This window comes from Massilia sp. LXY-5, from assembly GCF_059801075.1.
On record NZ_JBNNEH010000005.1, the window covers coordinates 1 to 55,941 of the forward strand.

The following is a 55,941-nucleotide window of genomic DNA, read 5'->3' on the forward strand; positions in this document are numbered from 1 at the left end:
CCTTCCCATCCCGAACAGGACCGTGAAACGACTTTGCGCCGATGATAGTGCTGCAACCAGTGTGAAAGTAGGTTATCGTCAGGCTAGTTATAAAGAAAAAACCCGCTCAGTGATCTGAGCGGGTTTTTTTTCGTCTGTCGTATGGAAACCGCCGCAGGCTCGGGTCCAATACAATCCTGATCGCTCCAGCAACCTTCCTTGCTCCCGGCGGTCGAACGATCGCAGGACACCAGGTTTTCGGAGACAAGCCATGCATCGTTTCCACCCGCAGACAATACCGGGCGCGGCCGCAGCCACGGCAGGCGAGCGCCGGCTGTTTTACCGGCACCGGCTGCCGATCCGCATCATGCACTGGATTAACGTCGTCAGCTTTTTCCTGATGCTGATGAGCGGGCTCGGCATCTTCAACGCCCATCCGCGTCTGTACTGGGGCAAGGCTTCCGACTTCGACGCTCCTCTACTGTCGATCACTGCCCGGCCTGGCCCCGATGGCGAACCGCAGGGCGTCACACGGATCGGTAAGCGCGTCTTCAATACGGACGGCGTACTGGGGGCGTCGCACGTCGCGGGCGAGGCGCAACCGAGCGAGCGCGCGTTCCCCTCCTGGGCCACGATCCCGGGTCCGCAATACCTGGCGACGGCGCGCAACTGGCACCTCTTCTTCGCCTGGATATTCGTGCTCAACGGGATTGCGTACGTGGGATACACGGTCTTCAGCGGCCACCTGCGGCGTGACCTGGTGCCGAGCAAAACCGAGCTGCGCGGGATCGGCGGCTCGCTCAAGGACCACCTGCTGTTTCGCCATCCGGCCGGCGAGGCCGCCAAACGCTACAACGTGCTGCAGAACCTGACTTACCTTGGCGTGATATTCGTGCTGCTGCCGCTGATCGTGCTGGCCGGCCTCGGCATGTCGCCGCGGCTCGACGCCCTGTTCGGCGGCTGGGTCGACCTCCTCGGCGGGCGGCAGTCGGCGCGCACGCTGCATTTCCTGGCGGCGTGCTTGCTGCTCGCCTTTGTCGTCGTGCACGTGTTCGAGGTGATCGTGACCGGGCTGTGGAACAACCTGCGCTCGATGATCACGGGCTATTACCGTTTGCCGGAGGAGGAACACGCAGGCGAGCGGAAGGGGAGGGCGCCATGATCATGCCTGCGCGGCGGCGCTTCCTGCGGCTGGCCGCCGGCGCGGCGCTGCCGGGCGTGCTGGCCGGCTGCGATCGCCTGGCAGGCAATGACGAATTGAACGGCATGCTGCGCAAGGCCCAGTTCCTGAGCCAGCGCGCCCAGGCGCTGCTGACCGGGGTGGACGCCATGGCGCAGGAATTTACCGAAGACGACATCGCCGACGTGTTCCGCAGTAACGGCACCGCGATGCCCGACAGCGGCCTGTACCGGCAACTGCTGGCCGACGGGTTCGCCAGTTGGCGGCTGCGGGTCGGCGGGCTGGTCGCGCACCCGGCGCAATACAGCCTGGCCGACCTGCGGGGGATGCCGTCGCGCACGCAGATCACCCGCCATGACTGCGTCGAGGGCTGGAGCGTGATAGGGAAGTGGACCGGTGTCCCGCTGCGGCAGCTGCTGTTGCGCGCGGGGCCGCTGCCGGCGGCGCGCTACGTCGTGTTTCATTGCGCCGACCCGATGGATGGCTCGGATCTGCAGGCGCCCGGGTCGACCTATTACGAAAGCATCGACCTGGTCGAGGCCGGCCATCCGCAGACGATCCTCGCCTATGGGCTCAACGACGAGCCGCTGCCGGTGAAGAATGGGGCGCCGCTGCGGCTGCGCGTCGAGCGCCAGCTCGGCTACAAGCAGGCCAAGTACCTGATGCGAATCGATGTGGTGGAGCGGCTGGACCAGGTCCGCGGCGGCAAGGGCGGCTATTGGGAAGACCGCGGGTACGAGTGGTACGCGGGAATCTAGCCATCGCTTCCTGGCGCCTTGCTGCGGCCGGGTCAGTTCGAACATTCATGGGCCGGTCGAGGAATGCATGGACTACTTCACCAAGAAATGTAACTAACCAACGCGGAAATTCAAGCCAACAAAAAAACCGGACGCTAACGAAACCGGGAAAAATAGCAATCATGCAACCAGGCCACCAGGAATGAGGAGGGTCGAACCGCGGCAAGTCCGTTCGCTTACAATGGAGTCCAGCAAACTGACGGGTCAACGATGCAAAGAATCGATATCGAAACATTGGTGGGTCTGGCCGAAGCATCGGCTACGGTAACGATGCCCTGCAGCTGCAACAAGGAATCGCTCGCAGCATGGCGTGCATTGCCGCTGACGCTGGAAGCCGTACGCCTGGAGGAGGTGGGCTTCCTGTTCGACGATCCCTACGACGAACCGACGTTTGCGGAGTACCACCCGGCCGGGACACGCTACGAGAGCGCAACTGCCCCGATCGCCATGCGCTTCTATCCGTACAACCGCTGCGCCGTCGTACGCTGCCTGGACTGTCACCGGCACTACCTGCGGTATAACGAGGCTGGCGGCTATTTCACCGAAATCCGGATTCGCGCCTTGCGGCCCGAGCTGATCGTGGATGCACCGGAAAACTGAAGCAGTCCAGGCTGGATGCGCAACCCGAAGCGGCAGACCGGCTTGGATCAGGGCCGCTTCAACTGCCCGATGACGCTCGCCACCTTGGTGGTAATGACATCGATCGCCGGGCCATTCGCGCCGTGCGGCAAAATGACGTCGGCATGGCGCTTGGTCGGCTCGATGAACTGCTTGTGCATCGGGCGTACCGTTTCCAGATACTGATTGACGATGCTCTCCACCGTGCGCCCGCGCTCGTTGATATCCCTTTGCATGCGGCGGATGAAGCGCACGTCCGGGGCGGTGTCGACAAAGATCTTCAGCGACATCATGTTGCGCAAGTCGGCGTCATACAAGGCGAACAGGCCTTCGATCACGATGACCGGGGCCGGCTTGACCGGGATGGTTTTGTTGGAGCGGTTGTCGATCGTGAAGTCGTACTCCGGCATCTCGATCGCCTCGCCATTGCGCAGGGCCTGGACGTGCTGGACCAGCAGGGGCCAGTCGAAGGCCTGGGGATGGTCGTAGTTCTGCCTGCGGCGCACTTCCGGGGTGAGGTCGGACTGGTCGCGGTAGTAATCGTCCTGCATCACCACCGAGACCACATCGGCGCCGAAGGAAGCCAGCACTTGCTGGGACACCGTGGACTTGCCGCTGCCGCTGCCGCCGGCGACACCAATCACAAACGGTTGGAAGGAAATCTCATTCATCCCCGAATGATACCGGAGCGGCGGCCGAACCGACAGGGCCGCCTGGTCCAGAATACAGTGTTCGGCAACGAAGTTTGCGGGCGGGCTCCGGGCAGCCGACGACCCCTGCCTTGCCCCGGGGCTAACACGGCTGCAGGACGCCCCTTGGCGACGTTATAATTAACCCATCATTCCCTCCCGCATCAACCTGCCAGGAAAGCGAGCGTCCCACCCCATGCACTATGCCCTCGCTCCCCGTACCTTTCTCTTCAGTCACTATTTCTACACCGGCCTGCGCATCGCCACCGGCATCGTCGGCCTGACTTTCATCACCTACGCGATCGCCGACCTCCCGACCGCCATCGCCGTGGCCATGGGCGCCCTGTGCACCAGCCTGATGGACATGCCCAGTCCCCTGCGCCACAAGTTCAACGAAATGATGGCCGGCGTGCTGCTGTGCTCGGTGGTGGCGCTGCTGGTCAGCCTGTCGTCGCAGGTGGAGTGGCTGCTGTTCACCGTCATCGTGCTGGTGTCCTTCCTGTCCAGCATGATGGTGGTCTACGGCAGGAAGGCGATGCCGCTGCAGTTCGCGGCGCTGTTCGTGATGATGCTGTCGAGCGAGGCGCCGTCCACGCCGCTGCAGGCGCTGCGCCATGGCGCGCTGTTTTTCGCCGGCGGTGCCGCCTACATGGCGTACGCGATGGCCGTCGTGTGGATATTGCAGCGCCGCCTCAAGCAGCAGGTGCTGGCCGAGGCACTGTACGAACTGGCGGTGTACACGAATATGAAGGCGGCCTGCTACGACGTCACCAAGAGCCTGCCCCAACAGATGGAAAAGCTGGTCCGCGAGCAAAGCGTGCTGGCCGAGCGGCAACAGGCCTCGCGCGACCTGATCCTGCGCGGCAAGCCGGCGCCCGACGAGGCGATCCTGGTGCAGGTCCATTACGCCATGTTCGACCTGTACGAACTGGTCCTGTCGACGCACACCGATTACGCCATCCTGCGCCAGCATTTCGCGAGCGGCCCCATCTTGCCGTTGCTGGGCGACCTGATCGGCAAGGCGGCGCGCGACATCGAGGCGGTGGCGTATGCGATGACGCGCAACGAGCCCTCGCGCGCCACGACCGATTACCGGGACGAACTGCGCGCGCTCGACGCCGTGCTGCAGGACTTGCCGTCGGGGGAGGGCGAAGATTTCGATGCGCAGGCGGCGCTGCGGGCGACCGTCAACAAGATCCGCGACGTGATCGACATGATCGCGCGGCTGCACGCCGCCAGCCAGGCGCGCGCATCGTCCGAGCGGGCACTGCCCCTGGTGCCCCATACGGACATGACGCCTTTCCTCACCCAGCAGCGCTACAACATCGGCATCCTGCTGGCCAACCTGCGCTGGGGCTCGCCGGTGTTCCGCTTCGCGCTGCGGGTGGCGATGGCGATTTCGGTCGGGCTCGTGTCCTCGCGCTGGCTGCCATGGAGCTCGCATGGCTACTGGACCGCGCTGACGATCGCCGTGATCCTCAAACCCAGCTTCAGCCTGACCAAGCAGCGCCGCGCCGACCGCCTGATCGGCACGCTGATCGGCTGCATGATTACCGCCGTGATCCTGCATTTCGTGCACACGCCGGCGATCTTGATCGGTTTCCTGTTCGTCGCCACCGCCGCGGCGCCGGCCTTCCTCTCCATTAAATACCGCTACACGGCGGTCGCCGCCAGCGTGCAGGCGCTGTTGCTGATCGGCCTGACGGTGCCGCATGGCGGCAGCGGCATCAGCGAGCGCCTGCTGGACACGCTGCTCGGCACCGTGATCGCCACCTTCTTCAGCTACGTGCTGCCGAGCTGGGAGTACCAGAACCTGCCGCGGCTGGTCGACGCGGTGCTCGACGCCAACCGCAAATACCTCGATGCGGCCGCCGACCTGCTCCTGAAGCGCACCGCCGACGATGTCCACTACCGCGTCAGCCGCAAGCGCTTCATGGACAGCCTCGCCACGCTCAGCGCCGCTTTGGGGCGCATGCTAGACGAACCGGCGGACAAGCAGCGCGCCCCGGACGAACTCAACCGTTTTACGGTACAGAACTACCTGCTGGTCGCCCACATGGCCGCGCTGCGCCTGCTGTTGCAGCGCTATGCCGAGAAGCTGCCGTCGGCCGAGGTCGAAGCCGCGCTCGAGCGCATGTTCGCCAAGGTCAGCGCCAGCCTGGGCGCGGCGCCGGTGGCCGCGCCGGCGTCGCCGGAAGGGCGCACCACCTGGATCGCCGAGTGGCCGGGCTGGGCGCCCCTGCAGCGCCGCCTGCGGCTGCTGCAACAGGATGCTGCGCAAGTGGCGCTCAGCAAGGCTGCGATCGGCGACGTCCTGGCGCGGAACTGAGCCCGGGGCCAGGTTTGCCTGGGTCGAATTTGCTTAGGATGAACGGCTGAAACCACGGATAATGCTGGATTCGTCGTTTTCAGCACCCCAGGAATTCTCTATGGAAATCAAAGTCAACTTTCTCGACAAACTGCGCCTCGAAGCCAGGTTTGACGACTTCACGGTGATCGCCGACCAGCCGATCCGCTACAAGGGCGACGGCTCGGCGCCGGGCCCCTTCGATTATTTCCTGGCCTCGTCGGCCTTGTGCGCGGCCTATTTCGTCAAGTTGTACTGCAATACCCGGAATATCCCGACCGAAAACATCCGCCTCTCGCAGAACAATATCGTCGACCCCGAAAACCGCTACGCGCAGATCTTCAAGATCCAGGTCGAGCTGCCGGCGGATATCTCGGACAAGGACCGCCAGGGCATCCTGCGCTCGATCGAGCGCTGCACCGTGAAGAAAGTGGTGCAGGAAGGGCCGCAATTCGTGATCGAGGAAGTGGCCAACCTGGACGCCGATGCGCAGGCCTTGCTGACCTTGTCGCCCGATGCCGAAGCGCGCACCTATATTCCCGGCAAGGACCTGCCGCTGGAGCAGACCATTGCGAACATGTCGGGCAAGCTGGCCAGCTGGGGCATCAAGATCGAGATCGCTTCCTGGCGCAATATCGTCCCGAATGTCTGGTCGCTGCACATCCGCGACGCGCATTCGCCGATGTGTTTTACGAACGGCAAAGGGGCGACCAAGGAAAGCGCGCTGGCTTCGGCCCTGGGCGAATATATCGAGCGCCTGAACTGCAATCACTTCTATGCGGGCGCCTTCTGGGGCGAAGACATCGCCAGGGCGGACTTCGTCCATTATCCGAGCGAGCGCTGGTTCAAGCCCGGCCGCAAGGATGCGGTCCCAGGCGGGATTCTCGATGATTACACCCGCGGCATCTACGATCCGGACGGCGAACTGCGTGGCTCGCACCTGTTCGACACCAATTCCGGCAATGTGGAGCGCGGCATCGTTTCTCTGCCTTATGTGCGTCATTCGGACGGCGAAACGGTGTATTTCCCGGTCAGCCTGATCGAAAACCTGTATGCCAGCAATGGCATGAGTGCCGGGAATACGCTGGCCGAAGCGCAGGTGCAATGCCTGTCCGAGATTTTCGAACGGGCGGTGAAACGCGAAATTCTGGAAGGCGAACTCGCCTTGCCGGACGTGCCCCAGGAAGTGCTGGCGAAATACCCCGGCATCCTGGCCGGCATCGCGGGCCTGGAAGAGCAGGGCTTCCCGGTGCTGGTCAAGGACGCCTCGCTGGGCGGCCAGTATCCGGTCATGTGCGTTACCCTGATGAACCCGCGCACCGGCGGCGTCTTCGCCTCCTTCGGCGCGCACCCGAGCTTCGAAGTGGCGCTGGAACGCAGCCTCACGGAATTGCTGCAGGGGCGCAGTTTCGAAGGCCTGAACGATCTGCCCCAGCCGACCTTTGCCAGCGAAGCCGTCACCGAGCCCTATAACTTCGTCGAGCACTTCATCGATTCCAGCGGCGTGGTGTCGTGGCGCTTCTTCAGCGCGAAATCGGACTACGATTTCGTCGAATGGGATTTCTCGGGCGAGGGCAAGGACTCGAACGTGCAGGAAGCCGCGACCCTGCTCGGCATTCTCGCGGACATGGGCAAGGAGGTCTACACGGCCGTGTATGACGAGCTGGGGGCCGTCGCCTGCCGCATCCTGGTGCCCGGCTACTCGGAAATCTACCCGGTCGAAGACCTCATCTGGGATAACACGAATAAAGCCTTGCTGTTCCGCGAAGACATCCTGAACCTGCATCGCCTGGATGACGACGCCCTCGAGGCGCTGCTCGAGCGCCTGGAAAACAACGAGCTGGACGAATACTCCGACATCGCCAGCCTGATCGGCATCGAGTTCGACGAAAACACGGACTGGGGCCAATTGACCGTGCTCGAACTGCGGCTGCTGATCAACCTCGCCCTGAACGAGTTCGAGGCAGCCCACGACCTGGTCGGCGCCTTCCTGCAGTACAACGACAACAGCCTGGAGCGCAAGCTGTTCTACCAGGCGCTGAACGTGGTGCTGGAAGTGGTGCTCGACGACGAGCTGGAGCTGAGCGATTACGTGGCCAATTTCCGCCGCATGTATGGCGATGCCCGCATGGATGCGGCCCTGGGCTCGGTGGACGGCAGCGTGCGCTTCTTCGGGCTGACGCCGACGAGCATGAAGCTGGAGGGGCTGGACAGGCATCATCGCCTGATCGACAGCTACAAGAAACTCCACAAGGCGCGGGCCGAGGCGGCCGCCGCGTCCTCCGCGGCGGGCGCAGTGTCGATGCGAGCCTAGTCCTCGCCGCGACAGACGGACCGAAGCCCTGATTTTCAGGGCTTTTTTTTGTCCTAAGCGGCTCGCGGCGACCAGGCGCACTGTCCTGGGGCGAAGCCGGGCACCATGGCGGTGCGTGCAAGCACGGTGAAGGCACATCGGGTGGATTGGATGCGCCGTCGGCGCGCACTATCGCATGGCACCGTTATTGCTTGATGGAAATCAACCATTTTATGTCGACTCCATCATGTTCAAGAACCTCAGCATCAAACTGCGCCTTGTCCTGCTCACCGCCATCCTGAGCGCCGTGGCGATGGTCGTGGGGGCGGTCGGTCTCGCCAACCAGAGCGCCGCCAATGCCGCCCTCGGTACGGTCTACAACGATCGTGTCGTGGTCCTTGCCCAACTCGGCAATATCCTCTCCTTGATGCAACAAAACCAGAACGCCCTGGCGCGCGCCGTCCTGGCGGGCGAGGCGGATGCCGACGCGACGGTTGCCGAGGTCGAGGGCCGGATCAGGCAGATTTCCGCGATCTGGTCGGACTACAAGGCGACTTACCTGACCGATGAGGAAAAGGTCCTGGCCCAGGTGTTCATCGACAGCCGGACCGTTTTCGTCGAGCAGGGCTTGAAACCGACCCTGGCGGCCTTGCGCGGGCATGAGGTCGATGGGGCGAAAGAGCTGGTGAAAGGCCGCTTGAACCCGCTGTTCCTGCCGGCCCAAAAAAACATGCAGGCACTGATCCAGTTGCAGCTGGACGTCGCGAAACAGGAATATGACCTGGCACTGGAGCGCTATGCGCGTGCGCGAACGCTGTCGATCGTGCTGACCGCGGCCGGTGTGCTCGTCGGTTCGGCCATCGCCTGGCTCCTGATCCGGGGCCTCAGCCGTTCCATCGGTGAAGCGCTGCGGCTGGCGCGCAGCGTCGCCGCCGGCGACCTGACCCAATCGGTCCGTGTGGAGTCGAATGACGAAATCGGCCAGTTGCTGGGCGCCCTGCAGAAGATGAACGCCAGCCTCTCTAGCATCGTGACCCAGGTGCGGGGCGGAACCGACACGATCGCCACGGCCTCGCAGCAGATTGCGGCCGGGAACCAGGACCTGTCGGCGCGGACCGAGCAGCAGGCAAGTTCGCTCGAGGAAACGGCAGCATCGATGGAAGAGCTGGCCTCGACGGTGAAGAACAACGCCGACAATGCGCGCCAGGCGAACACCCTTGCCGTGGCGGCTTCCAGCGTGGCGGAGCGCGGCGGGCAGGTCATCGGCAAGGTGGTGGGCACGATGGTGGAGATCAATGACGCTTCGCGCAAGATCGCCGACATCACGAGCGTCATCGACGGCATCGCTTTCCAGACCAACATCCTTGCCCTGAACGCGGCCGTGGAAGCGGCGCGCGCCGGGGAACACGGGCGCGGCTTCGCGGTCGTCGCGTCGGAAGTGCGCAACCTGGCCCAGCGCTCCGCTGCCGCCGCCAGGGAAATCAAGGCGCTGATCGAGGACTCGGTGCAGCGCGCCCATGCCGGCGGCGAACTCGTCGAGCAGGCCGGGACGACGATGCGCGACATCGTCACCAGCGTGCAGCGCGTCACCGACATCATGGGCGAGATCAGCTCGGCCAGTACCGAGCAGACCGCCGGTATCGAACAGATCAACGCAGCCGTCATGCAGATGGACCAGGTCACCCAGCAAAACGCCGCCCTGGTCGAAGAAGCCGCAGCCGCCGCCGAAGCGATGCAGGATCAGGCCGTGCGGCTTGCCCAGGCAGTGAGCGTGTTTCGCACCGGCCAGGCGCTGACGGGTGCGCCGGGCGTGGCGCGCCGGCTGGCGCTGGCTCCTGTTCAGGGATGAGCATGCCGCCGTGCTCCTTGTGAGGCCGACAGTGATAAACTCCGGCCCTTACATCGACGTTTCAGAAGCCATGACGAACAAAAAACAGCCTCCAGCGAGCAAACCCGAGCGCGTGCCCGCCGGGCGGCCAGACAATCCCTTCATCGACGCCGGGTTCTACGACCGGGTCCGCGACTACACCGAGCGCGACGCCACCTTCTCGAAGGAGCTGAAAGCGATCGCCGACCGCGGCCCAGGCAAGCAAAGCACGGACGCGCGCTTCGCGCCATCGCTGGAACTGTTGCGCGGCGTGGTCAAAAAGGGCGTGTCGCTCGATGACATGCTCGGGCGCATCGTGCTCGGCACCGAATCCGGCCTGTGGGAGCCGTGGCTGGCTGCGTTCGGGATCGAATTGAGGGGCGTCAGCTACGACAAGGCCGGCCCGCGTAATGCCCGCCTGGCGCTGGACATCAGCCTGGGCGCCAAGGCGAATCCCCTGTTCGCCAACGCCGGCATGCGCAACTGGCGCAGCCTGGTGGCGGAAGACTGCGCCCAGCTGCAGGTCGAGAAGCCGACCGAGCAGGCGCCGGCGAAGGCGTATGCAATTTTCTTTCTGGACGCGGCGGAGTAGTCTCCGTCGACGCGCCCGGTGTCGCGCCCGGACCAGAATGCTCACCCTGTCGGACATAGGGGACGGCACCGGCGGCGCCGGCGGGGGCGACCAGGGCATCGCTGCTGATCACCTTCGACACCAATTCGGCGGCCCTGACGGGCCAGGCGCGACGCGCGCTCGACGTGGTCGGCGAAGCGCTGCAGTCGCCCAAGCTGGCCGATTTCCGCTTTTCGATCCAGGGCCACGCCGACCCGCGCGGGAATCCGGAAAAGAACCTGCAGCTGTCCCAGCTGCGGGCCGAATCGGTGCGCCGATACCTGGTGAGCCACAAACACATCCAGGATGGACGGCTCGAGGCCATCGGCAAGGGCGACACCGAGCTGATGAACCGCGCCAATCCGGTCGCGCCGGAAAACCGGCGGGTGACCATCGTCAATCTCGCGCGGCAACAATAGGATGCAGGGCGCAGCATGGCGGGTTCCGAGTGAGGGAGAGTCGGGCCGCGCCCAACCAGGTTTCCGCACCTGTTGGTCCAGGTACGACACTTCGGCTTTGGCGGCGGCCCGCTCGCCTCGCCGCGTGCCTGGCACGCTCCATGCAAGGTGAGTGGTGAGCGCGACGACGAGCTCATTCCCATTCACCACATCGAGGAGCACGATCATGAAAACCTTAGTCATCCAGGACCTGGCAATCACGCGCGCAAGCGCGGGCGAGGGCAGCAGTGCCGCGCGTTCGCTGACGCGCGAGGAAATGCAGCGCGTGCAGGGCGGCCGGGCCATTTCCGTGCTGGTCGATGGCCGGCCCGGCGGGGTCGTCGACGATTTTCAACTCGACATGGCCATCTTCAAGGGCGATATCGGTGTCAGGGTCGTCTGAGCCGGGGTGCCTGCGCGCCGGCGCCGCCCTCGCTGGCGCGCCCGCCCGGCGGACGCGTCAGCTGCCTGGCGCCCGCACCTGGCATGTAATGGAACAAATCCCACGCATCGAAGTCCCATACATGGAAAGCGGCGACATTGTATTTGGCGGTTCCGCCTGCTAAAACAATAAGAATGGTGCCGCAAAGCGGGCGCGGTCTCGTCTCACTGCGCCAAATAAACACGCAGCGCGGGTGCTGTTGCTTCGCTGCGCGGAACGAAACGAGCTCGAGGAGAACCCATGGCTGGCATTGTGCGCATCGACGATGAGGTCATCGACACCGACTACTTCATCCGAACATTGAAACTCACCGGACAGTTCGAAGGGCTGGTCGAGCAACTGGTGCGCGAGAAGCTGACTGTGCTGGCGGCCAGGAAGCAGGTAGCGCCCTTGCCTCCCGAAGAGATCCAGGAACGTGCCGACCAGTTCCGCCGCATCCAGGGCCTGCACCGGGCAGCCGACATGAACCACTATCTCGACGCGCTCGGCATCAGCCTGGACGAGTTCGAAGACTTCGTCACCGACGGCCTTTACCACGAAAGAATGATGGCGCAGGTGTGCAGCGACGCGGCCGTCGAACAGTATTTCAAGCTCAATTCTCCCCGGTTCGACAGCGTCGAGATCAGCCATATCGTGCTCGATTCGGAAGGCAAGGCGAGGGAAATGATGTCCGCCCTGACGGACGATCCCGACAGCTTTGCCGAGATGGTGGCCGAATATTCGGTCGGTGAGGCGCGCGAGAACGGCGGAGTGATCGGCAAGGTCTTGCGCGGTTCGCTCAGGCCTGACCTCGAGGCCCGCGTCTTCAATGCTGCGGCCGGTGAGCTGCTGGGACCGTTTCCGTCGGCGGACCGCACGCTCTGGGAAATCTACGTGGTGAACGCAAAGCATCCCGCCGTCCTCGACCAGGAAACCGCGGTCGAGGTACGCCGCCTGCTGCGCGAGGAATGGCTGGCGGCGCGGGCACAGGAGCACATCATTGAAGCCTGTCCGGCGCGCTAAGGTGCCGGCCACGCTCCCCGCCTGAGACGCAGCTCGCCCGGCGGGTCCGGTAGGGGAGAACATGGAAGCATCAACGCAACAACGCCAGGAATCGAGCGAGTTCCTTGCGTCTGTCGAAATCCTGTCCGCATTCGCGCCAGACGAACTGGAACAGCTCGCAAGCGCGGTCGAGACGCGCTCGTATGCCTTTGGCGACAGCATCTGCAGCGCCGGCGATTCCGCCGACGGCCTGTATGTCATCAAGTCCGGATCGGTGCGCGTGTTCGCCGAGGAGCATGGCAAGGAAATCAGCATGGGGGTACGCAAGGCTGGCGAAGTCTTCGCCGAGGTCGCCATGCTGCGTCCCACCAGGCATGAACTGTCTGCCCGGGCCGCGCTGAAGACCCAGCTGTGGTTCATCCCGCGCGCCGCCTTCGAGCCTTTGCTTGCCCGGAATGCGGCTTCGCTGGAGTTCATCAACAACTATGTGGCGATCAGCTCGGCGGGCGGCCTGGTCGCGCGCCTGTTCGACCTGCGCGGCAAGGTGGACAAGCCTGAGCTCGAAGAATTCGTGCGCAGCGTCGGCGTCAAGCGCGTCGGCGCCGGCAAGGAAATCCTCAAACAGAATGCGCGCGACGACCGTCGCCTCTATGTCGTGCGCCAGGGTCAGGTACGCGTCGTGGTCCACGATGCCGACGACGAATATGTGCTGGCCACGCTGGGGGCGGGCGAGATTTTCGGCGAGAAGGCCTGCCTGATGCGACAGGAACAGCCGGCTTCGGTGCTGGCGGCGAGCGAGGCCGTGCTACTCGTGATCCCGGAAAAGGCGGCCCATTTCATCCTCGAACGCAACGCGAAGTTCCGCGAAGTGATCGAGGAACGGGTGCGCTTTTTTGAACGCGAACTGCAGCGCCAGAAACGGCTGGCCGAACGGCGCAAACGTCCCGTCGTGCTCGACCTCGCTTCACAGGCGAAGGCGGGCGAGAAAATCATCAAGCGCTTCGCCCTGGTAGAGCAGGCCGAAGAGATGGATTGCGGCGCCGCTTGCCTGGCGATGCTCTGCCGCCACTATGGCATCAACATGACGCTCGGCAAACTGCGCGAACTGGCGAACGTCACCACGCAGGGCGCGACGCTCGACAGCCTGGCCCGCGCCGGCGAAGCCCTGGGATTCGGGGCGCGCGGGGTCCAATGCACCTTCGACGCGCTGCTCGGCTTCGAGCTGCCCTTCATCGTGCACTGGGAGGGCTACCACTACGTCATCGTCTACGGCGTTGCGCCCGACCAGGTCTGGGTCGCGGACCCGGCGGTGGGTTTCCGCAAGATGAAGGTCGAGGAGTTCGAACGCGGGTGGAGCGGGACCTGCCTCGTGTTCACGCCGGGCCAGGACCTGGTGAAACTGGAGACGGCGCGCTCGCCCTGGCTACGCTTCGTCAGCTATCTGCAGCCGTATAAAAAAATCCTGGTGCAATTGTTCCTGGCCACCTTCGTGATCCAGATGCTGGGCATCGTGCCGCCGATGATCATCCAGAACATCCTCGACGGCGTGCTCGTGCACCAGAACATCGGCCTGCTGCACTTGCTGATCCTGGGGCTGGTCATTTCCACCGTGTTCAGCCAGGTCATGTCGACGCTGCGCGCCTACCTGTCGAACTACATGGTGCGCAACCTCGATTTTTCGATGATGGCGCAGTTCTTCAAGCACACGATGTCCTTGCCGTATTCCTTCTTCGCCAAGCGCAAGACGGGCGACATCCTCGCGCGCTTCTCGGAAAACCAGACGATCCGCGCCTTTCTCACCGAGTCGACGGTGACGACGCTGCTGAACCTGCTGATGGTGTTTATCTATTTTACGATCCTGTTCCTCTACAACGTGAAGCTGACCCTGCTGCTGATCGGCTTCGTGATTCCCATCATCGCGCTGACCGTACTGGTGACCCCGCGCATCAAGGACTATGCGCGCGAGGTGTTCAACGCCTCGACCGACGCCCAGTCCTTCCTGATGGAAGCGCTGGGCGGCATCGAAACGGTGAAGGGGATGGGCAGCGAACGGCCGGTGCGCCTGAAATGGGAGCGGAAATACGTCAAGGCGCTGGAAATGCAGTACCGCGCCCAGTCCTTCAACATCCTGGTCGGGCTCGCCAGCCAGGTCTTGAACTCGGCCACCACGATCGTCATCCTCTGGGCCGGCGCCAGCCTGGTTCTGGCGCGCGAGCTGACCATCGGCCAATTGATGGCCTTCAATGCCCTGATGGGCAGCGTGCTGGGACCGCTGATGGGCCTGGTCGGCCTGTGGAGCCGGATGGCGGACGCCACCGTCGCCATGGAGCGCCTCGGGGACGTGCTCGACATCGAGCCGGAGCAGAAGCCGGGCGACCTCGCCTCGCGGGTGGTACTGCCCGACCTGCAGGGCGAGCTGAAACTCGAGCGCATGTATTTCCGCTACGGCGGCGAGGACACCCCCTGGGTGCTGGAAGACATCAGCATCGACATCAAGCCCGGCGAGCTGGTGGCGATCGTCGGGCGCAGCGGCTCGGGCAAGACGACGCTGGCGAAACTGCTGGTCGGCTTTTATCCACCAACCGACGGGAAAATCGTCGTCGACGGTTACGAGATGAGCGCGATCGACAAGGATTATTACCGGGCCCAGGTCGGCTATGTCATGCAGAGCAATCTACTGTTTTCCGGGACCATCGCCGAGAACATCGCCAGCGGCGACGACAGCCCGGACCGGCGCCGCATCGAGGAAGTGGCGAAGATGGCGGACGCGCACGCCTTCATCAGCAAGATGCCGCTCGGTTACGAGCAGGTGGTGGGCGAGCGCGGCGTCGGCCTCTCGGGCGGCCAGGTGCAGCGGCTGTGCATTGCGCGCGCGCTGTACCACGATCCACGCCTGCTGGTCTTCGATGAAGCGACCTCGGCGCTCGACACCCAGTCCGAGAGTAATATCATGGCCAACATGGAAGCGATCCTGGCGGGCCGCACGGCCGTCATCATCGCCCACCGGCTCAGCACGATCATGCGGGCGGATAAAATCGTGGTGCTGTACGAAGGCAAGATCGTCGAGCAGGGGCGCCATGAGGAGCTGCTGGCGCGGCGCGGCATGTATTACGAACTGGTACAGAAGCAATTGGGGGCAGCATGAAGCTGTATAACCCCGGTGGCGAGCGCGGCTCGGCGATGTCGTATGCCGGCCTGCTGGAAAAGATCGAGATCATGCGCTCGACCCTGCGCTGGGCCACCCGCATCGAGCGTCCCGATGTCGAGAAACTGCTGCGCCAGGCGAATACCTTGCGCGACGAAGTCATGGGGCTGTCGCACAAGGAGCGCTTCGTGCAGGCACTGGGCGGCGAACGGCGCACCGACGCCGCGGACGGGACCGCGCCCGAACCTTTGCGGCTCGAACCCTCGCATGGTGAGCGGCGCCGGGCGCTGCTGGCGCGCAGCTTCGTGTTCGAGGGTACCTTCGGCGACAACCCGAAGCTGCTCGACGCCCTCGAGATCGCGGAGAAGGCGGCGCCGACGGATTTGCCGGTGCTGGTCGACGGCGAGAGCGGCACCGGCAAGGAGCTGATGGCGAAAGTCATCCACGCCAACGGCTCGCGCGCCGACAAGCCGTATATCTCGGTCAACTGCGGCGCCATCCCGGACAGCCTGCTCGAATCGGAACTCTTCGGGCACAAGAAGGGCGCCTTCACCGGCGCCGCGAACGACCGCAAGGGCAAGTTCGAATCCGCGCACAAGGGCACCATCTTCCTCGATGAGATCGGCGAATTGCCGCTGCCGGGCCAGGTAAAACTGCTGCGCGTGCTGCAGTCGCACGAAATCCAGCGCGTCGGCTCCGACGAAACGATCTCGGTGGACGCGCGCATCGTCGCCGCCACCAACAAGAACCTGCGCAAGCTGATCGAACAGGGGAGCTTTCGCGAAGACCTGTTCTACCGGCTCAGCGTGATCCACGTGACGCTGCCGCCGCTGCGCGAGCGCAAGGACGAGATACCGCTGCTGATCGCGTATTACGGCGACGAATCGGCGGAGGCGCTGGGACGCGCGCCAGTGGCATTAACGCCGCGCCTGCGCGACTTCCTGCTGCGTTACGGATATCCGGGCAATATTCGGGAACTGCGCAACATCATGTACCGTATCTCCTGCCTGGCGGGCGAGACGGGCGACCTGTCGCATCTGCCAGAAGACATCCGACCCGTCAATGCGCTGCCGCAGTCGGCGGCGGCGGTACCGGCCGCTGCCCTGTCGATGGCCGAAGCGAAGCGGGTCGCGAGCGACGAGGCGGAGCGCGGCTGCCTGGAGCGCGGCTTGCAGGAAGTCGGCGGCAACGTGGCCGAGCTCGCCCGGCGCTGGGAAATGAACCGCTCGCATCTGCAAATCCTGCTCAAGAAGCATGGCCTGCACTCGAAGGATTTCCGCAAGCAGGGTTAGAGGGCCGGGTTGACGATCGTCTTGTCCCCCGAAAGGTCGTCGGCCCTGGCCACCACCACTGTAATGTTGTCGCGCCCGCCATTGGCGAGTGCCTGGGCGACCAGGTCTTGCGCGGCGCGCTCGCAGTCGCCGGGCGCCAGCGCCGCCGCGATCGCCGCTTCCTCGACCGGGGTGCTGAGGCCGTCACTGCACAGGAGAAAAATGTCGCCATCGCGCGCGGCCAGGGTCGTCACATCGAATGCGACCGTGTCGGCTGCGCCGACCGCGCGCGTGATCATGTTGGGGCTGGCCGCCGCTTGCGCCATCTCGGCGCCACGCGCCCTGAGCGCCTCGAACTGGCTGTGGTCGCGCGTGAGTTGCTGCAGGCGGCCGTGGCGAAACAGGTAGATGCGGCTGTCGCCGGCCCACAGGCATGCGGCCTCGTCCCCGACGGCCAGCAGGGCGGCGACCGTGCTGCCGATCACCGGTACGTGGCGCGCGCGCGCCTCTTGCCGCAAGCTGTCGTTCGCCTCGTTCAGGCGTGCGCGTGCGAACTCGATGAGTTCGGCCAGGGTGGCATGCACGGGCAGCCCGGCGAGTGCGTCGACCACGGCGCGGCTGGCGAAGTCCCCGAAGGCGTGGCCACCCATGCCGTCCGCCACGGCCCACAAGCCACGCTGCGGCTGGGCAAGATACGCGTCCTCGTTGCGGCTACGTACCAGCCCGATATCCGTGCGCGCGGCGCAGGTCCAGCGCAATTCGGTGTCAAGGCCCATCGCATTGTCCAGGTTCGTCCTACAGGAACGCCTTGTTCAGTCCGCTTTCGTCGACGCTCACGTTCAGCGTCGAATTCGCACCGGAATTGTTGACCGACACCGACTGGAACTGGTTGATCATCTGGTCGGCGAAATTATTAATCTGGTAAAAGTTAATGACCGGGAACTGGGTGGGCGATGCGTTGACGAAGGGTCTGATCCAGCCGAACACCCAGGGTGCGCCCGCCCCGCGAATCGCCGCCATCGCCTGGCGGTCGAGGGGAGCGCTGTTCGTCAGGTCGCCGATGGTAATGCTGGCCATGATGCATCTCCGTGTTGAATGGGGGAGAGCGGAAGCTGTCCCCAGTGTAGACCAAATCGGGCCGGTCAGCGCCGCACGATGGTGTTCTGTCCGCGCTGCGTGGCGTCGCTGTCTACGTGCAGGCCCTCGACGAAGGCAGCGCCGTTGGCGGTCGCGGTCAGGACGTCCTGCATTTGCATCAGGTTCTGGGTGGCACTGATCGAGTTGTCTGCACTCGGCCTGTAGTTGAGGTCGCCGAGCGAATAGGCCGGCGCGCCCATTTTCCAGCCGCCGCGCACGGCTGCCATGGTCGGGCGATCGAGTCGTTCGCTGCGGGCCAGGTCGGTGATGGTCAAGGTGTTCATGGCGATTCTCCTGAATTGTCTGGGGGCTGGGTTTGTATGAAGCCGTGTTCAGAACACGGACCTGTTTTCGGCGCGGAGGGCGGCTGCCAGGTTCAGGTCCGGGGCACTGAAGCCGGCCCCGATCACGCCGTTATTGTTGAGGACGTTGATACCGATCTGCTGGAACTGGCCAATCTGCTGGTTGACGGCGACATTGACGTTGACGCCGGGGCCGAAGGCATGGCCGCCGTGGACGGGCGACATGGCCCGCTTGTCCAGCGCGGCCTTGTGCGCCAGGTCGTGGATGAGGATGGATGACATGGTATTGCTCCTGGAAGGGTGGGGACGTTGCGCGGCAAGAGACTCGCCGCGCAGCCGCGCCGTTTAGCCGATGATCTTGTTTTCGCCGTCCTGGTGGACGTTGCTGTGCACGTTCACGCCACCGACGAAGGCCGAGCCGTTGGCCGTCAGCGTGGCCACGCTCTGCTGCTGGAACAGGTTCTGGGTGGCGCTGATCGAGGAGTCGACGCTGGGCGCGTAGTTGAGGTCGCCGTAGCTGTAGCCGGGCGTGCCCATCTTGAAGCCGCCGCGCACATGCGCCATGGCGCTGCGGTCGAGTTGTTCGGTACGGGCCAGGTCGGTGATGGTCAGGGTTTTCATGGTAATGCTCCTTGGGATGTGTATGCGGGAATGGTGTAGGTGGTATTCAACGACGCACGATCTTGTTGTTGCCGTCCTGCGAAACATGGCTGTCGACATTGACGCCGTCCAGGAAGGCCGAGCCGTTGGCGGTGGCGGTCACCACTTCCTGCATCTGCGCCAGGTTCTGGGTCGCCGTGATCGACGAGTCGAAGCTCGGGGCATAGTTCACGTCGCCATACGAATAGCCGGGCATGCCCATCTTGAAGCCGCCGCGGACGTGCGCCATGGCGCTGCGGTCGAGTTGTTCGGTGCGGGCCAGGTCGGTGATGATCAAGCTTTTCATGGTGATTCTCCTGAAGTGGTAAGTGGTTTGGAGTGAGGCATTTGGTTTGCGCTCAATGGACATATAGCGAAAGGCGTGCCAGGCCCGCACCAATCGGTTTAGGTGAAGCTAAGTAATTGAATTTGCAGGGAGTTTTGTAAGAAAGCCTGATGGGTCAGGTGAATTGCCGGCAGCACGGGAGGAGCGACTGACGGTCCGTAACCAACATGTTTCAAGGGGGTGTGTGCCAGGGCCCGACAGGTCAGGAAAACCGCTGGGGTGAAGCATGGGTCCGGAAGCGCGACCTGCGTCCGGGCTGGCCTGTGTCCAGAAAAAGAAAATGCCAGTCAGCATAACTGACTGGCATCAGGGGCGGCTGGCGAACGCCGGCGACCGGGCGCGCTTAGCCGACCAGCACCTCGCTCATCTGGATCACCGGCGTCTGGTTCGTGTAGTTGGGAATGTCGGCCATGATTTCCTCGCTGTGCGGCCCGAAGCCGGCGTGGAAGGCGTCGATGGAATCGCAGAACAGGTGCCCCATGGCGATATACGGCGTGTTCGACATGGGGGCACCGGCGGCGGCCGCCCGGTCGACTGTGTAGTACTTGCAATGCTCTCCCATCAGGGTCTTCACCATGGGCATGTGGCGCTCGCAGTAGTAGACTGCGTCGAAATGGGCGTCCGGGCCGTTCGGGTACATCACGCTGACCTTGATCATTGTCCGTCTCCTCTTCGGGTTTGACTCGAGTATACGAACCCATCGTGCGCCGATGTCAGGCGTTTTGCAAGCGCGATATTGCGTCCAGGGCCGCTGCGGGCCGAGGCGACTGCAGGCGGCGGCGCGCGGCGCCGCCGCCCGGTTCTCATGCACGCTGCGCCGGCGCAGGCGCGCGGACGACGACGGTCCGAACCTCGCGTGCCGCGGTGGCCGAAGCCGATTGCGAGGTCTCGGCTTCCCGCAGGCTGTCGAATGCGAAGGTAGCGGTGCTGACGACGACGAGCGTGACGATGAAAATGGCTTCCATGTGCTTGTGCATGTTCATGATGGTCCCCTTGCGTGGCTGGTTTCGAAAAGGTCGGGAGCTTTCTGCTTGCTCACAAGCTTGTTAGAGCACGCGGCGTGCCAGCACACGGCCAGGGCGCAAAGGAGGGTTTCGGCGCCGATGCAAGGCAAACTGCCGGACCGCGGCCAACAGTGTGCCTGCACGGTGTTGGCTGCGAACCGGCACCGTGGCGTGGCGATACGGACGAAAAAAAAGGCGCTGTTCGCATTAAGTGTGGAATATGCCGATTCCCACCCGCAGCAAAGCCTCCGGCATCTTGACGCGGGCGCCGTCGAGCGCCCAGCGCCAGCCGGGATAGTTGCCGAGGTAACGGCTGGCAACCCCGCGAAACGGCTGCCGCCAGCCGCGCGCTTGATCGTTGGCAGCAACAGGCCGGGCAAACGTTCGTGCCGGCGCCGGGTCAGCCCGGCCAGGTTCTTCAGGAAGTGCTCGAACTTGCGTGCTTGCATGCCAAGCTCCTCACGGGTGAAGTCTCACTCGGACCTCAGCCGTTCAAGAAGATTCCACATTTAACGCAAACAGCGCCAAAAAAAAACGTCCGGCTTGTGGCCGGACGGTTCGGTGTGCAGCGCAGGAGCTCAGCGCACCGGCGGGCTTGCCCCGGTCCGCCTGGCGCCGGGCGCCGGGTCGTACAGGCGGATCTTGCGCACGACTGGCCGTGGGACGCCGCCGCTGGCGCGAAAGCGTGCGCCGCCGGCGATCGCATGCATTGCCTGGCGGTCGAGTTCGGTACTTTCCGGTAAATCCTTGATGACGATGCTGGCCATGGTATCTCCTTGACTTGCATGTTAACGGCCCCCATCCCATTGCTGGGATGGGGGTGCAAAATGCTGCGCGCCCCGGTCAGAGTTCGACCGTGTTCCGGGCCCACAGCGCGGCGGCCACATCGACGTCCGGTCCCTTGAAGCCGGCGCCGATCACGCCGTTATTGTTGAGGACGTTGATACCGATCTGCTGGAACTGGCCGATCTGCTGGTTGACGTTGACGTTCACATTGACATCCTTGCCGAAGGCGCTGCCGCCGTGCACGCGTGCCATTGAACGGCTGTCCAGTTCGCCGGCGTGGGCGAGGTCCCTGACTGCGATGGTAGACATGATATTCCCCTTGCCTTAGCCGATGATCTTGTTTTCGCCGTCCTGGTGGACGTCGCTGTGCACGTTTACGCCACCGACAAAGGCCGAGCCGTTGGCCGTCAGCGTGGCCACGCTCTGCTGCTGGAACAGGTTCTGGGTGGCGCTGATCGAGGAATCGACGCTGGGCGCGTAGTTGAGGTCGCCGTAGCTGTAGCCGGGCGTGCCCATCTTGAAGCCGCCGCGCACATGCGCCATGGCGCTGCGGTCGAGTTGTTCGGTACGGGCCAGGTCGGTGATGGTCAGGGTTTTCATGGTAATGCTCCTTGGGATGTGTATGCGGGAATGGTGTAGGTGGTATTCAACGACGCACGATCTTGTTGTTGCCGTCCTGCGAAACATGGCTGTCGACGTTGACGCCGTCCAGGAAGGCCGAGCCGTTGGCGGTGGCGGTCACCACTTCCTGCATCTGCGCCAGGTTCTGGGTCGCCGTGATCGACGAGTCGAAGCTCGGGGCATAGTTCACGTCGCCATACGAATAGCCGGGCATGCCCATCTTGAAGCCGCCGCGGACTTGCGCCATGGCGCTGCGGTCGAGTTGTTCGGTGCGGGCCAGGTCGGTGATGATCAAGCTTTTCATGGTGATTCTCCTGAAGTGGTAAGTGGTTTGGAGTGAGGCATTTGGTTTGCGCTCAATGGACATATAGCGAAAGGCGTGCCAGGTGCTTCCGGCGCCGGCAGATCTGGCGCAAGCCATTGAATCGAAACGATTTTATTCGGGAGCATCAGGAGGCCGGGCGCGCGCCCGGATGAATTCCGGCAGGCCGCGAGCACGGTCCGACCCAACAGATTTCGGCCCGGTGTCGGGTGCCGCCCTACACGGATCCCGACGCGCTCCGATTCGCTGCCACAAAGGCTTGATCGTCTGCCAATTCATGCTAGTCTCAAAGCTAGCGGCCTCTGATTCAGACAATCACATCATGGACAGTTTCGCTAACGCGATTCATCAGTTGCAGAGTGGTGCTTTGCAGCGGCCCGAGTTTTTCGCACAGCTCGACCGGGTGCTGGCAAGCGCTCCGGAAAGCGGCGCCCGCCTGCTCGAACTCCTGAGCCAGGAACACGCGCGCAAGCCGCTCCCGAGCGAGGTCTATACCCAGGTACAGCAGCGCATCGGCGGGCTGATCGCAGCGCGCCAGCGCCTGGGCGGGGACGATACCTTCGTCCAGACCCAGCCCGGCGCACACGCTGCCGAGCAAGACCCGCCGGCGGCAGCGGGGCCCGCACGGGAAGCCCCGAACGATGCTGAGCCCGAGCGGATGAAGGGCGTCGGCGAAACGCTGAACGGCCGTTTCGTGCTCGAAGAGTGCATCGGGTTCGGCGGCATGGGTACCGTCTACAAGGCGCTCGACCTGCGCAAGCTCGAGGCCTCCGACCGCAAGCCGTATATCGCCATCAAAGTGCTCAACGTCCAGTTCCGCGGCCATCCGAAGTCGCTCATCGCCCTGCAGCGCGAAGCGAGGAAGGCACAGGCGCTGGCCCATCCGAACATCGTGTCGGTCTACGATTTCGACCGCGACGGGCCGATGGTCTATCTCACCATGGAATACCTGCAGGGAAAGCCGCTGAGCCAGGTGCTACGGGCACCGGGATTCAGCGGCATGCCGTATGCGGATGTGCTGCCCATCGTCACCGGCATGGGCAGTGCGCTGGCGTATGCGCATGGGCGTGGCTTCGTCCATTGCGACTTCAAGCCCGGTAACGTGATCCTGACCGACGCCGGCATCGTGAAAGTCATCGATTTCGGGATCGCGCGCGTATTCCAGAAGACCGAAGAAGACGTCGACGTCACCGTGTTCGATCCGGGCAGCCTCGGCGCGCTGACGCCGGCCTACGCCAGCCCCGAGATGCTCGAGCAGCGCGAACCCGATCCACGCGACGACATCTATGCACTGGCCTGCATCACCTATGAACTGCTGACCGGGCATCATCCGTTCAACCGGCTGTCCTCGGCGCAGGCGCGCGGCGCCGGCATGAAGCCCCAGCGCCCTGCGAGCCTGGGCCGGGCACAATGGCAGGCTCTGCGCTGTGGCCTTGCACTCGAGCGCGAGGCGCGCACGCCGACGGTAATGCGCTTCCTTGACGAGTTCAGCGCCGGCAGCGTGAAGTCGCGCTACGGCGTGGCGGCTGCTGCCGGCGCAGGCATGCTTGCACTCGGTGCGCTGGGGGTGGCAGCCTGGCTCACCCTCGGGAGGGAGGCGCGTCCCCCGGCCGCAACCGCGGCCTCGCCGGCAGCGGCGCCGGCCGTCCCCGCAGTGCAGCCGGAGGCGCCCGCACGCCCGCCGCCGACACCGGCGGCCCTGGCCGCTGCGCTGGCTGGCATTCCGTGCTCGGCCCTGGCTGCCGCGACGCGCGGCGATACGGTCGAGGTCCAGGGCTTCGTGTCGAAAGCTACGGGCCCCGCCGGGATCAAGGATGCCCTGGCGGCGCTGCCTGGCGTGGCCGCGGTAAGCCTGTCGGTACGCCAGATCGACCCCGCCAGCTGCCCGGTGATCTCGGCATTGGCCCCGCACTGGACTGCGTCGCGGCAGTCCGGGGGCGCGCTGCGCCTGGCGGGCGCGCAAGCCGGTGCCGCCGCGATATTGGCCGAAGGCGATTCGCTGATGGTCGATATCACCAGCCCGAACGCCGAATCCTTCGTGACCGTCGATGCCTATCTGGCCGACGGCAAGGTCATCCACCTGCTGCCGAATGCGCTCGCGCTCGACAACAAGGCGCCGCCGAACCATGTCGAGACGATCGGCAAGCCAGGCGACTGGATCGTCGGCAAGTCGGCCGGGACCGAACTGGTCGTGGTGCTGCTGACGACGCCGAAGCCGCTTTTCCCAACGCTGCGGCGCGAGTCGGAGCCACGCGCGGACTACCTCGCAGAGCTTGCGGCCAACCTCGAGCAGGTCCGTTCACATGGCGGCGCCGGCAGGATCGGGGTCGAGTTTTTGCCCATCACCATCAAGTCCCAGGGGCGCTAGCCAGCTTTATTGGAGACTGCGTGCAACCCGAAAACCATTCTGCAGTTGACGCACGCTGGCGTCATACTTGAAACGTGTCGAGACGACCATGTAGGGCGCGCCTTCGCGCCACGATCCGCCGCGGATGACGCGCACCGTGCAATTCGGCTCCTCCCATGTCCTGCCATTCGCTGGCGCGTCCTTGAAGTTGTTGTGCCAGCAGTCGCTCACCCATTCCCAGACACTGCCGCTGGTGTCGTGCAGGCCCCAGGGGTTGGCGGCGAAGCTACCCACGTTCGCCGGCGCATCGCTGCTCCAGGGTGGGCCGCACTCCTTGCAGTTCGCTTTCCCGGTCGCCATCTGCGCGCCCCACCAATAGGGCGTGTCGGTGCCGCCCCTGGCCGCGTATTCCCACTCGGCCTCGGACGGCAGGCGGTAGGGCTTGCCGGTGGCGGCAGCCAGCCATTTGACATACTGCTGCGCGTCGTCCCAGCTGAGGTCGCGCATGGGCGCGGCCGGGCCGGTATTCGCCGGCTGCGCGACCTTCGGGCAGCCACCGCCGCTGACGCAGGCATTCCATTGTTGGACGGTCACTTCGTATTTGCCGATCGCAAACGGCGTAGTGATTGCGACCGGGTGCGCCGGCTTCTCGCTTGGGTCGCTGGCATTGTTTCCCATCGTGTAGGAAGCGGGCGGGAGCGAGACCAGGACCGGGCAGTATGGGCAATCCCTGATTTCCGCGCCGCCTTTCGTGATGACGGGCGCGGCCGTTGGCGGGGGCGCCGGCCTGGCCGGCGCCGCCTGTGCCGGGGGCGGCGCGGCGGCCGCGGCCGGGGCCGCCGCGCGCAGCCGGGATATCCGGGCCTGTGCCAGGGCCGCGAAGCGTCCCTTCGGATACGCCTTCAGGTAGGCCTCGTAATCGGCAGGGTGGACGCTGTCCTTCACCGAGTTCCAGAATGCGAGTTCGAACTGTTCGGGACTCGCTCGCGGAACGATCCCGGAAGGTCTCGTTTCAGCCGCGCGCTCCTGCGCATGGGCAAAACATGAGAGAGCGGGGCCGGCCAGTACGCAAACCATCAACGGCTTATGCCACATGAACGGCTCCTCGGTCGGACTGCGTTTGATAGGATTTGACTTGCGGTCTGACTGAGAGTGTGCCAGATTTAGCAGTATAGAAGCGCGCCTCCGTACCAACCCGGCTGGAGTGATACATCATGCGCCACACCCTGGTCCTCGCCGCGCTGTTGGCGGCAGTCCTGCAGTCGTTTGCCGCAGGATCCGGCACTGCCTTGCCTGCGGCGGAGACCACTGCGAAACCGGCCGCCGATCCACGCAGCGCCCAAGTCTATTTCATCTGGCCACATGAGGGCACGGTGATAAGCGGCGGCAAGTTCTGGGTACGGATGGGACTGCGCAACATGGGCGTCGCACCGAAAGGGACGGCGCTGCCGAATACGGGCCATCACCACCTGTTGATCGACACTGAACTGCCGTCGATGACGGAACCGATTCCCAACGACCGCAACCACCTGCATTTCGGCGCCGGCGAGACCGAGGCCAGGATCGAGCTGCCGCCCGGCACCCACACCTTGCAATTGCTGCTCGGGGACATGAACCACGTGCCGCACAAGCCGCCCGTGGTGTCGAAGAAGATCACTGTCACGGTTCGCTAGCCCAAGGGAGCACACCATGCGCACATTGTTCGCGGTACTGGTCCTGACGGCCGGGCTGACAGGCATGGCGGCCCGCGCCACGGACGCACCTGCGAACGCCTACTGCTATATCGGCTGGCCCACGGATGGCCAGGTGATCGCGGCCGGCAAGCCCTTCCGTATCTGGTTCGGCCTGCGCTACATGGGCGTGGCCCCGAAAGGCGTCGCCTTCGCCAATACGGGCCACCATCACCTGCTGATCGACACGGAGCTCCCACCGGCGGGGCAGCCGATCCCGAACGACCGCAACCACCTGCATTATGGCGCCGGCGAGACGGAGACGATGATCGAGCTGACGCCCGGGAAGCACACGCTGCAATTGTTAATGGGCGACGAAAACCACGTTCCCCATACGCCGCCGGTGACTTCCAGGAAAATCACGATCACCGTCAGGTGACTGCGCATGGAACCGAACGCCGCATTCGCCGCCTCCAGCGATCCCGTCAGCGCCTATATCGAATGGCTGGGCGCGCAAACGCCCGGGCCCGCGGTGTTTCCCCTGCATGACGAAGCGGTGCTCGGGCGCGACCGCCAGGACGCGCTGGCCGACGACAAGTACATCTGCATTCCCGAGCCAACCATCAGCCGGCGCCATGCCCGCATCCGGCGCCGCGGTGCGAATTATTTTGTCGAGGACCTCCATTCGCGCAACGGCACCTTCGTCTGCGGCGAGCGGCTCGCGCCCGGCGCCTGGCATGCGCTGCGCGACGGCGACGAACTGGCGCTGGCCTCGGCGCAGCTGGTCTTCCATTCGCTGATGCTGCCGCCAGCGGGCACCACCAGCACCGTGATCACGCGCTCGGTCGACGCCACCCGCTTCGCGCCGGTGGTCGACACCGGCAAGGCCGGGCGCGGCGAGCTGGAGAAGACGGTGCACCAGCTGCACGCGATGGCGCAGGTGAGCATCGCGCTGGGCGCCGTCACCGACCAGGCCACGCTGATCGAAAAGATCATGAACTTCATCTTCGACCTGTTCCCGCAGGCCGAGCGCGCCTTCATCATGCTGTGCGAACGCGAAGGCGACCCGCCGCGGCCGGTCGCCGCGCGGCGCCGCGGCGGGGCGGCCCTTGACCCGGCCCAGGTGCGGATCTCGCATACCATCGTCGACCAGGTGCTGGTTCGCCGGCGCGCCATCCTCTCGGTCGACACCCTGGCCGACCGCCACTATGCGGCGCACGAGTCGATCGTGGCGCAGGCGATCCTCTCCGTCATGTGCGTGCCGCTGATCCTGGGCGACGAAGTGCTCGGCCTGATCCAGGTCGACACCTCCTCGGATCCGCATGCCTTCCTGGAAGCGGACCTCGAAATCCTCAGCGGCGTGTGCGCCGAGACCGCAGTCGCGCTGAAGAACTTCCAGCTGTACTCGAGCATCAAGGGCCTGCTGGACGGCTTCGTCTGCGCCTCGGTGCAGGCGATCGAGGAACGCGACCCGGTCACCGCGGGCCACTCGTTCCGCGTCGCCGGCTATGCCGAGAAGCTGGCCATGGCGCTCGAACACGCGGACGACGCGAGCCTGCGCCGCGCCGCCTTCACGCCGGCCCAGCTGCGCGAGATCCGCTACGCGGCCCTGCTGCACGACTTCGGGAAGGTCGGCGTGCGCGAACACGTGCTGCGCAAGGAGAAGAAGCTGCACCACGCCGACATGCGCCTGCTGGAACAGCGCTTCCGCTATGCCCGCGCCTGCCTCGAACGGCATGCCTGGCGCACCCTGGCGCAGCGCCAGCTGGAGGGCGAACTGGGCACGACGGCGCTACGGCACGAAGTCGAGCGCATCGAAGCCGAACTGGAGGTGGAAGGCGCGCGGCTCGACGCCTTTTTGGAAACCATCGTGCGCGCCAACGAGCCGGCGATCTCGCACACCGAGCCGCTGGCCGAACTGGAAGCGATCCGCGGGCACGCCTGCCACGGCACCGGCGACCCGGCCTTCCGCCTGCTCAGCGACGACGAGTTCGGCGCCCTGAATATCGGCAAGGGCTGCCTGACGCCGGACGAACGGCGCCAGATCGAGGCCCATGTCGCCGATTCCTATTCCTTCCTGATCCTGATTCCGTGGACACGCGAACTGGCCGGGGTGCCCACCATCGCCCATGGCCACCACGAGAAGCTGGACGGGTCGGGCTACCCGATGGGCCTGCGCGGCGACGAGATCTGCCTGCAGACCCGGATCCTGACGATCAGCGACATCTACGATGCGCTGACCGCGCGCGACCGGCCCTACAAGGAGGCGGTGCCGGCCGAGCGTGCGCTCGACCTGATCGCCGAGGAATGCCGCGCCGGCCACCTCGACGGACGGCTGTTCAAGGTCTTCGTCGACTCGAAAGGATGGGAGGCGCGCGCCCACGCGTGAGGGGCGGCGAGGTCGATATGAACCTTCAGACAAGCCTGCGAAGACGCCTGGGGCGAGGCGCATTGGCCGCTGCCGTGGCCATGCTGTTGTCCGGCTGCCCGGACGTCAGCCAGAAACCCTATGCCACCCCCGGGATCCCGGCCAAGTCCGCCTGGTCGAGCCAGAAGGGCTTGCCCGTGGCCCCGGCCGAAATGATCGCGCCCGACTGGTGGAAGCAGTTCCGCGACCCCTATCTCGACGGGCTGGTCGAACGCGCCGTGGCGGAGAACTTCGATCTGAAAATCCTCGCCGCACGGATCCGCGTGGCCGCCGCCGAAATCGGCGAAGCGCGTGCCGGCGCCTTGCCGACGCTCGATGCGGGCGCGGGCGCGAGCTTCGAGAAAAGCACCGGCCAGAAATTCAGCAAGCAGTTCAACCTCGGCACCCAGGTCAATTGGGACATCGACGTCTGGGGCCGCGTGGCCAAGGGCGTCGAGGCCCAGAGCGCCGAATTCAATGCGACCGAGGCCGACTGGCGCGCCGGCTACCTGACGCTGGTCTCGGACGTGTCGACGACCTATTTTCAGATCATGCAGTTCGACGAGCAGATCCGGCAGCAGCAGCAAACCCTGGACAAGAACCGCAACATCCTGGCCACCTTCGAAGCGATGGAGGGGCAGGGCCTGCTGCCGAAAACCCGGGTGCTGCAGCAGCGCGCCGAAATCAACCAGTTGAGCCGGGATCTGATCGAACTGGGGCGCCTGCGCGCGCTTGCCGGCAACGCTCTCGCGACCCTGCTCGGCACCCCCGCCGGCGAATTCACCGTGCCGCCAGGCTCGCTGCAGGGGCGGGTGCAGCTGCCGGCCGTGCCCGAAGGCCTGCCCTCGCAGCTGCTCAAGCGCCGCCCCGACGTCGTCGCCGCCGAATACCGCGTGCTGGTGGCCTACGACCTGGTGGGGCAGGCGAAACTGGCCCAGCTGCCCTCGATCAGCCTTACCGGGCGCGGCGGCACCTCGAGCTTCGCGCTCGGCTCGCTCCTGAAATCCTTCACCTTCGGCCTGCTCCCCAGCATCAACTTCCCGATCTTCGACCCGGGCGTCAAGGCGCGCCTGAAAACCAGCGAAGCGCGCACCGGCGTCGCCGAAGGGGAATACCGGCGTGTCGTCATGGCCGCCTTCGAGGAAGTCGAGAACGCGCTGGTCAACCTCGACGCCCACCGGCGCCAGCGGGTCGAACTCCAGCAGCAGGCCGAGCGGCTCGGCGTCGTCGCGGCCCAGGTCGAAGCCCAGCTGAAGGAGGGCATGGTCTCGCAGCTGGAAGTATTCGAGGCCGAACGCACGCTGCTGGCGGCGCAGCTGGCGCTGCTCGCGAACCACCAGCAGATCCTGTCCGATACCGTGACGCTCTACAAGGCGCTGGGCGGCGGCTGGCCGGCGGCCGAGGTGCGCAACGCGGGTACACCCGGTAGCCCGTCGAACGCGCAGTGGAGCCGGCCTTGACTGCGCTCGATGCGATGGCCGCCGCCCCACGCACCGGCCAGGCGGGCCGCCTGATGATCGTGCTGGTGCCGGTCTCGCACCCCGACCTCGAACCGATCCGCATCCACGAGAACCTGTTCGCGATCGGCCGCACCGAGGCCCCGTTCGACGCCTATCCGCCCGGGCTCGCGGCCGACCTGTCGCGCCGCCACGCGCGCATCTTCTGCGAACATGGCGCTGTCTATTTCGCCGAATTGGGCAGCAAGAACGGCAGCACCGTCAACGGCGTGCCGGTCCGGCAGGCGATCACCACGCTCCAGAGCGGCGACCTGCTCGGACTCGGCAAGACGCTTGTTTACCGCGTCGAATTCGACCAGGCCTCGCTGCAGCCGCCCCACACGCGGCTCGCCACCCTGACCCTGGTCCCGGAAGACACGGGGACAAGCCTGCAGCCGATCGTCGTCACCGAGTTCCCCTTCATGATCAGCAAGGCCGACGAGACCTTCGCCCGCTACAAGGACCTCGAGCCTGCGCAGGTGAACTACCTGTCGCGCCGCCACGCGCACATCTTCCTCAAGGGCGGCGAACTGCACGTCGAAGACCTGGGCAGCACCAACGGCACTTTTGTGAACGGCACCCGCCTCGATGAACATGCGGTCGCGCTGCACGACGGCGACCTGATCGCTTTCGGCGGGCGCCACTTCGTCTACCGCATCGTGCTCGCATGGGAAGCCGTCGCGCGCGACCCGACGCTGACGCGGATCGGCGCCGCCAGCGCCGTTCCGGTGGCCGACGCCGACCGCACCACCTTCGTCGCCGCCGCCGACTCCTTCCTCGACATCTTCTGCGTCGACGCCGCGCCATCTGTGCCGGCTGCGCCGGACGCGCCGCAGGCGCCCGGGGCGGACCCCTCCGTGCCGCATGAGGATGCGACGGCGCCGCCCCAGGGCAAGGCCGCGGCCATGCTGTCCGGGCTGCACGCGGCCCTGGGCGGCAAGGGGCCGCTGTCGATGCGGCGCCTGCGTTATTGGGCCGCGGCGGCACTGGCAGTCGTCGTCCTGCTGGCCTGGGCGCTGCTCGGCCTGAATCGTCCCGTGCGCGAGGTGGAGGGCTTGCTGGCCGACGGCGCCTATGCACAGGCGGCAGCGGCCGCCGATGCAGCGCTCGCGGGCGATCCGGAGAATGGCCGTTTGCGCGCGCTGGGCACGGAGGCGCTGCTCAAGGCGAACCTGCCGTCCTGGATGGCGTCGGTCAAGGCGGGGCGCTTCGCGCAGGCGCGGCAGCAGCTCGCCGGCATGCGCCGCCATGCGCGCCACAACCCCGAGCTCGCGCCCCTGCTCGACGAGCTGGACTGGATAACCGGGCTGGAAGCCTTCGTCGCCCAGCGCGGCGGCGCAGGGGCGCCGGTGCGCGACCCCGGCGACGGCGCCGGCATCGAACGCATCCTCAAGGGCTGGGAGGAACAGGACGAAGCGCACCAGCGCGCCTTCGAGACCATCGCCGCCCACGTGCCGGCCTTCCGCGACGCCTACGCCGACGCGCTCAGCGACATCCGCCGGCTGGCACTCGCGAGGACGCAGCCATGAAGCGCGACTGGATCAAGCCGCAGTCCCTGACCCCGCTGTCCGAGGCGCTCGAAGAGCATAGCGCGGAAGGGATCTCGATCCTCACCGCCGACCCGTGGCGCTTCACCCAGGCGCTGGTCTACGCGATGGTGGCGCTGGTGGTGGCGGGCCTGGTCTGGTCCTTCTTCGGCCACGCCGACGTGCTGGTGACGGCGACGGGCACGCTCGCGCCCGCGTCCGAAGTGCGGCGCCTGTACGCCCCGATCGACGGCGAGCTCTCCAACATCTATATCGCCGAGGGCCAGCCGGTGAAGGCGGGCGACGTCGTGGCCCGGATCTATGCGCGTGGCGCGATCGAGGCCGCCAGGAACGCCCTCGAAGCGCGCCTGAAGCTCGAGGACGCCGAACGCGAGTGGAAGGAATTCCCCGAAAAGAAAGCCCTGATGGAGCGCAACGCCGCCGCCCTGCGCGAAGCGACCGAAGTCGAAGAGCGCCAGCACCGGCGCCGGCTGCAGGAGGGCACCAGCCGGCTGGCACAAGGCCAGAGTGCGCAGCAGCAGGAAGCGCGCACGAATGTCGAAGACGCCCGCCGCGCACGCGACGCAGCCAGGATCGAGGCAGACAAGTTCGCCCGCCTGTTCGCCTTGCCCGGCGGCGGCGGCGTCTCGCAGCTGCAGGTGGAGAGCAAGAAGAACGCGCTGGCGGCGGCCGAAAACGCGCTGAGCGTGGCGCAGGCGCGATTGAGCGAGCTGGCGGCGCGGCAGAGCATCGAGTCGACCCAGGCCAGGAGCGAACTGGAAACCAGCGGCCAGCAGCTGGAAAAACTGCGCCTGCAATCGGCCTCCGCCGACCGCGAAGTGGCCAACGCCGAAGACAAACTGCGGCTGCAGGTACAGACTGCGCGCCTGGTCGCCGACGCCGCGGCGCGCATCAAGTTCGAGAACATCGACAAGGAAAATTTCCTGCGCATCGTCGCCCCGGTCGACGGCGTGATCACCGAGGTGACCTCGACCCAGCCCGGCGACAAGATCCAGGCCAACGCCCCGCTGGGCGGCATCGCGCCGCGCAACGCCAGGCCGATCCTGAAGATCGACATCGCCGAGCACGACCGGGGCTTCCTGCGCGAAGGCCAGGCGGTGCAGATGAAATTCAACGCCTTTCCCTACCAGCGCTATGGGCTGATCCGGGGCACGCTGCAATTCATTTCGCCGGCGACGAAACCCTCGCCCGTCACCAGGCAGCCGGTGTACGAAGGGCGGGTCTCGCTCGACCAGGTCGAGTACCGGGTGGGGGAGACCCGGTATCCGCTGCGCTACGGGATGACCGCGGTGGCGGAGATCGTGGTGCGGGAGCGGCGGATGATCGACCTGGCGCTGGATCCGTTCCGGGATATCGGGGGGTGAGGGCGGGCGTAACCTCGGCTGAGGGTTAAAGCAGAAACGCGGGCCCGCCGCCGTTCGGCAGGGCCTGCGTTTCTCCAGTCTCGTCCTTCAGGGCGACGCCACTTACCTGCCGCCGGCGCGCCTCCGTCAGCAAATAATGCAGCTTGTCCGCCGCCTCTTCGACCCCCAGCCCGGCCGGCCTGAGGTTCGAGATGCAGTTGCGCCGCTCGTCGGTCAGCCCGACGCGCGGCGCCCAGGTCAGATACAGGCCCATGCTGTCGGGCGAACTCAGGCCGGGCCGCTCGCCGATCAGGACGACGACGACTTGTGCGCCGAGCAGCTCCCCGACCTCGTCGCCGACCGCCACGCGGCCTTGCTCGACGATGGACAGCGGCGCCGGCGTCCAGGCCTCGGCCGCCAGCCGGGCATGCAGCGCCTGCAGGAAGGGCGGGGCGTTCTGGGCCACGGCGAGGGCGGACAGGCCGTCGGCAACGACGAGCGCCAGATCGCATTGACTGTCGTTGCCGCGCCGTTCTAAGAGCAGGGCGCGCGAGGGCGCGTCCAGCCTGCGCCCGAGATCGGGCCGCTGCAGGTAGACGTTGCGGTTCTCCGCCGCGCTGTGCAGCAGCAGGGGTGGGGATCCCGGCCAGGCCGCCGCCAGCGCGGGCGCCAGGCTTGCCGCGTCGAGGCCCTGGTGCACGGCGTCGCGCGCCCTGGCATGGGCCAGCTGGAAGTCGAGCTGGGCCCTCGTCGGCTGGCTGATGCCGGTATGCCCGAGCCCGATGCGGGCGGCGGTGAACCGGCGCAGGGCCTGCCAGGGATCGGACGGGGTGATCGAATCGGCCATCTGTTCTCCTCCCTCAGGGAAGCTGCAGCGCGCGCTGGAATGGCAAGGGCACCGCGCCGCCCAGCGCCACCTCGCCGTCGCCTTTGAATATGCCCAGGCCGCGCAGCCAGGCCTCGAATTCCGGCGCCGGGCGCAGGCCGAGCACGCGCCGCGCATACAGGGCGTCGTGAAAGGAGGTGGTCTGGTAGTTCAGCATGATGTCGTCTGCGCCGGGCACCCCCATCACGAAGCTGCAGCCGGCCGCCCCCAGCATCGTCAGCAGCACGTCCATGTCGTCCTGGTCGGCCTCCGCATGGTTGGTGTAGCAGACATCCACCCCCATCGGCAGCCCGAGCAGCTTGGCGCAGAAATGGTCTTCCAGGCCGGCACGGGTGATCTGCTTGCCGTCGTACAGGTATTCCGGCCCCATGAAACCGACCACGGAATTAACCAGCAGCGGCTCGAAGGCGCGCGCCACGGCATAGGCGCGCGCCTCGCAGGTTTGCTGGTCGAGGCCGTGATGGGCGTTGCTCGAGAGCGCGCTGCCCTGGCCGGTCTCGAAATACATCAGGTTCTCGCCCAGCGTGCCGCGCCCCAGCGACAGGGCAGAGGCGCGCGCTTCCTTCAGCAGCGCCAGGTCGATGCCGAAGCTGGCATTCGCCGCCTGGGTCCCGGCGATCGACTGGAACACGAGGTCGACCGGCGCGCCGCGTTCGATCGCGGCGAGGGTATTCGTCACATGGGTCAGCACGCAGGACTGCGTAGGAATGGCGTAGCGGTCGATGATCTCGCCGAGCATGGCCACGAGCTTGATCACCTGCGCCACGTTGTCGGTGGCCGGATTGATGCCGATGACGGCGTCGCCGCTGCCGTACATCAGGCCGTCGAACAGGCTTGCCGCGATGCCGGATGCATCATCGAGCGGGTGGTTCGGCTGCAGCCGGGTCGAGAGGGTCCCGGGCAGGCCGATCGTGTTGCGAAAGCGGGTGACGACGCGGCACTTGCGGGCGACCAGCACCAGGTCCTGGATGCGCATGATCTTCGAGACGGCGGCCGCCATCTCCGGCGTGATGCCCGGCGCGGTGCGCGCCAGCAGCGCCTCATTCGCCTCGTCGCCGAGCAGCCAGTCCCGCAAATCCCCGACAGTCAGGTGGCGGATCGGCGCGAAGGCGGCGGCATCGTGGGTGTCCATGATCAGGCGCGTGACTTCATCCAGCTCGTAGGGCACCACGGCCTCGTTCAGGAAGGTGGTCAGCGGCAGGTCGGCCAGGGCCATTTGCGCCGCCACGCGTTCCTCGGCGCTGCCGGCGGCCAGGCCGGCCAGGTAGTCGCCCGAGCGCGCCGGGGTCGCCTTCGCCAGCAGCTCGCGCAGGCCGGAGAAGGTGTAGGTACGGCTGCCGACAAGATGGGTGATCTGGCTCATGGCTGGCTCCCTGCGCAGGGTCGGAGACTACCGGTGCAGACTACCTCATTACTATATGAGGTGCAATTTTCGTCGTTCTGCGTCCATAATGCTCCTCTCTCTCGCATGGAGGAACCGGATGCGCGACGCAATCATCATCGGTGGTGGCCACAACGGCCTGGTCTGCGCCTTCTACCTGGCTCGCGCCGGCCTGAAGGTGACGGTGCTGGAACAGCGCGACGTCGTCGGCGGCGCGGCCGTCACCGAGGAGTTCCACCCGGGTTTTCGCAACTCGGTCGCCGCCTATACCGTCTCCCTCCTCAACCCGAAGGTGATCGGCGACATGAACCTGGCCGCGCACGGCCTGCGCATCGTCGAGCGGCCGCTCTCGAATTTCCTGCCGCTGGACGACAGCCGTTACCTGAAGATCGGTGCCGGCCGGACCGCGGCCGAAGTGGCGAAATTTTCGCAGCGCGACGCCGAGCGGCTCGACGCCTACGCCAGCCACCTCGATGCCGCGGCCGACCTGCTGCGCGACCTGGTCCTGCAGACGCCGCCGAACCGGGTGCAGGGCAGCTGGCTGGCGGCGCTGCCGGAACTGATCAAGGCGGGCCGGCTCGGCAACCGGATGCGGTCCCTGTCCCTGTCCGCGCAGCGCGAACTGCTCGACCTGTTCACCAAGTCGGCCGGCGACTACCTGGACGGCTGGTTCGAAAGCGCGCCGATCAAGGCCGTGTACGGTTTCGACAGCGTGGTCGGCAACTACGCCAGCCCGTACACGCCCGGGTCGGCCTATGTGCTGCTGCATCATGTGTTCGGCGAGGTCAACGGAAAGAAGGGCGCCTGGGGCCACGCGATCGGCGGCATGGGCGCGATCACGCAGGCCATGGCGAAGGCGGCGCAGGCGCTGGGCGTGGAGATCCGCACCGGCTGCGGCGTCGACGAGGTGCTGCTGGACAAAGGAAGGGCGACCGGCGTCGTCACCGCGAAAGGCGAGCGCCTGGACGCGCGCGTGGTCGTCTCGAACCTGAATCCGCGCCTGCTTTACACGCGGCTGGTCGACCCTGGCGCGCTCCCGGACGATTTCCTGCGCCGCATGCGGGCCTGGCGCTGCGGGTCCGGCACCTTCCGCATGAACGTAGCGCTGTCGGAACTCCCCAGTTTTACCTGCCTGCCTGGTCGCCAGGTGGCAGAGCACCACGGCAGCGGCATCATCATCGCCCCGAGCCTGGACTACATGGAGCGCGCCTACCATGACGCACGCAGCGCCGGCTGGTCCCGCGAGCCGATCGTGGAGATGCTGATTCCGTCCACCCTCGACCCGACCCTGGCGCCGCCGAGCCAGCACGTGGCCAGCCTGTTCTGCCAGCACGTTGCTCCCCAGCTGCCGGACGGATCGAGCTGGGACGCGCACCGCGAACAGGTGGCCGACCTGATGATCGATACCGTCGACCGCTGGGCGCCGAACTTCAAGCGCTCGGTGCTGGGGCGCCAGATCATGAGCCCACTCGACCTGGAGCGCACCTTCGGCCTGGTCGGGGGCGACATCTTCCACGGGGCGCTGGGGCTCGACCAGCTGTTCGCGGCCCGCCCGATGCTCGGCCATGCGGATTACCGCGGCCCGGTCGCGGGCCTGTACACCTGCGGCGCGGGCACCCATCCGGGCGGCGGCGTCACCGGGGCGCCGGGGCATAACGCGGCGCGCGAGGTGCTGCGGGACTTCGCACGGCAATGAGCAGGTCCGCGATGTTCGCTGTCCTCATGCTGGCGGGCGCCGTGGCCCATGCTGCCGCGCCGGCAGACCTGGTGTACCGCAACGGCTTCGTCTACACGGTCGACGCCGGGGACAGCGTGCACCAGGCGCTGGCCGTGCGCGCCGGACGCATCGTGTATGTCGGGGCCGACGCCGGCGCCAGGGCGCTGACCGGCAAGGCCACCCGCGTGATCGACCTGCATGGCCGCATGCTGATGCCCGGCCTGGTCGACGCCCACATGCATCCGCAGTCGGGCGGCAGCCGCCTGCTCAATTGCAGCCTCGACTACCGGCGCCTGAGCGTGCCGCAGTTCCAGGCGCGCATCCAGGCCTGCCTGGACCACGACAGGGACAAGGGGCCGGACCGCTGGCTGGTCGTGGTCAACTGGTTCCAGCAAGGGATGCAGCCGGAAGGCGTGACGACGAGTGCGGCCACGCTGGACGCCCTGACGACGACGCGTCCCATCATCGTCCGTTCCTCCTTCGGGCACTCGGTCCAGCTCAATTCGCGGGCGATCGCGCTGGCAGGCATCAGGTCCGACACGCCCGGTCCGGCCGGCGGAAGAATCGTGCGCGATACCAAAGGCGCAGCGACCGGGCTGCTGGAAGACGCCGCCCAGGACCTGGCGATGCGCCTTCTGCCGCCCTTGAGCGCCGCGGAAAACCTGGCAGCCTCCGGCAAGGCGCTGGCGGCGATGCGCGCGCAAGGCATCACCAGCTTCCTCGACGCCTGGACCGATCCGGAGACGATGACGGCCTTCAGGACCCTGCAACGCCGCGGCCGGCTCACCGCGCGTGCCCACTTCGCGGTGCTGGTCGACCTGGACAAGGGGGTGACGCCGAAGGCGGCCGTCGCCGACCTGCTGCGCCAGCAAAGGCGATTCGACCAGGGCCCGACCAAGCCGGCGCCCTCGATGCAGGTACGCCATGCCAAACTGTTCATGGATGGGGTGATCGCCGCGCCCGCCTTTACCGGCGCCATGCTCGAGCCCTACCTGGTCAACAAGGGGACCCTGAATGAGCCCGACTGGCAGCCGGGTCCGAGCCGCGGGCCGGACAGCTATTTCACGCCGCCGGCCTTACGCACGACACTGGTTGAACTCGCGAAGGTCCACGTCGATCCGCACATCCACGCCGACGGCGACCGCGCGGTGCGCGAATCGCTGGACGCCATCGAAGCGCTGCGCGCCACCCCGGAGGGTCGCGCAGCGCGGCCCGCGCTGGCGCATGCCGAGATCGTGGCGCCCGCCGACACTCCGCGCTTCGCGAAGCTGGATGTGACGCCGGTGCTCTCCCTCCAGTGGGGCAAGCCGGCACCCGATACCGTCGGCGCGCTGAAAGACTACCTGGGCCCGGCGCGCTATGCGGCCGTCGAACCGCAGGCGGTGCTACTGGACGCCGGCGCCCGGGTCGCCTACGGCAGCGACTGGCCGGTCGATCCGCTCGACGTCTGGTTTGCGCTGAAGGTAGGCGTCACCCGCACTGCCGCTCCGGACGCGGGCCCGGAATTCGCCGGCCGCCTGACGGCGCAGCCCGGCATGCCGCGCGCCGCCGTGCTGCGCGCCGCCACCATGAACGCGGCCTACACACTGCGCCAGGAGGCGGCGATCGGATCGCTGGAAGTGGGCAAGCTGGCCGACCTGATCGTCCTCGACCGGAACGTCATGCGTATCCCGGAGGAGGAGATCGCCAGGGTGAAGGTGGTGCAGACAGTCGTGGGCGGCCGTATCGTGTACCGGGCCAAGGGCCTGCGCTGAGGCGGCATCGTCGGCAATCGGCATCGTGGTGGCTCTCCAACGCTGCCGAGCGGGAAATGCAGGCATGCCGCGACGGCATGGCTCGACGTGCCCGGCAAAGGGGTGCGAGTTTGCTTATATCTGGTTATTGCCCCGTGGAATTGAAAAATGCCGAAATGGGGAAACTTCGTGCTCGTGAGTTATGCTCATCGTGAATGGCCTTCATTCGAACTTGAAATTTGATTTCTATCTCAAAGAGCCGATACTTAGGGGTAACAGCAAACAACACACGAAAAGAGGAATCCCATTATGTCTACCATCTACTCGCTCCCACGTGCATCGACCCTGCCATCGGCCGCCAGCCTGACCCTGTTCCAGCGCGCCACGCAGTTCATCGCCCGCCTGTTCTCGGCCAACGCCGTCGACACCAGCGACGTCTGGAAGCTGTACCGCGCCGCCGGCACGGCCGACTCGGTCAGCCCACAGGCCCTCAAGGCCCTGGCCGCAGCTGCCCGCACCTGGTAAATCGGTTCAGGGGAGACGCCCCGGCGCTCCGACCGCGGCCGCCAGGCCGCGCAGGAAGTACGATGAAAACGGCCCCGCGTGGGCCGTTTTGTCATTCCAGTTCGGAATTCCTGAACTTCCAAATGGCTTCTGTACACGCATATTGGAAGTTTTATACTCGTTTCATAGCGCCACCGTCTCATTCCGATAACGGCGCACCGAGACAAGGAATTCCATGCCCATCTACGCATTGTCCGGCGTCGCGCCCGCGATCGACCCGGCCGCCTATATCGCCTTCGAGGCCACCGTCATCGGCAAGGTCACCCTCGCCGAGGACTGCTCCGTGTGGTCCGGCGCCGTCATCCGCGGCGACAACGAAGCCATCGAACTCGCCGCCGGCGTCAACGTCCAGGAAGGCGCGGTGCTCCACACCGATCCCGGTTATCCGATGCGGATCGAAGCGAACGTCACCATCGGGCACCAGGCCATGCTGCACGGCTGCACCATCGGCGAAGGGACCCTGGTCGGCATCCAGGCGGTGATCCTGAACGGCGCGAAGATCGGCCGGAACTGCCTGGTCGGCGCCGGCGCCCTGGTCACCGAGCGCAAGGAATTCCCCGACAATTCGCTGATCGTCGGCGCGCCGGCCAAGGTGCTGCGTACGCTCACCGAAGAGGACATTGCCGGCATGCGCAGGAACGCCGCCGAATACATCGAGCGCGCGCGCCGCTTCCGCACCGAACTCGAACGAATCGGCTGAGGAGCGCGCCATGAACACGCTCCCACCGCGCGCCGTCGTGCGCGAAGTCGGCCTGCGGGATGGCCTGCAAAGCATCGCCACCATCGTCCCCACCGAACGGAAGATCGAATGGATCCGCGCCGCCCATGAAGCGGGCCAGCGCGAGATCGAGGTCGGCTCCTTTGTGCCGGCGCGCCTGCTGCCGCAACTGGCCGACACCGCCGAATTGCTCGCATTCGCCAACACGCTGCCCGGCCTGCGCGCCTCGGTGCTGGTGCCGAACCTGAAAGGCGCCGAGCGCGCCATCGACGGCGGGGCCCACCTGATGATCCTGCCGCTCTCGGCCAGCCACGCCCACAGCCTGGCCAACCTGCGCAAGACGCCCGACGAAGTCGTCGCCGAATTGTCCCGCATCCGCGCCGCCCGCGACGCGGCCGGCTCGACCACCCTGATCGAAGGCGGCGTCGGCACGGCCTTCGGCTGCACCCTGCAAGGACAGGTCGAACAATCCGAAGTGCTGCGCCTGATGCAGGCCCTGCTCGACGCCGGCGCCGACCGCGTCAGCCTGGCCGACACCGTTGGCTATGCCGACCCGCGCATGGTGCGCGAACTGTGCGAAAAGGCGATCGCGATTGCCGGCGACCGCTTTTGCTGCGGGCACTTCCACGATACGCGCGGCATGGCGCTGGCCAACGTGTACGCGGCCCTGGAAAGCGGCGTGGAGCGCTTCGACGCCTCGCTGGCCGGCATCGGCGGCTGCCCGCACGCGCCCGGCGCCAGCGGCAATGCGGCCACCGAAGACCTCGCCTACATGCTCGCCAGTATGGGTGTCGACACCGGCATCGATCTCGAGCGCCTGCTCGCCTTGCGTGGCAAGGTCGCCGGCTGGCTGGCGGGCGAAACCCTGCATGGCGCGCTGCACCTGGCCGGCGTTCCGAAAACATTCAACACGGCTGCTATCGCCTGAACCTGGAATCCATCATGTCAGACACCCATAAACTCCCGCTGGCCGGAATCCGCGTCATCGAATTTTCCCACATGGTCATGGGCCCGACCTGCGGCATGATCCTGGCCGACCTCGGCGCCGAAGTGATCAAGGTCGAGCCGCCGAGCGGCGACAAGACGCGCACCATGTCCGGCGTCGGCCTCGGCTTCTTCCGCACCTTCAACCGCAACAAGAAGAGCATCGTGCTCGACATCCAGACCCCGCAGGGCCTGGCGAGCGCGAAAGAGCTGATCTGCGACTGCGACGTCATGATCGAGAACTTCCGGCCGGGCCTGATGGCCAGGCTCGGCCTCGACTACGCGACGCTGTCGCAAGCATGCCCGGGCCTGATTTACGTCTCGCACAAGGGTTTCCTCCCCGGGCCGTATGAAAACCGCCTCGCGCTCGACGAAGTCGTGCAGATGATGGGCGGCCTGGCCTACATGACGGGGCCGCCGGGCCGGCCGCTGCGTGCCGGCGCCTCGGTGAACGACATCATGGGCGGCATGTTCGGCGCGATCGCGGTACTGGCCGCGCTGTGGGAACGGCGCGCGACGGGCAAGGGCCAGGAAATCCAGAGCGCGCTGTTCGAAAACTGCGCTTTCCTGGTCGCCTCGCACATGCAGCAGGCCGCGATGTCGGGCGAAGCGCCGCCGCCGATGCCGGCACGTTCCTCGCCCTGGTCGGTGTACGACGTGTTCACCCTGGCCGAAGGCAGGCAGCTGTTCATCGGCGCCGTGAGCGACAAGCAGTGGAACCAGCTGTGCGCCGTGCTCGAACGCCAGGATTTGCTGGACGACCCAAGCCTGCGTACCAACGACCAGCGCGTGGCGATCCGCCCGCAGGTGCTGGAGCGCCTCGGTGCCATCCTGCGCGAACACGACATCGTCGAGCTCTCCGCCAAGCTTGAAAAGGCGGGCCTGCCGTACGCACCGATCGCCAGCCCGGACCAGCTGCTGGAAGACCGCCACCTGCGCGAGAGCGGCGGCATGGTGCCGATGCAGACCGCCGAGGGCGGTACCACCGACGTGGTGCTGATGCCGGTGCTGATGGATGGCCGCAGGCTGGGAGTGCAGCGCCCGCTGCCGAAGATCGGCGAGCACACCGACGAAGTCCTGGCCGCGCTTGCGGCAAGAAGGGACGAGCGCCAGGTCTCGTAAGTTACCCAGCCTATCTATCCACCGACCGACAAGCCCGAACCAATAAGGGCAGACTGCAACAGGAGACACATATGAAACGCGACGCGCTCGGCGCAGCGGCGGCCTCAAGCATCACCGCGCGCATGGACCGCCTGCCGGCCACACGCCAGCTCTGGCTCACCGTCCTGCTCATCTCGCTGGGCGGCTTCTTCGAAGTCTACGACCTGGTATTCACCGGCTACATCGCGCCGGGCATGGCCAAAAGCGGCCTGTTCACCGCGACCACGGCCACGCTGTTCGGCATGAACGGCATCGGCGCCTTCATCGCCGCCACCTTCGCCGGACTATTCGTCGGCACCTTCTTCTTCGGCTTCCTGTCGGATCGCTACGGGCGGCGCAAGGTATTTACCATTTCGCTGCTCTGGTATTCGGTCGGCTCGGCGATCATGGCGGCGCAAGCCACCACCGAGGGCGTCCTGTTCTGGCGCTTCGTGACCGGCATCGGCGTCGGCATCGAGATCGTCACCATCGACGTCTTCATTACCGAGATGGTGCCGCAGCACATGCGCGGCCGGGCCATGGCCTTCAACCAGGCCGTGATGTTCTGCGCCGCGCCGGTCGCCGCGCTGCTGTCCTATTTCCTCGTGCCGACCTCGATGCTCGGCATCGACGGCTGGCGCTGGGTGGTGCTGTTCGGCGCCGCCGGCGCGATCGTCGTCTGGTTCATCCGCCTGGCAGTGCCGGAGAGCCCGCGCTGGCTGGCGCAGCAGGGACGCCACGCGGAAGCCGAACGTATCGTGGCGAAGATCGAGCACACCGTGGAGGCCGAGTACCGGCAGCCCTTGCCGAAGCCGCTGCCGGCCGTGATCCAGCCGGCCGTGCAAACCGCCTCCTTCGGCGAGCTGTGGAAGAAGCCCTACCGTTCGCGCGTCCTGATGCTCCTGGTGTTTAACTTCTTCCAGGCGATCGCCTATTACGGCTTCCAGAACTGGGTGCCGACGCTGCTGATCGGGCAGGGCATCACCGTCACCAAGAGCCTGCTGTACGCCTTTGTCATCGCCACCGCGGCACCGGTCGGTCCGCTGCTGGCCATGACGATCGCCGACAAGGTCGAGCGCAAGTGGATGATCGTGTATTCGGCGCTGGCCGTGATCGTGTTCGGCACGCTGTTCTCGCAGCTGCGCGAAGTCGGCCCCCTGATCGTGCTCGGCCTGATGATCAGCCTGTCCGGATCGGCGCTCTCGGTGGCCTACCACTCCTACCAGACCGAGTTGTTCCCGACCCGGATCCGCTGCCGCGCCGCCGGCCTGGTGTACTCGTTCAGCCGCGTCGGCGCCAGCATGTCGGGCTTCATCATCGCCTTCCTGCTGCGCGACTTCGGGGTGATCGGCGTCTTCATCGGCATCTCGGCCGCGATGCTGGCCTGTATGGTCGCGATCGGCGCCTTCGGGCCGAAGACGCGCGGCATGCGCCTCGAAGAGATTTCGCATTAATCAATAAAAAGGCGCCGGCGAGCGCCACCCACTCACGACCAATGGAGACACCATGAACTACGCATCCCGCGCAACCTGTATCGCCGCTGTTGTCCTGTCCTGCACCGTCGCGTTGCCCGCACTCGCCCAGGGCGACAAGCCGGTGCGCCTGATCGTCCCGAACGCGCCCGGTTCCAGCGTCGACGCGCTCTCGCGCATCATCGGCGTCCCGCTCGGGAAAAGCCTGGGGCGCCCCATCGTGGTCGAGAACCTGCCGGGCGCCGGCGGCGTCCCCGCGACCGGCCAGCTGGTACGGTCGGCCGCCGATGGCTCGACCCTGGCCATGGTCTCGAACAACCACGTGGTCAACCCGAGCCTGTACAAGTCGATGCCTTTCGATTCGATCAAGGACGTCACCACCATCGCCCTGGTCGCCGGCTCGCCCTTCGTGCTGGTTGCCCATCCCTCGCTGGGCGTGTCGAACCTGAAGGAGCTGGTCGCGCTGGCGAAAACGAAACCGGACCAGATCACCATCGGCTCCTCGGGCAACGGCACCATCCTGCACCTGGCGGCCGAGGAATTGCAGCACGAAGCAGGCGTCAGCTTCCGCCATATCCCTTATAAAGGCACCGGCCAGATGACGACCGACCTGCTGGGCGGCCAGATCCAGCTCGCCTTTGTCGGCGTCACCGGCGCCGCGCAGCACATCAAGGCGGGCAAGCTGCGTGCCATCGGCGTCTCGACCACGACGCCGTCGAACATCCTGCCGGGCGTGCTGCCGCTGGCGCAGCAGGGTCTCCCGAACTACAACATGCAGGGCTGGATCGCGCTGATCGGACCGAAGGACATGGCGCGCCCGCTGGTGACAAAGCTCTCCACCGACCTCGCCCACATCCTCGAAACGAAGGAGATGCAGGATGCGCTGGCGGCGCAGGGCTTCACGCCGATCGGCGGCACGCCGGCCGACGCCGCCAACGTGTTCAGGAGCGACATGGCGAAGTACGCCAAGCTGGTCAAGCAGTCCGGCATGAGCATCGACTAAGGAGCGTGCGGCTTGTCGCCTGATGGGACACAGCCGGCGCGCCTGACCGACGCCGAGATCCGCGCGGTGTTCGTGGGGCTGCTGCTGGCGATGCTGCTGGCCGCGCTCGACCAGAACATCGTCGCGGTCGCGCTGCCGCGCATCGGCGCCGAGCTGCAGGGCATGGGTATGCTGGCCTGGGTGGTGTCGAGCTACCTGATCGGCTCCACCGTGTCGACGCCGCTGTTCGGTAAACTCGGCGACCTGGCCGGGCGCCGCACGGCGCTCTCGGGCGCCATCCTGTTCTTCGTCCTCGGTGCGCTGGGCTGCGCACTGGCGCCCTCGATGCCCTGGCTGATCGCGGCGCGCGCGCTGCAGGGCATCGGCGGCGGGGCCGTGATCGCGGTCGCCCAGGCCGCGATCGCCGAGGTGGTGGCGCCGCGCGAACGCGGACGCTACCAGATCTATTTCAGCGGTGTGCACGTGGTGGCCAGCGTGGCCGGCCCCGTGGTCGGCGGCCTGCTGACCGAGCACCTGTCCTGGCACTGGATCTTCTGGCTCAACCTGCCGCTCGGGATGCTGGCCCTGGCCGTTTCGCGCAAGGCCCTGGCGCGGGTGCCCGTGCCGCGCGAACGGGCGCCGGTCGATGTCGCCGGCGCGCTGCTGCTCACCGGCGGCCTGGTCGCGCTGCTGGTCGGGATCACCCGCATCGGCATGGGCGTCGGCCCGGGCACGCCATCGCAGTTGGCCGCCTTCGGCGGCGCCGGCCTGCTGCTGTGCGCCTTCGTGCGCCAGGAGGGGAGGGCGCCCGAACCCCTGGTGCCCTTGTCCCTGTTCGCGATCCCTACCGTACGCCTGTCCTGTTGCATCCTCTTTGTCGGCTACATGCAGCTGATCGCGCTCTCCGTACTGGTGCCGATGCGCAGCCAGATGCTGTTCAAGGCGGCGACCGGCGCCTCGGCGCTGGGCCTGGTGCCGCTGACCTTCGGCGGGCCGCTCGGGGCCTACCTGGCCGGGCGCATCATGCTGCGCTCGGGTGCCACGCGGCTGCTGCAGGTGGCCGGGGCCGGGACGGTCGCCGCCGGCGTGCTCGCCCTCGGCCTGACGCGCACCCTCCCGGGCGCCGAGCCGCTGCTGCTCGGCCTGACCGGCATCGGCATCGGCCTTCAGTTTCCGAGCTCCCTGGTGGCGATCCAGAACGCGGTGCCGGGCCGCCACGTCGGCGTCGCCACCGCCACCGCTGTCTTCGCCCGTTCGCTCGGCGCGGCCGTCGGGATCGCGCTCCTGAGCACGACCTTGCTGGTCTGCCTGGGCGGATCGGGCGGATCGGGGGCGGCCATGATGCGCGAGCTGGTCGCCAGCGGCGCCGCCGACCCGGCCACGCTCGCCACGGCCGGCGCCGCCTTCGATACCACTTTCCTCGTCAGCGCGGCGATCGCGGCCAGTTCGTTCGTGGTGTCGCTGTTCCTGCCGCACAGCGCCTTGCGCTCGCATTGACATTCCGCTTCGGAAGTTCAGGCCTTCCAAATTGCCTGCTCCGCACCGTTACGGAAGTTTTATACTGTTCCTCATGCCCCAACAACGAGGAGACACACATGGCTGACCTGTTCGACAACCCGATGGGCCTGATGGGCTTTGAATTCGTCGAGTTCGCATCCCCGACGCCGGGCGTGCTGGAACCCGTCTTCGAGGCGCTCGGCTTCCAGCGCGTCGCCGTCCACCGCTCGAAGGACGTGAGCCTGTACCGCCAGGGCGAGATCAACTTCATCATCAACAACGAGCCGAAGAGCTACGCCGCCTATTTCGCCGCCGAGCACGGCCCGTCGGCCTGCGGCATGGCCTTCCGCGTCAAGGATTCCCATCAAGCCTACAGGCGCGCCCTGGAACTCGGCGCCCAGGCGGTCGAGATCCCGACCGGTCCGATGGAGCTGCGCCTGCCGGCCATCAAGGGCATCGGCGGGGCACCGCTCTACCTGATCGACCGTTTCGAAGACGGCAAGTCGATCTATGACATCGATTTCGAGTTCCTGCCCGGTGTCGAGCGCCGCCCGCCCGGCCACGGCCTCAAGATCATCGACCACCTGACCCACAACGTCTACCGCGGCCGCATGGCCTTCTGGGCCGGCTTCTACGAGAAACTGTTCAATTTCCGCGAAATCCGCTACTTCGACATCAAGGGCGAGTACACCGGCCTGACCTCGAAGGCGATGACCGCGCCCGACGGCAAGATCCGGATTCCGCTGAACGAAGAAGGCAAAGCAGGCGGCGGCCAGATCGAGGAATTCCTGATGCAGTTCAACGGCGAGGGCATCCAGCACATCGCCCTGCTGACCGACGATCTGATGTCCACGGTGGACTCGCTTCGCGCTGCGGGCGTGCCCTTGATGAAAGCGCCGCCCGCCACCTATTACCAGATGCTGGAAGCCCGCATCCCGGGGCATGGCGAGAACGCCGCGCAGCTGCAGTCACGCGGGCTGCTGCTCGACGGCGCGGTCACGGACGGCAAGCCGCGCCTGCTGCTGCAGATCTTCTCGGAGACGCAGCTCGGTCCCGTGTTCTTCGAATTCATCCAGCGCAAGGGCGACGACGGCTTCGGCGAGGGAAATTTCAAGGCCCTGTTCGAGTCGATCGAGCGCGACCAGGTCGAGCGCGGCGTCATCGGGCAGGCCGCCGAAGCAGCGTAATTCTCCCGGATGGGGCGGCGCGGCGCCGCCCCGTTCGAATCGTTTTCAATCCCCCGGGACCGCCTCCTCATTCGCCCGCGACGTCCGCGCGCGCGCCGCCAGAAAATCCACCAGCAATCGGGCCGCCGGCGACAGTAACGCCAGGTCGCGGTAGCAGACCGCGAACCGGCGCCGCGCCCACGGATCGCGCAGGGGCACCACGCGCAGGTCCAGGTTTGCCGCATACGGCGCGGCGATTTCCTTCGGCACGATGCTGATCCCGAGCCGGGCGCGCACGACGCGCATGGCGGCGTCGAAATTCGAGACGATCGCGCGGTAGGTCATGGCCTTGCCCGAGACGGCGGCGGCGCGCCCCAGCATGGTCTGCACCGCCGCACCCGGCGGCAGGCCGACATAGTCGTACTCGAGCGTCTCTTCGAACCAGGCGCGCTTGCGGCCGGCCAGCGGGTGGCCCGGATACACGACGACTGCCAGGTGGTCGGCATGGTAGGGAAGGGAAGCCAGGCCCTCGAGGTTGGCGGCGTCCCAGCAGATGCCGACCGAGGCGCTGCCTTCCTTCAGCGCGCGCACCACGTCGCGGCTCAGGTGTTCTTCGATGTCGACCCGGATGTCGCGGTTCGCCGGCTGGTGCAGGAAGGCGGCCACGTCATCCGGCAGCGATTCGGCGATCGAGGAGACGCTGGCCAGGACCCGCACTTGCCCCTTGATGCCGGCGCTGTAGCCGGCCATGTCGCGGCTGATGCGGTCGGCGCTGGCGAGCATGCCGCGCGCGTGTTCGAGCAGCGTCTCGCCGGCGACGGTGGGCACGACGCCGTGCCGGCGCCGTTCGAGCAGCTTGGCGCCGACCGTGTCCTCGAGCTGCGCCAGGCGCTTGCTGATGGCCGAAGCCACGATGTTTTCCTGCTCGCCGGCGCGCGCCATGTTCCCGATGGTGCAGACGGCGACGAACAGGCGCAGCGTCGTCAGGTCGAGGTCTCTCATGCGAACTTTCAGGGGAAGTGTTCCGTTCTGGTGAGTGACATTCTAAACCGGAATTTCAGCTGTCGCGACGCCGGGGTTGAAGGTGTTTTCGGAAGATCACGGGCGGCCGGATGCTGCTGCTTCTGCCGTGTGCGGCACATTTCGGCCCTATGGATTCACGATCTGGAAAGTCTCCCATTCCGCATTACCACGACGCGGCAGGCCCCTCATCCCTACTATCGAAGGGCTAGCAAAAGCCAGCCGCCCGGCACCAGCGTGCGTCCGGGCGGACTCGAAAACGAACAGGAGACGACATGAAAAAAACAGCGATCGCGCTTGCCATCCTCGGCACCATCGGCGCCGCCCAGGCCCAGACCAGCGTCAGCATGTACGGCATCGTCGATGTCTCGATGCGCCACGAGACCGACGCGCAGGCCGGACGCGCCCGCACCGCCGAAGTCAGCGGCATGATGAACACCAGCCGCTGGGGCTTTCGCGGCAGCGAGGACCTGGGCGGCGACCTGAAGGCGCACTTCCAGCTCGAAGGCGGCTTCAATCCCGACACCGGCGCCCAGTCCGAAGGCCTGTCGCTGTTCGACCGCCGCGCCATCGTCGGCCTGTCCGGCAAATGGGGCCGCATCGACATCGGCCGCACGCCGACCTTCGGCTGGGACTACACGCCCGTCTACGACCCGCTCGGCGGCGCCCTGGCGACGCCGACGCCGACCTCGCGCGCCGGCGGCCGCGCCTCGCTGCTGGTGAACGGCTTCATGTTCGTCACCAACAACCCCTACAACAGCTCGAAGCTGCGCGACAACAGCATCAAGTACGTGTATACGGCCTCCAACGGCCTGCTCGGCGCGGTTGCCTACAACGTGGGCGAGGTCGCCGGCGACAGCAGCAAGCGCTCGGGCCGCCAGGCCGCCATCGGCTACATGAAAGGCGACATCAACGCCATCGCCGCGTACGACCTGCTGCACGACGCGAACAACCTGGAGCAGAAGGTCGTCACCGTCGGCGGCAACTATCGCTTCGCCAGGGCCTGGAAGGCGACGCTGGGCTATGCCGCCCTGACGGCCGACGCCGGGTTTGCGCCATCCTCGACCGTGGTGACCGGCGCGATCGCCAACTATACGTCGACCTTCGGCGTCGCTGCGGGCGGCGAGATCAAGGTCGCCACCGGCGCGGCCGGCCTCGAATACGCGCTGACGCCGGCCCTGTCGCTCACCGGGGCGCTGTACCGTACCCGCGTGACCGGCACCGGCATTCCGGACAACGACTACGATACCTATGCGCTGTTCGCCAGATACGCGTTCTCGAAGCGCACCTCGCTGTATGGGGCGCTGGATCACGAGCGCACCAGCGGCAACGGCAGCACCGCGACCGTCAGCGGCAAGCGCACCAATTCCGCGCTTACAATGGGCATCCAGACGCGCTTCTGATCGGCGGCGCGTCCAACCATTGCGGGAGGAAGCGTGAAAGCATGTATCGTCGGCGCCGGTGCCATCGGCGGCTTCATTGGAACCGGACTTGCCGCCAGCGGCCTGGCCGAGGTCAGCGCCTTCGCGCGGGGGGCGACGTTGCAGGCCCTGAAGGAGCATGGCTGGCGCCTGCGGCGCGGCGAGATGCTGGTGCAGGCGCCGCTTGCGGCGGCCAGCGCCTCCGCCCATGAGTTGGGCGTGCAGGACCTGGTCGTGGTCGCCGTCAAGGGACCGGCGCTGGCGGCGGTTGCGGCGAGCATCGGGCCCCTGATCGGGCCTGAGACGATCGTGCTGCCTGCGATGAACGGCGTGCCCTGGTGGTTCAGCCACGGGATCGCTGCCTTGGGCGACGCGCCGCTGGACAGCGTGGACCCGGACGGGCGCATCGCGGCCGCCATCCCGCTGCGGCACGTGGTGGGTTGCGTGGTCCACGCCAGCACGGCGGTCGTCGAGCCGGGGCTGGTGCAGCACAAGATGGGGCAGGACCTGATCATCGGCGAGCCGGCTGCCGGCCCGTCGGCCCGGGTGCGCGACCTGGGCGGCCTGCTCGAGGCCGCGGGCTTCGAGGTGACGCTGTCGGACGACATCCGCTACGACGCCTGGTACAAGCTGTGGGGGAACATGACCATGAACCCCGTGTCCGCGCTGACCGGCGCCACCGCCGACAGGCTGCTCGACGATCCGCTGGTGCTCGCCTTCTGCAGCGCCGCGATGCGCGAAGCCTCCGCCATCGGCGAACGCATCGGCTGCCGGGTCGAGCAGACGGCCGAAGACCGCCAGGCCGTCACGCGCAAACTCGGCGCTTTTAAAACCTCGATGCTGCAGGACGTCGAAGCGGGCCGGCCGATCGAACTCGACAGCATCGTCGGCGCCGTGCACGAGATCGGGCGCCGCGTCGGCGTGCCCACGCCGAATATCGATGCGATCCTCGGCCTGACGCGCCTGTTCGGGCGCGTGCACGGCCTGTATCCGCAGGCAAGCTAAGGGCCAGTAGGGTGGGCGGATCCTCCGCCCATGCTACAGCTCAGGTGCCCGGTCTTCAGGTAGAAGGTGACGCCCTCGGGGCCCGCCTTCCAGTCCGGCTGGTCGCCGGCGGGCAAACGCAACCACGTGCCGCGTTCATGGAATCCATTCCCGGCGACGATTGCGCCCGCGAGCACGAACAGCTCGGCGCCGCCTGCCGCCGGCAGGCCGAGCGCCTGGCCGGCATCGACACGCTGCAGCGACACCTGTTCGGCCTCGCTCGAAAACAGCTGGCACACCGAACGCTCGCCTGCACGCGTCCAGGCCGACGGATCGCCCGTGTCGATCTGCACCCGGCGGCTGTCATCCGGCGCCATCTGCCACAACTTCACGAAAATGAGCGCGCCCTCGCGGCTGGCCGGCCGATGGCTGGAGCCGGGCGGGTTGCGCAGGTACCAGCCTTGGGTGAAATCGCCGCTCTCGTCGGAAAAGACGCCGTCCAGCACCAGGATCTCCTCGCCGCCCGGGTGCGCATGGGGCGGGAAGGTAGAATCCGGGGCGTAACGCACGATGCTGGTGGCGCGCGCCTTTTCGGCACCGACGCGGTCGAGCATCACGCGCTCGACGCCGGGCTGGGGCGAGGCGACCCATTCATAGTGCTGCGGCGTGACGATAGCGCGCTGCGAAAAATCGGCGTTGACGAGCATGGCATCCTCCGTTGGCGATGCCGGTATTGTAAAGCGGCGCTCTCCGGCCCGGCATGGTCAGGCGTGGCATAATCGAAGCCCGGGTTGCGCACGCCGCGCACCCGCCGTCCAGACGAAAGGAAAAACGATGGTGCTCGAGAGTGCGGAACTGCTGATCAAGGCCGGCATGGAAGAAGAATTCGAGGCGGCGCTGCGCGAAGCGACGCCGCTGTTCAGGCGCGCGCGTGGCTGCGAGGGCATGCAGGTACAGCGCGGTATCGAGAATCCGCTGGCCTACCGTTTGCTGGTGAAATGGCAGACGCTCGAGGACCATACCGTCCACTTCCGCGGCAGCGAGGATTTCCAGGCCTGGCGCCGCCTGGTGGGCCACTGCTTCGACGGCGCACCCGAGGTCACCCATCTGCACACCGTGCACGAGGGTTTCTGATCCAGCCATGTGCGTCAACTACCGTCCGCCCACGCCGGAACAATTCGGCACCCTGGGCGCCTTCAGCGACCTGCCGGCCGACTGGCGCTGGCCGGAAGAGACCTGGAAGGATTACCTGGCGCCGATCCTGCGCCTGGACGCCGACGGCCGCCCATCCGCCTGCCTCGCAAGCTACGGCATGGTTCCGAGGCGCCAGATTCCGCCCGAGATCAAACCCTTCGACACCATGAACGCGCGCGCCGAATCGCTGGGCGAACGGCGCTCCTTCGCGCCCGCCTGGCGCCGCCTGCAGCTGTGCGCGGTGCCGATGGCCTGGTTCTACGAACCCTGCTACGAGAGCGGGCGCGCGGTGCGCCACGCGATCGGCATGCAGGATGAGTCGCTGTTCTATGTGGCAGGACTGTGGCGCGACTGGCCCGAGGCCGACGGCACGGTCACGTCCTCCTTCACCCAGATCACCATCAACGCCGACGAGCACGCGCTGATGCGGCGCATGCACAAGCCGGACGACGAGAAGCGTTCGCTCGTGATCCTTCCGCATGACGAGGTGAACGACTGGCTTGCCTGCACCGACCTCGAACTGGCGCGCAGCTTCCTGCGCCACTATCCGGCGGAGAATATGCGCGACTGGCCGGCGCCGCCCGTGTCGCGCAAGGCGGTCGAGACTTCGCCGAATTTCGAATTGTTTTGAGGGCCGCATAACGTAGGGTGGGCACTTGTGCCCACGCGGGACACAGCGTGACGGTTCGCGGCGGATGGTCTTGCAGAATGTGGCCGGTCATCCGCCGCGTATTCCTTTTGTGTAACCGATCTGCATCCGTTCGACCGCGTGGGCACAAGTGCCCACCCTACGTGCGCGCCGCCAGCCAGCGCTCGAGCGCCGTGATCACCTGGGCATCGTTCGGATGGTCCGCCACCTGGCGCAGCTGCGCCAGCGGCACCAGGTGCACGGCCTGCGACTCCCAGCCCATGTGGGCCGGGCTGCCGCCGATGCGGCGCGCGACGTAGTAGCGCGTGTAGGTGAGCGTGCGTTTCGCGTCCAGCAGGTAGCCGACGATCTCGATCTGCAGTCCGGACTCCTCGAAGGCTTCGCGCACGCAGGCGCAGGGCAGGCTGGTGCCGGGATCGAGCCGGCCCTTCGGGAAGGTCGCCGCATAGCCGCCGAAGGCGTTCGAGGGCGCCACCAGCCACACGCGGCCATCCTTTTCCAGGATGACGGCGCCCGCGGCGGCGGCCAGGCCGGGCGGCAGCGCGAAGGGCGGTTCGGCGAGCTCCGGATAGGCGGCGCAGCTGCTCCATCCGTGCGCGCCGGCGGGTGCATCGTCCCAGGGTGTGAATGCGATCCCGTTCAGCGCGGCCGGCAAGGCGCCGCCGGGGACGACCGTCGCAACTTGCGTGGCATCTTCCCAGTGCGACAAGGGCGTGGGTGTCGAGGGATTGCGGATGTGGACGGCGCCGCCGTCGTCATTCGGGTGGGGGTGGAAAGTCGTCATGGGCGGCTCAGACTACCTCGGCCCGGCCGAAAAAGCCGTACTGCAGGCTGGTGGCGATGCGCCGCGCCGCCAGCAGGAACTCGTCGGCGACTTCCGGCTGGAACAGGCGCCGCACATGCCCCTCGAACAAGGCCAGCCAGCGCCGGAAATGTTCGAGCTCGATCCCCTGCAGCGCCATGTGCTTGCCGAACACGTTGCCCTTGAATTCGCCGCTGGAGAGCATGACCGAACACCAGAAATCGACCATGCGCTCGAGATGCGGCGCCCAGTTGGCGCCGATGGCGCCGTCGAACACCGGCTGCAGCACGCTGTCGCGCCGGATGTCGGTATAAAAATCGTTGACGAGGGTGGCGATCGCGTCGCGGTTCAGTTCGGTGTACATGGTGCTGGCGGGTCGATGAAAAAAAATGGCGCCGGACACGCCGGCGCCATCATTGTGGCAGATTCGCCCCTCGACCGCCCGAAGTCGCTGTCAGCCCGCCGCGCGCTGGATCGCGATCGCGATCGTCGGCGAGTTGAACTGCCGGACAAGCTCGGCCTGCTCCTTCTGCACCGCCGCCAGGTTGGCCAGCTTGACGTGGCCATAGCCGCGGATCTTCTCGGGCAGCCCGGCCAGCTTCAGTGCCGCATCGCGGTTGTGCTGGGTGAGGCCGCTTGCCAGCGACTGCACGAGTGCGATGTACTCGTCGCGCAGGGCGCGCTCGGTCTTGCGCTCGGCCGTATAGCCGAACAGGTCGAAGGGCGTCGCGCGCAGGAATTTCAGGTGGCGCAGCACCTCGAAGCCGCGCATCATCCACGGGCCGAAAGTGCGCTTGGCGGGAATCCCGGTGCCGGGGCGCTTTTTCGACACCAGCGGCGCGGCCAGGTGGAACTGCAGCGTGTAGTCGCCTTCGAACTGGTCGGCGATCAGCTTGCGGAAGGCCGGGTCGGCGTGCAGGCGCGCGACTTCGTACTCGTCCTTGTAGGCCATGAGCTTGTACAGGTTGCGCGCCACGGCCCGGGTGATCGGCAACTTCGAGGCGCTGCCGGCAATCTCGCGCTCCTTGCCTTCGATGGCGCCGACCAACTGCACATAACGCTCGGCATAGGCCGCGTCCTGGTAGGCGGCGAGCTGCTCGCGGCGGAAGGCCACCATCTCTTCCAGCGACTTCGGCGCGGCGAACTGGATGACCTGCGCCTCCGGGCGCCGCAGGCGGACCAGCGCGTCCTTGTCGGCTGCCAGCACGCGGCCGACGGTGAAGGCGCGCTTGTTCATGTCGATCGCTACGTTGTTCAATTCGATGGCGCGCATCATCGCGGGCAAACCCACCGGGATCAGTCCGTGCTGCCAGGCGTAACCCATCAGGAGGATGTTGGCGACGATCGGGTCGCCCAGCACGTCGAAGGCGACATCCTGCGCGTTCAGCACGAAGGTCTCCGCTTCGCTGGCCGAGGCATGGATCTTTGCCAGCAAATCTTCCTTCGGCACGATGGCGTCCGGGTTGCCGGTGAATTCGGCCGTCGGGATTTCGCGTTCGTTGGCGACGACTTTCGTCACGTCGCGCCGCATCACAGCGAGCGCGTCCGGCATGGCGGCCACCACCAGGTCGCAGGCGAGGATGGCGTCGGCCTGCTGCAGGTCGATCCGCACCTGGTTCAGGCGCGCCGGCGATGCGGCCAAGCGCACGTGCGACATCACGGCGCCGCCTTTCTGGGCGAAACCCATGAAGTCCAGGGTCGAGGCGCCTTTGCCTTCCAGGTGGGCCGCCATCGTGATCAGGGCGCCGACCGTGACCACGCCGGTGCCGCCGACACCGGCTACCAGCAGTTCGAAGGGGCGGGCGAAATCGTGCGGCAGCGGCGCCGGATGGCGCGCCAGGACCGCTTCCAGGTCGGCCAGGGTGACGTTTGCTGCGGCCGGCTTTTTCAGCTTGCCGCCCATGACCGACACAAAACTCGGGCAAAACCCTTCGACGCAGGAGTAATCCTTGTTGCACGAGGATTGCTCGATCTGGCGCTTGCGGCCCAGTTCCGTCGCCAAAGGCAGGATCGACAGGCAGTTCGACTGCACGCCGCAATCGCCGCAGCCTTCGCAGACGGCCGGGTTGATGACCATGCGCTTCGGCGGGTCCGGGAACTCGACGTGGGCGCCCTTGTTCTTCTTGCGGCGCCGGCGTTTCTCCGCCGCGCAGGTCTGGTCGTAGACGAGGACGGTGACGCCCTCCATTTCGCGCATGCGGCGCTGCAGGGCATCGAGTTCGCTGCGGTGGTGCACGGTGACGCCGGGCGGCAGGGCGACGCCCGCGTATTTTTCCGGTTCGTCGGTGACCACCACCGCATAGGCCGCGCCTTCGCTGACGACCTGCTGCAGGATCTGCGGCACCGTGAGTTTACCGTCCACCGGCTGGCCGCCGGTCATCGCGACCGCGTCGTTGTACAGGATTTTATAGGTGATGTTGGTGCGCGCGGCGATGGCCTGGCGGATCGCGAGGTAGCCCGAGTGGTAATAGGTGCCGTCGCCCAGGTTCTGGAACACGTGCTTCTCGTTGGTGAAACGCGAGGCGGCGACCCAGGGCACGCCTTCGCCGCCCATCTGGGTCAGGTTCACGGTCGAACGGTCCATCCAGGTCGCCATGAAGTGGCAGCCGATGCCGGCCATGGCGCGGCTGCCTTCGGGTACCTTGGTCGAGGTGTTGTGCGGGCAGCCCGAGCAGAAATAGGGCGTGCGCTTGACGGCGTCGCCCTTGTTCGACAAGACGTCGGCCTTGCAGAAGGCCGGCAGGTGCTGCTCCAGCCGGAGGGCCGGGAAGCGCGGGCCGAGCCAACCGATCAGGGCGGGGGCGATGCGCGAGGGGCGCAGTTCGCCGATGGCGGACAGCAGCGGCGCGCCGTCGAGGCGGGTCTTGCCCAGGATGGCAGGGCGCGTGTCAGGCGGCAAGTTGTAGAAGGCGCTTTTCAGCTGCTCTTCCATGACCGCGCCTTTTTCTTCGACCACCAGCAGTTCTTCCAGGCCCTGGGCAAAGGCGAGCAGGCGCTTGCGCTCGAGC

At 66.4% G+C, this 55,941-nt stretch carries 54 protein-coding genes and 1 rRNA gene (1 of these 55 only partly in view); 34 read left to right on the forward strand and 21 right to left on the reverse strand.

Translation table 11 applies throughout. From position 1 onward, the window contains the following. The 4 genes from rrf to ACI48I_RS15075 all read left to right on the forward strand — a co-directional run. Nucleotides 1-84, forward strand: a 5S ribosomal RNA gene (gene rrf / locus ACI48I_RS15060); the annotation flags it as partial. 166 nt (nt 85-250) lie between these two features. After that, nucleotides 251-1,141 carry a cytochrome b/b6 domain-containing protein gene (locus tag ACI48I_RS15065; RefSeq protein WP_193685549.1) on the forward strand — a complete coding sequence of 297 codons (891 nt, stop codon included), beginning with the start codon at nt 251-253 and terminating at the stop codon, nt 1,139-1,141. After that, nucleotides 1,138-1,917 carry a molybdopterin-binding protein gene (locus ACI48I_RS15070; protein WP_227496443.1) on the forward strand — a complete coding sequence of 260 codons (780 nt, stop codon included), beginning with the start codon at nt 1,138-1,140 and terminating at the stop codon, nt 1,915-1,917. Before ACI48I_RS15065 ends, ACI48I_RS15070 begins: the two co-directional genes overlap by 4 nt. A gap of 249 nt (nt 1,918-2,166) precedes the next feature. After that, entirely contained in the window at nt 2,167-2,556 is a 390-nt protein-coding gene (locus ACI48I_RS15075; RefSeq protein ID WP_193685550.1) for a hypothetical protein, read from the forward strand. A 47-nt stretch (nt 2,557-2,603) separates the two neighbouring features. Here the strand turns inward: ACI48I_RS15075 and udk are convergent, their stop codons facing one another. Then, a complete protein-coding gene (gene udk / locus ACI48I_RS15080; RefSeq protein ID WP_498574639.1) occupies nt 2,604-3,245 on the reverse strand; it encodes a uridine kinase in 642 nt (213 codons plus the stop codon). Between the two features lie 214 nt (nt 3,246-3,459). Here udk and ACI48I_RS15085 point away from each other — a divergent pair, with 214 nt between their 5' ends. The 9 genes from ACI48I_RS15085 to ACI48I_RS15125 all read left to right on the forward strand — a co-directional run bounded on the left by ACI48I_RS15085 (nt 3,460) and on the right by ACI48I_RS15125 (nt 16,677). Further along, the gene (locus ACI48I_RS15085) at nt 3,460-5,592 is read left to right on the forward strand and encodes an FUSC family protein (RefSeq protein WP_498574640.1); all 2,133 of its coding nucleotides are present in this window, start codon (nt 3,460-3,462) and stop codon (nt 5,590-5,592) included. Between the two features lie 100 nt (nt 5,593-5,692). Beyond that, a complete protein-coding gene (locus ACI48I_RS15090) occupies nt 5,693-7,924 on the forward strand; it encodes an OsmC domain/YcaO domain-containing protein (RefSeq protein WP_498574641.1) in 2,232 nt (743 codons plus the stop codon). Between the two features lie 226 nt (nt 7,925-8,150). Then, nucleotides 8,151-9,752 (forward strand): methyl-accepting chemotaxis protein, encoded by a 1,602-nt coding sequence (locus ACI48I_RS15095; RefSeq protein WP_498574642.1) that lies wholly within the window; start codon nt 8,151-8,153, stop codon nt 9,750-9,752. A 70-nt stretch (nt 9,753-9,822) separates the two neighbouring features. Then, nucleotides 9,823-10,362, forward strand: a complete 540-nt coding sequence (locus ACI48I_RS15100) for a hypothetical protein (RefSeq protein WP_498574643.1) — start codon at nt 9,823-9,825, stop codon at nt 10,360-10,362. Between the two features lie 107 nt (nt 10,363-10,469). Then, complete coding sequence (locus tag ACI48I_RS15105; RefSeq protein ID WP_227496760.1) at nt 10,470-10,799, forward strand: OmpA family protein; 330 nt, start codon at nt 10,470-10,472, stop codon at nt 10,797-10,799. 205 nt (nt 10,800-11,004) lie between these two features. After that, entirely contained in the window at nt 11,005-11,220 is a 216-nt protein-coding gene (locus tag ACI48I_RS15110; RefSeq protein ID WP_193685556.1) for a hypothetical protein, read from the forward strand. Between the two features lie 279 nt (nt 11,221-11,499). Beyond that, nucleotides 11,500-12,261 carry a peptidylprolyl isomerase gene (locus ACI48I_RS15115; protein WP_193685557.1) on the forward strand — a complete coding sequence of 254 codons (762 nt, stop codon included), beginning with the start codon at nt 11,500-11,502 and terminating at the stop codon, nt 12,259-12,261. Nucleotides 12,262-12,322: 61 nt separating this feature from the next. Then, entirely contained in the window at nt 12,323-15,385 is a 3,063-nt protein-coding gene (locus tag ACI48I_RS15120; protein ID WP_193685558.1) for a peptidase domain-containing ABC transporter, read from the forward strand. Continuing rightward, entirely contained in the window at nt 15,382-16,677 is a 1,296-nt protein-coding gene (locus tag ACI48I_RS15125) for a sigma-54 interaction domain-containing protein (protein ID WP_193685559.1), read from the forward strand. Before ACI48I_RS15120 ends, ACI48I_RS15125 begins: the two co-directional genes overlap by 4 nt. On the opposite strand, the gene ACI48I_RS15130 is transcribed toward ACI48I_RS15125, so the two are convergent. The 12 genes from ACI48I_RS15130 to ACI48I_RS15185 form a co-directional block, all read right to left on the reverse strand. Continuing rightward, nucleotides 16,674-17,432 (reverse strand): PP2C family protein-serine/threonine phosphatase, encoded by a 759-nt coding sequence (locus ACI48I_RS15130; RefSeq protein ID WP_498574644.1) that lies wholly within the window; start codon nt 17,430-17,432, stop codon nt 16,674-16,676. The two genes, ACI48I_RS15125 and ACI48I_RS15130, sit on opposite strands and share 4 nt — an antisense overlap. A 19-nt stretch (nt 17,433-17,451) precedes the next feature. Further along, nucleotides 17,452-17,733: a hypothetical protein gene (locus ACI48I_RS15135; RefSeq protein ID WP_193685561.1), complete on the reverse strand. Its 282-nt coding sequence runs from the start codon at nt 17,731-17,733 to the stop codon at nt 17,452-17,454. A 65-nt stretch (nt 17,734-17,798) separates the two neighbouring features. Further along, nucleotides 17,799-18,077: a hypothetical protein gene (locus ACI48I_RS15140; RefSeq protein WP_498574645.1), complete on the reverse strand. Its 279-nt coding sequence runs from the start codon at nt 18,075-18,077 to the stop codon at nt 17,799-17,801. A 48-nt stretch (nt 18,078-18,125) separates the two neighbouring features. Then, nucleotides 18,126-18,377 carry a hypothetical protein gene (locus tag ACI48I_RS15145; protein ID WP_498574646.1) on the reverse strand — a complete coding sequence of 84 codons (252 nt, stop codon included), beginning with the start codon at nt 18,375-18,377 and terminating at the stop codon, nt 18,126-18,128. Between the two features lie 63 nt (nt 18,378-18,440). Beyond that, complete coding sequence (locus ACI48I_RS15150) at nt 18,441-18,716, reverse strand: hypothetical protein (protein WP_498574647.1); 276 nt, start codon at nt 18,714-18,716, stop codon at nt 18,441-18,443. Between the two features lie 46 nt (nt 18,717-18,762). Continuing rightward, nucleotides 18,763-19,041 carry a hypothetical protein gene (locus ACI48I_RS15155; RefSeq protein ID WP_193685565.1) on the reverse strand — a complete coding sequence of 93 codons (279 nt, stop codon included), beginning with the start codon at nt 19,039-19,041 and terminating at the stop codon, nt 18,763-18,765. A gap of 382 nt (nt 19,042-19,423) precedes the next feature. Beyond that, complete coding sequence (locus ACI48I_RS15160) at nt 19,424-19,738, reverse strand: EthD family reductase (protein WP_498574648.1); 315 nt, start codon at nt 19,736-19,738, stop codon at nt 19,424-19,426. A gap of 145 nt (nt 19,739-19,883) precedes the next feature. Further along, nucleotides 19,884-20,063 (reverse strand): hypothetical protein, encoded by a 180-nt coding sequence (locus ACI48I_RS15165; protein WP_193685567.1) that lies wholly within the window; start codon nt 20,061-20,063, stop codon nt 19,884-19,886. Between the two features lie 599 nt (nt 20,064-20,662). Further along, nucleotides 20,663-20,851, reverse strand: a complete 189-nt coding sequence (locus ACI48I_RS15170; RefSeq protein ID WP_193685568.1) for a hypothetical protein — start codon at nt 20,849-20,851, stop codon at nt 20,663-20,665. Nucleotides 20,852-20,927: 76 nt separating this feature from the next. Continuing rightward, nucleotides 20,928-21,179, reverse strand: coding sequence for a hypothetical protein (locus tag ACI48I_RS15175; protein ID WP_193685569.1), 252 nt, complete (start codon nt 21,177-21,179; stop codon nt 20,928-20,930). Nucleotides 21,180-21,194: 15 nt separating this feature from the next. Then, the gene (locus tag ACI48I_RS15180) at nt 21,195-21,470 is read right to left on the reverse strand and encodes a hypothetical protein (RefSeq protein ID WP_193685570.1); all 276 of its coding nucleotides are present in this window, start codon (nt 21,468-21,470) and stop codon (nt 21,195-21,197) included. Nucleotides 21,471-21,516: 46 nt separating this feature from the next. Continuing rightward, nucleotides 21,517-21,795: a hypothetical protein gene (locus ACI48I_RS15185; RefSeq protein WP_193685571.1), complete on the reverse strand. Its 279-nt coding sequence runs from the start codon at nt 21,793-21,795 to the stop codon at nt 21,517-21,519. 340 nt (nt 21,796-22,135) lie between these two features. Here ACI48I_RS15185 and ACI48I_RS15190 point away from each other — a divergent pair, with 340 nt between their 5' ends. After that, complete coding sequence (locus tag ACI48I_RS15190) at nt 22,136-24,181, forward strand: serine/threonine protein kinase (protein WP_498574649.1); 2,046 nt, start codon at nt 22,136-22,138, stop codon at nt 24,179-24,181. 6 nt (nt 24,182-24,187) lie between these two features. On the opposite strand, the gene ACI48I_RS15195 is transcribed toward ACI48I_RS15190, so the two are convergent. Next, nucleotides 24,188-25,255: a formylglycine-generating enzyme family protein gene (locus ACI48I_RS15195; RefSeq protein WP_498574650.1), complete on the reverse strand. Its 1,068-nt coding sequence runs from the start codon at nt 25,253-25,255 to the stop codon at nt 24,188-24,190. A gap of 119 nt (nt 25,256-25,374) precedes the next feature. On the opposite strand from ACI48I_RS15195, the gene ACI48I_RS15200 reads away from it, so the two are divergent. The 6 genes from ACI48I_RS15200 to ACI48I_RS15225 are packed head-to-tail and all read left to right on the forward strand — an operon-like array spanning nt 25,375 to nt 32,644. Further along, nucleotides 25,375-25,833 (forward strand): DUF4399 domain-containing protein, encoded by a 459-nt coding sequence (locus ACI48I_RS15200; RefSeq protein ID WP_193685574.1) that lies wholly within the window; start codon nt 25,375-25,377, stop codon nt 25,831-25,833. Between the two features lie 16 nt (nt 25,834-25,849). Continuing rightward, nucleotides 25,850-26,269: a DUF4399 domain-containing protein gene (locus ACI48I_RS15205; protein WP_193685575.1), complete on the forward strand. Its 420-nt coding sequence runs from the start codon at nt 25,850-25,852 to the stop codon at nt 26,267-26,269. A 6-nt stretch (nt 26,270-26,275) separates the two neighbouring features. Then, nucleotides 26,276-28,219 carry an HD domain-containing phosphohydrolase gene (locus ACI48I_RS15210; RefSeq protein WP_498574651.1) on the forward strand — a complete coding sequence of 648 codons (1,944 nt, stop codon included), beginning with the start codon at nt 26,276-26,278 and terminating at the stop codon, nt 28,217-28,219. A 17-nt stretch (nt 28,220-28,236) separates the two neighbouring features. Further along, nucleotides 28,237-29,697 carry an efflux transporter outer membrane subunit gene (locus tag ACI48I_RS15215; protein WP_498574652.1) on the forward strand — a complete coding sequence of 487 codons (1,461 nt, stop codon included), beginning with the start codon at nt 28,237-28,239 and terminating at the stop codon, nt 29,695-29,697. Continuing rightward, nucleotides 29,694-31,262: an FHA domain-containing protein gene (locus tag ACI48I_RS15220; RefSeq protein WP_498574653.1), complete on the forward strand. Its 1,569-nt coding sequence runs from the start codon at nt 29,694-29,696 to the stop codon at nt 31,260-31,262. The genes ACI48I_RS15215 and ACI48I_RS15220 overlap by 4 nt, the downstream gene beginning before the upstream one ends. After that, entirely contained in the window at nt 31,259-32,644 is a 1,386-nt protein-coding gene (locus tag ACI48I_RS15225; RefSeq protein ID WP_193685578.1) for a beta-barrel domain-containing protein, read from the forward strand. Before ACI48I_RS15220 ends, ACI48I_RS15225 begins: the two co-directional genes overlap by 4 nt. Nucleotides 32,645-32,669: 25 nt before the next feature. Here ACI48I_RS15225 and eutC read toward each other — a convergent pair whose 3' ends face one another. Together eutC and ACI48I_RS15235 are read right to left on the reverse strand one after the other, a co-directional pair. Beyond that, nucleotides 32,670-33,470: an ethanolamine ammonia-lyase subunit EutC gene (gene eutC / locus ACI48I_RS15230; protein ID WP_498574654.1), complete on the reverse strand. Its 801-nt coding sequence runs from the start codon at nt 33,468-33,470 to the stop codon at nt 32,670-32,672. Nucleotides 33,471-33,483: 13 nt separating this feature from the next. After that, a complete protein-coding gene (locus ACI48I_RS15235) occupies nt 33,484-34,872 on the reverse strand; it encodes an ethanolamine ammonia-lyase subunit EutB (protein WP_498574655.1) in 1,389 nt (462 codons plus the stop codon). 118 nt (nt 34,873-34,990) lie between these two features. On the opposite strand from ACI48I_RS15235, the gene ACI48I_RS15240 reads away from it, so the two are divergent. The 10 genes from ACI48I_RS15240 to hppD all read left to right on the forward strand — a co-directional run bounded on the left by ACI48I_RS15240 (nt 34,991) and on the right by hppD (nt 46,884). Continuing rightward, the gene (locus ACI48I_RS15240) at nt 34,991-36,586 is read left to right on the forward strand and encodes a phytoene desaturase family protein (RefSeq protein WP_498574656.1); all 1,596 of its coding nucleotides are present in this window, start codon (nt 34,991-34,993) and stop codon (nt 36,584-36,586) included. An 11-nt stretch (nt 36,587-36,597) separates the two neighbouring features. Further along, nucleotides 36,598-38,361, forward strand: coding sequence for an amidohydrolase (locus ACI48I_RS15245; protein ID WP_498574657.1), 1,764 nt, complete (start codon nt 36,598-36,600; stop codon nt 38,359-38,361). A gap of 288 nt (nt 38,362-38,649) precedes the next feature. Next, nucleotides 38,650-38,865: a hypothetical protein gene (locus tag ACI48I_RS15250; protein ID WP_193685588.1), complete on the forward strand. Its 216-nt coding sequence runs from the start codon at nt 38,650-38,652 to the stop codon at nt 38,863-38,865. Between the two features lie 214 nt (nt 38,866-39,079). After that, complete coding sequence (locus tag ACI48I_RS15255) at nt 39,080-39,604, forward strand: gamma carbonic anhydrase family protein (protein WP_498574658.1); 525 nt, start codon at nt 39,080-39,082, stop codon at nt 39,602-39,604. Between the two features lie 10 nt (nt 39,605-39,614). Then, nucleotides 39,615-40,550 (forward strand): hydroxymethylglutaryl-CoA lyase, encoded by a 936-nt coding sequence (locus ACI48I_RS15260; protein ID WP_193685590.1) that lies wholly within the window; start codon nt 39,615-39,617, stop codon nt 40,548-40,550. A 14-nt stretch (nt 40,551-40,564) separates the two neighbouring features. Continuing rightward, on the forward strand, nt 40,565-41,728 hold the full coding sequence (locus tag ACI48I_RS15265) for a CaiB/BaiF CoA transferase family protein (protein WP_498574659.1): 1,164 nt from the start codon (nt 40,565-40,567) through the stop codon (nt 41,726-41,728). Nucleotides 41,729-41,799: 71 nt separating this feature from the next. Continuing rightward, nucleotides 41,800-43,200, forward strand: a complete 1,401-nt coding sequence (locus ACI48I_RS15270) for an MFS transporter (protein ID WP_498574660.1) — start codon at nt 41,800-41,802, stop codon at nt 43,198-43,200. A gap of 52 nt (nt 43,201-43,252) precedes the next feature. Further along, nucleotides 43,253-44,221 (forward strand): Bug family tripartite tricarboxylate transporter substrate binding protein, encoded by a 969-nt coding sequence (locus tag ACI48I_RS15275; RefSeq protein WP_193685593.1) that lies wholly within the window; start codon nt 43,253-43,255, stop codon nt 44,219-44,221. Between the two features lie 12 nt (nt 44,222-44,233). Next, entirely contained in the window at nt 44,234-45,697 is a 1,464-nt protein-coding gene (locus ACI48I_RS15280) for an MFS transporter (protein ID WP_498574661.1), read from the forward strand. A gap of 98 nt (nt 45,698-45,795) precedes the next feature. Beyond that, nucleotides 45,796-46,884 carry a 4-hydroxyphenylpyruvate dioxygenase gene (gene hppD, locus ACI48I_RS15285; protein ID WP_193685595.1) on the forward strand — a complete coding sequence of 363 codons (1,089 nt, stop codon included), beginning with the start codon at nt 45,796-45,798 and terminating at the stop codon, nt 46,882-46,884. A 45-nt stretch (nt 46,885-46,929) separates the two neighbouring features. Here hppD and ACI48I_RS15290 read toward each other — a convergent pair whose 3' ends face one another. Next, on the reverse strand, nt 46,930-47,865 hold the full coding sequence (locus ACI48I_RS15290; protein WP_498574662.1) for a LysR family transcriptional regulator: 936 nt from the start codon (nt 47,863-47,865) through the stop codon (nt 46,930-46,932). A 293-nt stretch (nt 47,866-48,158) separates the two neighbouring features. On the opposite strand from ACI48I_RS15290, the gene ACI48I_RS15295 reads away from it, so the two are divergent. After that, on the forward strand, nt 48,159-49,286 hold the full coding sequence (locus ACI48I_RS15295; RefSeq protein WP_498574663.1) for a porin: 1,128 nt from the start codon (nt 48,159-48,161) through the stop codon (nt 49,284-49,286). 33 nt (nt 49,287-49,319) lie between these two features. After that, nucleotides 49,320-50,309, forward strand: a complete 990-nt coding sequence (locus ACI48I_RS15300; protein ID WP_498574664.1) for a 2-dehydropantoate 2-reductase — start codon at nt 49,320-49,322, stop codon at nt 50,307-50,309. Here ACI48I_RS15300 and ACI48I_RS15305 read toward each other — a convergent pair. Then, entirely contained in the window at nt 50,306-50,995 is a 690-nt protein-coding gene (locus ACI48I_RS15305) for a cupin domain-containing protein (RefSeq protein WP_498574665.1), read from the reverse strand. The two genes, ACI48I_RS15300 and ACI48I_RS15305, sit on opposite strands and share 4 nt — an antisense overlap. 127 nt (nt 50,996-51,122) lie before the next feature. Here ACI48I_RS15305 and ACI48I_RS15310 point away from each other — a divergent pair, with 127 nt between their 5' ends. After that, complete coding sequence (locus tag ACI48I_RS15310) at nt 51,123-51,422, forward strand: antibiotic biosynthesis monooxygenase family protein (protein WP_498574666.1); 300 nt, start codon at nt 51,123-51,125, stop codon at nt 51,420-51,422. A gap of 7 nt (nt 51,423-51,429) precedes the next feature. Further along, the gene (locus ACI48I_RS15315) at nt 51,430-52,113 is read left to right on the forward strand and encodes an SOS response-associated peptidase (protein ID WP_193685601.1); all 684 of its coding nucleotides are present in this window, start codon (nt 51,430-51,432) and stop codon (nt 52,111-52,113) included. A gap of 157 nt (nt 52,114-52,270) precedes the next feature. Here ACI48I_RS15315 and ACI48I_RS15320 read toward each other — a convergent pair whose 3' ends face one another. From ACI48I_RS15320 to ACI48I_RS15330, 3 genes are all read right to left on the reverse strand, one after another. Next, nucleotides 52,271-52,915: an NUDIX hydrolase gene (locus ACI48I_RS15320; protein WP_498574667.1), complete on the reverse strand. Its 645-nt coding sequence runs from the start codon at nt 52,913-52,915 to the stop codon at nt 52,271-52,273. Between the two features lie 7 nt (nt 52,916-52,922). Further along, complete coding sequence (locus tag ACI48I_RS15325) at nt 52,923-53,297, reverse strand: group III truncated hemoglobin (RefSeq protein WP_498574668.1); 375 nt, start codon at nt 53,295-53,297, stop codon at nt 52,923-52,925. Nucleotides 53,298-53,387: 90 nt separating this feature from the next. Continuing rightward, nucleotides 53,388-55,941, reverse strand: partial view of an indolepyruvate ferredoxin oxidoreductase family protein gene (locus tag ACI48I_RS15330; RefSeq protein ID WP_498574669.1) — the 3' portion only. It continues 1,007 nt past the right edge of the window; the window shows 2,554 of its 3,561 coding nt (coding positions 1,008-3,561); the start codon falls outside the window, past its right edge — the gene reads right to left on this strand; its stop codon occupies nt 53,388-53,390.

What these genes read in the sequence shown, in the direction of transcription:
- ACI48I_RS15150 (WP_498574647.1), bottom strand. Translation starts at nt 18,716, where the DNA reads ATGAAAACCCTGACCATCACCGACCTGGCCCGTACCGAACAACTCGAC.
- ACI48I_RS15200 (WP_193685574.1), top strand. Translation starts at nt 25,375, where the DNA reads ATGCGCCACACCCTGGTCCTCGCCGCGCTGTTGGCGGCAGTCCTGCAG.
- ACI48I_RS15250 (WP_193685588.1), top strand. Translation starts at nt 38,650, where the DNA reads ATGTCTACCATCTACTCGCTCCCACGTGCATCGACCCTGCCATCGGCC.
- ACI48I_RS15165 (WP_193685567.1), bottom strand. Translation starts at nt 20,063, where the DNA reads ATGAACATGCACAAGCACATGGAAGCCATTTTCATCGTCACGCTCGTC.
- udk (WP_498574639.1), bottom strand. Translation starts at nt 3,245, where the DNA reads ATGAATGAGATTTCCTTCCAACCGTTTGTGATTGGTGTCGCCGGCGGC.
- ACI48I_RS15120 (WP_193685558.1), top strand. Translation starts at nt 12,323, where the DNA reads ATGGAAGCATCAACGCAACAACGCCAGGAATCGAGCGAGTTCCTTGCG.
- ACI48I_RS15185 (WP_193685571.1), bottom strand. Translation starts at nt 21,795, where the DNA reads ATGAAAAGCTTGATCATCACCGACCTGGCCCGCACCGAACAACTCGAC.
- ACI48I_RS15090 (WP_498574641.1), top strand. Translation starts at nt 5,693, where the DNA reads ATGGAAATCAAAGTCAACTTTCTCGACAAACTGCGCCTCGAAGCCAGG.
- ACI48I_RS15215 (WP_498574652.1), top strand. Translation starts at nt 28,237, where the DNA reads ATGAACCTTCAGACAAGCCTGCGAAGACGCCTGGGGCGAGGCGCATTG.
- ACI48I_RS15075 (WP_193685550.1), top strand. Translation starts at nt 2,167, where the DNA reads ATGCAAAGAATCGATATCGAAACATTGGTGGGTCTGGCCGAAGCATCG.
- ACI48I_RS15160 (WP_498574648.1), bottom strand. Translation starts at nt 19,738, where the DNA reads ATGATCAAGGTCAGCGTGATGTACCCGAACGGCCCGGACGCCCATTTC.
- ACI48I_RS15125 (WP_193685559.1), top strand. Translation starts at nt 15,382, where the DNA reads ATGAAGCTGTATAACCCCGGTGGCGAGCGCGGCTCGGCGATGTCGTAT.
- ACI48I_RS15310 (WP_498574666.1), top strand. Translation starts at nt 51,123, where the DNA reads ATGGTGCTCGAGAGTGCGGAACTGCTGATCAAGGCCGGCATGGAAGAA.
- ACI48I_RS15320 (WP_498574667.1), bottom strand. Translation starts at nt 52,915, where the DNA reads ATGACGACTTTCCACCCCCACCCGAATGACGACGGCGGCGCCGTCCAC.
- ACI48I_RS15315 (WP_193685601.1), top strand. Translation starts at nt 51,430, where the DNA reads ATGTGCGTCAACTACCGTCCGCCCACGCCGGAACAATTCGGCACCCTG.
- ACI48I_RS15115 (WP_193685557.1), top strand. Translation starts at nt 11,500, where the DNA reads ATGGCTGGCATTGTGCGCATCGACGATGAGGTCATCGACACCGACTAC.
- ACI48I_RS15210 (WP_498574651.1), top strand. Translation starts at nt 26,276, where the DNA reads ATGGAACCGAACGCCGCATTCGCCGCCTCCAGCGATCCCGTCAGCGCC.
- ACI48I_RS15175 (WP_193685569.1), bottom strand. Translation starts at nt 21,179, where the DNA reads ATGTCTACCATCGCAGTCAGGGACCTCGCCCACGCCGGCGAACTGGAC.
- ACI48I_RS15235 (WP_498574655.1), bottom strand. Translation starts at nt 34,872, where the DNA reads ATGAGCCAGATCACCCATCTTGTCGGCAGCCGTACCTACACCTTCTCC.
- ACI48I_RS15245 (WP_498574657.1), top strand. Translation starts at nt 36,598, where the DNA reads ATGTTCGCTGTCCTCATGCTGGCGGGCGCCGTGGCCCATGCTGCCGCG.
- ACI48I_RS15130 (WP_498574644.1), bottom strand. Translation starts at nt 17,432, where the DNA reads ATGGGCCTTGACACCGAATTGCGCTGGACCTGCGCCGCGCGCACGGAT.
- ACI48I_RS15110 (WP_193685556.1), top strand. Translation starts at nt 11,005, where the DNA reads ATGAAAACCTTAGTCATCCAGGACCTGGCAATCACGCGCGCAAGCGCG.
- ACI48I_RS15180 (WP_193685570.1), bottom strand. Translation starts at nt 21,470, where the DNA reads ATGAAAACCCTGACCATCACCGACCTGGCCCGTACCGAACAACTCGAC.
- ACI48I_RS15190 (WP_498574649.1), top strand. Translation starts at nt 22,136, where the DNA reads ATGGACAGTTTCGCTAACGCGATTCATCAGTTGCAGAGTGGTGCTTTG.
- ACI48I_RS15275 (WP_193685593.1), top strand. Translation starts at nt 43,253, where the DNA reads ATGAACTACGCATCCCGCGCAACCTGTATCGCCGCTGTTGTCCTGTCC.
- ACI48I_RS15085 (WP_498574640.1), top strand. Translation starts at nt 3,460, where the DNA reads ATGCACTATGCCCTCGCTCCCCGTACCTTTCTCTTCAGTCACTATTTC.
- ACI48I_RS15255 (WP_498574658.1), top strand. Translation starts at nt 39,080, where the DNA reads ATGCCCATCTACGCATTGTCCGGCGTCGCGCCCGCGATCGACCCGGCC.
- ACI48I_RS15295 (WP_498574663.1), top strand. Translation starts at nt 48,159, where the DNA reads ATGAAAAAAACAGCGATCGCGCTTGCCATCCTCGGCACCATCGGCGCC.
- ACI48I_RS15095 (WP_498574642.1), top strand. Translation starts at nt 8,151, where the DNA reads ATGTTCAAGAACCTCAGCATCAAACTGCGCCTTGTCCTGCTCACCGCC.
- ACI48I_RS15155 (WP_193685565.1), bottom strand. Translation starts at nt 19,041, where the DNA reads ATGAAAAGCTTGATCATCACCGACCTGGCCCGCACCGAACAACTCGAC.
- ACI48I_RS15100 (WP_498574643.1), top strand. Translation starts at nt 9,823, where the DNA reads ATGACGAACAAAAAACAGCCTCCAGCGAGCAAACCCGAGCGCGTGCCC.
- ACI48I_RS15305 (WP_498574665.1), bottom strand. Translation starts at nt 50,995, where the DNA reads ATGCTCGTCAACGCCGATTTTTCGCAGCGCGCTATCGTCACGCCGCAG.
- ACI48I_RS15290 (WP_498574662.1), bottom strand. Translation starts at nt 47,865, where the DNA reads ATGAGAGACCTCGACCTGACGACGCTGCGCCTGTTCGTCGCCGTCTGC.
- ACI48I_RS15240 (WP_498574656.1), top strand. Translation starts at nt 34,991, where the DNA reads ATGCGCGACGCAATCATCATCGGTGGTGGCCACAACGGCCTGGTCTGC.
- ACI48I_RS15170 (WP_193685568.1), bottom strand. Translation starts at nt 20,851, where the DNA reads ATGGCCAGCATCGTCATCAAGGATTTACCGGAAAGTACCGAACTCGAC.
- ACI48I_RS15325 (WP_498574668.1), bottom strand. Translation starts at nt 53,297, where the DNA reads ATGTACACCGAACTGAACCGCGACGCGATCGCCACCCTCGTCAACGAT.
- ACI48I_RS15205 (WP_193685575.1), top strand. Translation starts at nt 25,850, where the DNA reads ATGCGCACATTGTTCGCGGTACTGGTCCTGACGGCCGGGCTGACAGGC.
- ACI48I_RS15135 (WP_193685561.1), bottom strand. Translation starts at nt 17,733, where the DNA reads ATGGCCAGCATTACCATCGGCGACCTGACGAACAGCGCTCCCCTCGAC.
- ACI48I_RS15260 (WP_193685590.1), top strand. Translation starts at nt 39,615, where the DNA reads ATGAACACGCTCCCACCGCGCGCCGTCGTGCGCGAAGTCGGCCTGCGG.
- ACI48I_RS15070 (WP_227496443.1), top strand. Translation starts at nt 1,138, where the DNA reads ATGATCATGCCTGCGCGGCGGCGCTTCCTGCGGCTGGCCGCCGGCGCG.
- ACI48I_RS15265 (WP_498574659.1), top strand. Translation starts at nt 40,565, where the DNA reads ATGTCAGACACCCATAAACTCCCGCTGGCCGGAATCCGCGTCATCGAA.
- eutC (WP_498574654.1), bottom strand. Translation starts at nt 33,470, where the DNA reads ATGGCCGATTCGATCACCCCGTCCGATCCCTGGCAGGCCCTGCGCCGG.
- hppD (WP_193685595.1), top strand. Translation starts at nt 45,796, where the DNA reads ATGGCTGACCTGTTCGACAACCCGATGGGCCTGATGGGCTTTGAATTC.
- ACI48I_RS15145 (WP_498574646.1), bottom strand. Translation starts at nt 18,377, where the DNA reads ATGTCATCCATCCTCATCCACGACCTGGCGCACAAGGCCGCGCTGGAC.
- ACI48I_RS15140 (WP_498574645.1), bottom strand. Translation starts at nt 18,077, where the DNA reads ATGAACACCTTGACCATCACCGACCTGGCCCGCAGCGAACGACTCGAT.
- ACI48I_RS15195 (WP_498574650.1), bottom strand. Translation starts at nt 25,255, where the DNA reads ATGTGGCATAAGCCGTTGATGGTTTGCGTACTGGCCGGCCCCGCTCTC.
- ACI48I_RS15270 (WP_498574660.1), top strand. Translation starts at nt 41,800, where the DNA reads ATGAAACGCGACGCGCTCGGCGCAGCGGCGGCCTCAAGCATCACCGCG.
- ACI48I_RS15225 (WP_193685578.1), top strand. Translation starts at nt 31,259, where the DNA reads ATGAAGCGCGACTGGATCAAGCCGCAGTCCCTGACCCCGCTGTCCGAG.
- ACI48I_RS15065 (WP_193685549.1), top strand. Translation starts at nt 251, where the DNA reads ATGCATCGTTTCCACCCGCAGACAATACCGGGCGCGGCCGCAGCCACG.